This window comes from Nitrosomonas communis, assembly GCF_900114745.1.
Taxonomy (GTDB): domain Bacteria; phylum Pseudomonadota; class Gammaproteobacteria; order Burkholderiales; family Nitrosomonadaceae; genus Nitrosomonas; species Nitrosomonas communis_A.
Window position 1 is genome coordinate 1 of the sequence record NZ_FOUB01000025.1, and the last position, 52,570, is coordinate 52,570.

At 40.1% G+C, this 52,570-nt stretch carries 48 protein-coding genes, 1 tRNA gene, 5 pseudogenes and 1 riboswitch; of the genes and pseudogenes, 27 read left to right on the forward strand and 27 right to left on the reverse strand.

Annotated elements, in window-relative coordinates; genetic code table 11:
- The first annotated feature begins 622 nt into the window (after positions 1–622).
- Positions 623–1,891 (forward strand): esterase/lipase family protein, encoded by a 1,269-nt coding sequence (locus BM122_RS10435; RefSeq protein WP_074905511.1) that lies wholly within the window; start codon positions 623–625, stop codon positions 1,889–1,891.
- A gap of 237 nt (positions 1,892–2,128) precedes the next feature.
- Here BM122_RS10435 and BM122_RS26015 read toward each other — a convergent pair whose 3' ends face one another.
- Entirely contained in the window at positions 2,129–2,383 is a 255-nt protein-coding gene (locus BM122_RS26015; RefSeq protein ID WP_083398444.1) for a thermonuclease family protein, read from the reverse strand.
- Here BM122_RS26015 and BM122_RS10445 point away from each other — a divergent pair.
- Positions 2,382–2,969, forward strand: coding sequence for a hypothetical protein (locus BM122_RS10445; protein WP_074905512.1), 588 nt, complete (start codon positions 2,382–2,384; stop codon positions 2,967–2,969). The genes BM122_RS26015 and BM122_RS10445 overlap by 2 nt on opposite strands.
- Here BM122_RS10445 and BM122_RS10450 read toward each other — a convergent pair.
- Entirely contained in the window at positions 2,871–3,269 is a 399-nt protein-coding gene (locus tag BM122_RS10450; RefSeq protein WP_074905513.1) for an IS5/IS1182 family transposase, read from the reverse strand. The two genes, BM122_RS10445 and BM122_RS10450, sit on opposite strands and share 99 nt — an antisense overlap.
- A gap of 21 nt (positions 3,270–3,290) precedes the next feature.
- Between BM122_RS10450 and BM122_RS25080 the strand changes: the two genes are divergently transcribed.
- The 6 genes and pseudogenes from BM122_RS25080 to BM122_RS10475 all read left to right on the forward strand — a co-directional run bounded on the left by BM122_RS25080 (position 3,291) and on the right by BM122_RS10475 (position 8,482).
- Positions 3,291–3,698: a hypothetical protein gene (locus tag BM122_RS25080; protein WP_256211992.1), complete on the forward strand. Its 408-nt coding sequence runs from the start codon at positions 3,291–3,293 to the stop codon at positions 3,696–3,698.
- Complete coding sequence (locus BM122_RS10455) at positions 3,686–4,606, forward strand: hypothetical protein (RefSeq protein ID WP_256211993.1); 921 nt, start codon at positions 3,686–3,688, stop codon at positions 4,604–4,606. Before BM122_RS25080 ends, BM122_RS10455 begins: the two co-directional genes overlap by 13 nt.
- A complete protein-coding gene (locus tag BM122_RS26020) occupies positions 4,603–4,932 on the forward strand; it encodes a helix-turn-helix domain-containing protein (protein WP_371264917.1) in 330 nt (109 codons plus the stop codon). The genes BM122_RS10455 and BM122_RS26020 overlap by 4 nt, the downstream gene beginning before the upstream one ends.
- A pseudogene (locus BM122_RS26025) lies at positions 4,854–5,822 on the forward strand (site-specific integrase). The gene BM122_RS26020 and the pseudogene BM122_RS26025 overlap by 79 nt, the downstream one beginning before the upstream one ends.
- A 239-nt stretch (positions 5,823–6,061) precedes the next feature.
- Positions 6,062–7,387 carry a tyrosine-type recombinase/integrase gene (locus BM122_RS10470; RefSeq protein WP_074905514.1) on the forward strand — a complete coding sequence of 442 codons (1,326 nt, stop codon included), beginning with the start codon at positions 6,062–6,064 and terminating at the stop codon, positions 7,385–7,387.
- Between the two features lie 210 nt (positions 7,388–7,597).
- On the forward strand, positions 7,598–8,482 hold the full coding sequence (locus tag BM122_RS10475) for an ADP-ribosylglycohydrolase family protein (protein ID WP_074905515.1): 885 nt from the start codon (positions 7,598–7,600) through the stop codon (positions 8,480–8,482).
- A gap of 47 nt (positions 8,483–8,529) precedes the next feature.
- On the opposite strand, the gene BM122_RS10480 is transcribed toward BM122_RS10475, so the two are convergent.
- Both BM122_RS10480 and BM122_RS23280 read right to left on the reverse strand, forming a co-directional pair.
- On the reverse strand, positions 8,530–9,165 hold the full coding sequence (locus BM122_RS10480) for a hypothetical protein (RefSeq protein ID WP_143083398.1): 636 nt from the start codon (positions 9,163–9,165) through the stop codon (positions 8,530–8,532).
- 103 nt (positions 9,166–9,268) lie between these two features.
- Positions 9,269–9,706: a hypothetical protein gene (locus BM122_RS23280; protein ID WP_177198097.1), complete on the reverse strand. Its 438-nt coding sequence runs from the start codon at positions 9,704–9,706 to the stop codon at positions 9,269–9,271.
- Between the two features lie 404 nt (positions 9,707–10,110).
- Here BM122_RS23280 and BM122_RS10490 point away from each other — a divergent pair, with 404 nt between their 5' ends.
- The gene (locus BM122_RS10490) at positions 10,111–10,629 is read left to right on the forward strand and encodes a GNAT family N-acetyltransferase (protein ID WP_177198098.1); all 519 of its coding nucleotides are present in this window, start codon (positions 10,111–10,113) and stop codon (positions 10,627–10,629) included.
- Between the two features lie 279 nt (positions 10,630–10,908).
- A complete protein-coding gene (locus BM122_RS10500) occupies positions 10,909–11,376 on the forward strand; it encodes a LexA family protein (RefSeq protein ID WP_083398445.1) in 468 nt (155 codons plus the stop codon).
- Between the two features lie 372 nt (positions 11,377–11,748).
- On the opposite strand, the gene BM122_RS10505 is transcribed toward BM122_RS10500, so the two are convergent.
- The 7 genes and pseudogenes from BM122_RS10505 to BM122_RS10540 form a co-directional block, all read right to left on the reverse strand.
- The gene (locus BM122_RS10505; RefSeq protein ID WP_143083399.1) at positions 11,749–11,979 is read right to left on the reverse strand and encodes a hypothetical protein; all 231 of its coding nucleotides are present in this window, start codon (positions 11,977–11,979) and stop codon (positions 11,749–11,751) included.
- 280 nt (positions 11,980–12,259) lie between these two features.
- Positions 12,260–12,517 (reverse strand): hypothetical protein, encoded by a 258-nt coding sequence (locus BM122_RS10510; RefSeq protein WP_074905520.1) that lies wholly within the window; start codon positions 12,515–12,517, stop codon positions 12,260–12,262.
- Between the two features lie 21 nt (positions 12,518–12,538).
- Positions 12,539–13,191: pseudogene (locus tag BM122_RS10515) on the reverse strand (thymidylate synthase).
- Positions 13,192–13,304: 113 nt separating this feature from the next.
- Complete coding sequence (locus BM122_RS10520; protein WP_074905521.1) at positions 13,305–13,640, reverse strand: hypothetical protein; 336 nt, start codon at positions 13,638–13,640, stop codon at positions 13,305–13,307.
- Between the two features lie 131 nt (positions 13,641–13,771).
- Complete coding sequence (locus BM122_RS10525) at positions 13,772–14,254, reverse strand: hypothetical protein (protein ID WP_074905522.1); 483 nt, start codon at positions 14,252–14,254, stop codon at positions 13,772–13,774.
- A 698-nt stretch (positions 14,255–14,952) separates the two neighbouring features.
- On the reverse strand, positions 14,953–15,342 hold the full coding sequence (locus BM122_RS22405) for a hypothetical protein (RefSeq protein ID WP_143083400.1): 390 nt from the start codon (positions 15,340–15,342) through the stop codon (positions 14,953–14,955).
- 238 nt (positions 15,343–15,580) lie between these two features.
- Positions 15,581–16,285 (reverse strand): hypothetical protein, encoded by a 705-nt coding sequence (locus BM122_RS10540; protein WP_074905525.1) that lies wholly within the window; start codon positions 16,283–16,285, stop codon positions 15,581–15,583.
- 405 nt (positions 16,286–16,690) lie between these two features.
- Positions 16,691–16,797: riboswitch (SAM-I-IV-variant riboswitch) on the forward strand.
- Between the two features lie 283 nt (positions 16,798–17,080).
- Between BM122_RS10540 and BM122_RS10550 the strand changes: the two genes are divergently transcribed.
- Positions 17,081–17,671 (forward strand): hypothetical protein, encoded by a 591-nt coding sequence (locus BM122_RS10550; RefSeq protein ID WP_177198099.1) that lies wholly within the window; start codon positions 17,081–17,083, stop codon positions 17,669–17,671.
- 708 nt (positions 17,672–18,379) lie between these two features.
- On the opposite strand, the gene BM122_RS23285 is transcribed toward BM122_RS10550, so the two are convergent.
- Complete coding sequence (locus BM122_RS23285) at positions 18,380–18,568, reverse strand: hypothetical protein (protein ID WP_177198100.1); 189 nt, start codon at positions 18,566–18,568, stop codon at positions 18,380–18,382.
- Positions 18,569–18,717: 149 nt separating this feature from the next.
- On the opposite strand from BM122_RS23285, the gene BM122_RS10560 reads away from it, so the two are divergent.
- On the forward strand, positions 18,718–19,068 hold the full coding sequence (locus tag BM122_RS10560; protein WP_074905529.1) for a hypothetical protein: 351 nt from the start codon (positions 18,718–18,720) through the stop codon (positions 19,066–19,068).
- A 413-nt stretch (positions 19,069–19,481) separates the two neighbouring features.
- Here BM122_RS10560 and BM122_RS10565 read toward each other — a convergent pair whose 3' ends face one another.
- Positions 19,482–19,880, reverse strand: coding sequence for a hypothetical protein (locus tag BM122_RS10565; protein WP_083398446.1), 399 nt, complete (start codon positions 19,878–19,880; stop codon positions 19,482–19,484).
- Between the two features lie 821 nt (positions 19,881–20,701).
- Between BM122_RS10565 and BM122_RS10570 the strand changes: the two genes are divergently transcribed.
- From BM122_RS10570 to BM122_RS10580, 3 genes are read left to right on the forward strand one after another with little or no spacing between them, the layout of a single operon-like run.
- Positions 20,702–21,931, forward strand: a complete 1,230-nt coding sequence (locus BM122_RS10570) for an endonuclease domain-containing protein (RefSeq protein ID WP_074905530.1) — start codon at positions 20,702–20,704, stop codon at positions 21,929–21,931.
- Between the two features lie 48 nt (positions 21,932–21,979).
- Positions 21,980–23,020: a hypothetical protein gene (locus BM122_RS10575; protein WP_177198101.1), complete on the forward strand. Its 1,041-nt coding sequence runs from the start codon at positions 21,980–21,982 to the stop codon at positions 23,018–23,020.
- A 1-nt stretch (position 23,021) separates the two neighbouring features.
- Positions 23,022–26,246: an AAA family ATPase gene (locus tag BM122_RS10580; RefSeq protein ID WP_074905531.1), complete on the forward strand. Its 3,225-nt coding sequence runs from the start codon at positions 23,022–23,024 to the stop codon at positions 26,244–26,246.
- 569 nt (positions 26,247–26,815) lie between these two features.
- Here the strand turns inward: BM122_RS10580 and BM122_RS26030 are convergent.
- The 3 genes and pseudogenes from BM122_RS26030 to BM122_RS10600 form a co-directional block, all read right to left on the reverse strand.
- Positions 26,816–28,273: pseudogene (locus BM122_RS26030) on the reverse strand (primase-helicase family protein).
- Positions 28,274–28,330: 57 nt separating this feature from the next.
- On the reverse strand, positions 28,331–29,467 hold the full coding sequence (locus BM122_RS10595) for a hypothetical protein (protein WP_074905534.1): 1,137 nt from the start codon (positions 29,465–29,467) through the stop codon (positions 28,331–28,333).
- Positions 29,468–29,684: 217 nt separating this feature from the next.
- Positions 29,685–29,873 (reverse strand): helix-turn-helix transcriptional regulator, encoded by a 189-nt coding sequence (locus BM122_RS10600; RefSeq protein ID WP_074905535.1) that lies wholly within the window; start codon positions 29,871–29,873, stop codon positions 29,685–29,687.
- A gap of 136 nt (positions 29,874–30,009) precedes the next feature.
- Between BM122_RS10600 and BM122_RS10605 the strand changes: the two genes are divergently transcribed.
- Together BM122_RS10605 and BM122_RS26035 are read left to right on the forward strand one after the other, a co-directional pair.
- The gene (locus tag BM122_RS10605) at positions 30,010–30,303 is read left to right on the forward strand and encodes a hypothetical protein (RefSeq protein WP_074905536.1); all 294 of its coding nucleotides are present in this window, start codon (positions 30,010–30,012) and stop codon (positions 30,301–30,303) included.
- 256 nt (positions 30,304–30,559) lie between these two features.
- Positions 30,560–30,775 (forward strand): SOS response-associated peptidase family protein, encoded by a 216-nt coding sequence (locus BM122_RS26035; protein ID WP_074905537.1) that lies wholly within the window; start codon positions 30,560–30,562, stop codon positions 30,773–30,775.
- Between the two features lie 439 nt (positions 30,776–31,214).
- On the opposite strand, the gene BM122_RS10615 is transcribed toward BM122_RS26035, so the two are convergent.
- Entirely contained in the window at positions 31,215–32,693 is a 1,479-nt protein-coding gene (locus BM122_RS10615; protein WP_074905555.1) for an ISNCY family transposase, read from the reverse strand.
- A 911-nt stretch (positions 32,694–33,604) separates the two neighbouring features.
- Between BM122_RS10615 and BM122_RS10625 the strand changes: the two genes are divergently transcribed.
- Complete coding sequence (locus tag BM122_RS10625; RefSeq protein WP_074905538.1) at positions 33,605–34,069, forward strand: hypothetical protein; 465 nt, start codon at positions 33,605–33,607, stop codon at positions 34,067–34,069.
- Positions 34,070–34,392: 323 nt separating this feature from the next.
- Here BM122_RS10625 and BM122_RS26040 read toward each other — a convergent pair whose 3' ends face one another.
- Genes BM122_RS26040 through BM122_RS25105 form a run of 3 tightly spaced genes read right to left on the reverse strand, consistent with a single transcriptional unit; the run spans position 34,393 to position 34,797 of the window.
- The gene (locus BM122_RS26040) at positions 34,393–34,467 is read right to left on the reverse strand and encodes a S24 family peptidase (protein WP_256212001.1); all 75 of its coding nucleotides are present in this window, start codon (positions 34,465–34,467) and stop codon (positions 34,393–34,395) included.
- On the reverse strand, positions 34,448–34,609 hold the full coding sequence (locus BM122_RS25100) for a LexA family protein (RefSeq protein ID WP_256211996.1): 162 nt from the start codon (positions 34,607–34,609) through the stop codon (positions 34,448–34,450). The genes BM122_RS26040 and BM122_RS25100 overlap by 20 nt, the downstream gene beginning before the upstream one ends.
- Positions 34,606–34,797 (reverse strand): S24/S26 family peptidase, encoded by a 192-nt coding sequence (locus BM122_RS25105; protein ID WP_256211997.1) that lies wholly within the window; start codon positions 34,795–34,797, stop codon positions 34,606–34,608. Before BM122_RS25105 ends, BM122_RS25100 begins: the two co-directional genes overlap by 4 nt.
- 366 nt (positions 34,798–35,163) lie before the next feature.
- Here BM122_RS25105 and BM122_RS10640 point away from each other — a divergent pair, with 366 nt between their 5' ends.
- Positions 35,164–36,516, forward strand: a complete 1,353-nt coding sequence (locus BM122_RS10640) for a hypothetical protein (RefSeq protein ID WP_074905540.1) — start codon at positions 35,164–35,166, stop codon at positions 36,514–36,516.
- Positions 36,517–37,036: 520 nt separating this feature from the next.
- Here the strand turns inward: BM122_RS10640 and BM122_RS10645 are convergent.
- A complete protein-coding gene (locus BM122_RS10645; RefSeq protein ID WP_143083402.1) occupies positions 37,037–37,399 on the reverse strand; it encodes a hypothetical protein in 363 nt (120 codons plus the stop codon).
- Positions 37,400–37,458: 59 nt separating this feature from the next.
- On the opposite strand from BM122_RS10645, the pseudogene BM122_RS21645 reads away from it, so the two are divergent.
- A pseudogene (locus BM122_RS21645) lies at positions 37,459–38,600 on the forward strand (IS3 family transposase).
- Positions 38,601–38,974: 374 nt separating this feature from the next.
- On the opposite strand, the gene BM122_RS10665 reads toward BM122_RS21645, so the two are convergent.
- Positions 38,975–39,050, reverse strand: a tRNA-Thr gene (locus BM122_RS10665).
- Positions 39,051–39,260: 210 nt separating this feature from the next.
- Between BM122_RS10665 and aroQ the strand changes: the two genes are divergently transcribed.
- From aroQ to metH, 6 genes are all read left to right on the forward strand, one after another.
- Entirely contained in the window at positions 39,261–39,716 is a 456-nt protein-coding gene (aroQ, locus tag BM122_RS10670; protein ID WP_074905545.1) for a type II 3-dehydroquinate dehydratase, read from the forward strand.
- Between the two features lie 285 nt (positions 39,717–40,001).
- The gene (gene accB / locus BM122_RS10675; RefSeq protein ID WP_074905546.1) at positions 40,002–40,472 is read left to right on the forward strand and encodes an acetyl-CoA carboxylase biotin carboxyl carrier protein; all 471 of its coding nucleotides are present in this window, start codon (positions 40,002–40,004) and stop codon (positions 40,470–40,472) included.
- Between the two features lie 53 nt (positions 40,473–40,525).
- The gene (gene accC, locus BM122_RS10680; protein WP_074905547.1) at positions 40,526–41,893 is read left to right on the forward strand and encodes an acetyl-CoA carboxylase biotin carboxylase subunit; all 1,368 of its coding nucleotides are present in this window, start codon (positions 40,526–40,528) and stop codon (positions 41,891–41,893) included.
- A gap of 30 nt (positions 41,894–41,923) precedes the next feature.
- The gene (prmA, locus tag BM122_RS10685; RefSeq protein WP_074905548.1) at positions 41,924–42,841 is read left to right on the forward strand and encodes a 50S ribosomal protein L11 methyltransferase; all 918 of its coding nucleotides are present in this window, start codon (positions 41,924–41,926) and stop codon (positions 42,839–42,841) included.
- 337 nt (positions 42,842–43,178) lie between these two features.
- Positions 43,179–43,301: a hypothetical protein gene (locus BM122_RS25110; RefSeq protein ID WP_256211998.1), complete on the forward strand. Its 123-nt coding sequence runs from the start codon at positions 43,179–43,181 to the stop codon at positions 43,299–43,301.
- Between the two features lie 39 nt (positions 43,302–43,340).
- The gene (gene metH, locus BM122_RS10690) at positions 43,341–47,051 is read left to right on the forward strand and encodes a methionine synthase (protein ID WP_074905549.1); all 3,711 of its coding nucleotides are present in this window, start codon (positions 43,341–43,343) and stop codon (positions 47,049–47,051) included.
- A 109-nt stretch (positions 47,052–47,160) separates the two neighbouring features.
- On the opposite strand, the gene BM122_RS10695 is transcribed toward metH, so the two are convergent.
- From BM122_RS10695 to BM122_RS10705, 4 genes are all read right to left on the reverse strand, one after another.
- A complete protein-coding gene (locus BM122_RS10695; RefSeq protein WP_074905550.1) occupies positions 47,161–47,964 on the reverse strand; it encodes a GGDEF domain-containing protein in 804 nt (267 codons plus the stop codon).
- Positions 47,965–48,382: 418 nt separating this feature from the next.
- Positions 48,383–49,015: a response regulator gene (locus tag BM122_RS10700; RefSeq protein ID WP_074905551.1), complete on the reverse strand. Its 633-nt coding sequence runs from the start codon at positions 49,013–49,015 to the stop codon at positions 48,383–48,385.
- Between the two features lie 53 nt (positions 49,016–49,068).
- Positions 49,069–49,458, reverse strand: coding sequence for a sensor histidine kinase (locus BM122_RS25115; protein WP_256211999.1), 390 nt, complete (start codon positions 49,456–49,458; stop codon positions 49,069–49,071).
- Positions 49,424–50,551 (reverse strand): hybrid sensor histidine kinase/response regulator, encoded by a 1,128-nt coding sequence (locus tag BM122_RS10705; RefSeq protein WP_256212000.1) that lies wholly within the window; start codon positions 50,549–50,551, stop codon positions 49,424–49,426. Before BM122_RS10705 ends, BM122_RS25115 begins: the two co-directional genes overlap by 35 nt.
- 370 nt (positions 50,552–50,921) lie before the next feature.
- On the opposite strand from BM122_RS10705, the gene BM122_RS10710 reads away from it, so the two are divergent.
- The gene (locus BM122_RS10710) at positions 50,922–52,328 is read left to right on the forward strand and encodes a DUF4139 domain-containing protein (RefSeq protein WP_143083403.1); all 1,407 of its coding nucleotides are present in this window, start codon (positions 50,922–50,924) and stop codon (positions 52,326–52,328) included.
- A 14-nt stretch (positions 52,329–52,342) separates the two neighbouring features.
- On the opposite strand, the pseudogene BM122_RS10715 reads toward BM122_RS10710, so the two are convergent.
- A pseudogene (locus tag BM122_RS10715) lies at positions 52,343–52,570 on the reverse strand (IS5/IS1182 family transposase); the annotation flags it as partial.

Genomic DNA, 52,570 nt, shown 5'->3' on the forward strand with positions numbered 1-52,570 from the left:
GCAGCAATGGGCAAGACTGATCTGTGTCAATATCTTCGCTAGAAAACAACTGGAATCCTTGGCCGAACCACCACCCAATCCTAAAAATCCTTCTTCAACTCAGCAGCTTGATCTTGGTTTTGCTTAACCGGACAGTAGTGATGTGCAATATATTCTTATGATGAAGATGCAGTCATTTTATGTAAAATCGTATAGCACTCTGAAGCTAAATGGCGTCTTGATTCTAACCATAGTCATCAGTGTTTATGTCCTGATATCTCTACAACCTTCTTATATATCTTACCACTGCGCTTCAATATACCAATTTTCGCAACTTAGCTGCAGCCCAGAGGTTATATTTGCCTTACGCATACCACCAAAATAATTGTTATCTACCCCCCTACGCCATCGAAGATTTACAGTAACTTATATTCGTACTATTAAACTAAACTATTACAGCCCGTTACTCTCTACGTTATACTCGATAGAAATGGATATAACAGTCGTAGCGACTGCAGTTAGTTTAACAAATATATTTTTTAAAAATTTTAATGGGATACCTGTATCGCATCGCAACCAAGTTATCGGGCAGAACAATTTGCTCATGATTAACTAATTTGTGTCTTTACTTCGGGAGAACACTATGAACAACCAACCATGCAAAATCAATGCCTTACTACCATGCGTAGCGGGATGGGTAATTCTCATGGTGTTTAGCAATACAGCAGCGGCTATTGACTCTTCGGTAAAAACTAATACTACAACAATGCCCAACATAGAGTGTTTGTTAAACTGGGCGCAAACATTCCACTCCGATTTATTTTCACCAGCGGTGCAAGAGGTACAATTTTCTGACCCTTTTACCTATCGCTATTACCCCGACACCAATTCTTATGTGGGCGTTTCATCTGAAGATAATCATGTTTACTATCAAGGACCGACCGATCTCTCACCAAAAGACATCGGTGATTTATCCACTTTCTTGCAAGAATCAGGATGTGGAACAATACCCTACCCTGTTATTTTTATTCATGGCTTAGCCTCTTCAGCAGAGACATGGGCTGCATATACAAATTATCTAATAAATAATGCCAAATGGACATTCGGTGGGATACCCTTTTACCATCATGACACAAAAATGGTTGATATTAGTTGCCCATCGAACCAAAATCCGGTAATTAAATGTACGGGTGGTGCGGGCAATTTCTACACGTTAAATTTCTCTGATAATCAAGGGCTACCCTTAAATATCCAAGGAGGCGAATTAGCAGTAATTATTAGAGCAGTTTTAGATAAAAATCCCGGCGCAACAAAGGCTCTTCTGATTGGACATAGCTTAGGTGGGCTTGCTGCAAGAGCTTATCTACAAGGATTAGCACAAGCACCCGATCCAGCAACACCCATTCCTTACCGCGGTGATGTTGCGAAACTTATCACTATTGCCACTCCGCATCAAGGTAGTTTTTGGGCACAAGTATGTCATGATGATTTTGGTATTTCCGGTGATAATAGCATCTGCGATCTTTTCAATCTGGGCATTGATCCCCACAGTACTGCAATCCAGGAACTACAGCCAGACAGCTCCGCTTTGAAAATACTTAATGATTTAACTACTCATCCCCTTCCATCCGATGCAATCTATCTCTCGATAATTGGAACAGGTCAGCCTACTTTGTCTAGTTTGGTTAATTACCACGATGGGGACGGTATTGTTTCAAATACTTCCCAGAATTTAATGGAAGTCACTGAAAATCTTCCTCTCCAACAGAAATCAATAAAGGTTGATATCCCTTTCCGAGAAGAATGCGGTAATGAAATAAAAATACCCGTTATCGGTAGCTTAGGTCAAACTCACACCTGTGAGACGACTGATAAGGGTATAGGAGCAGAAGTTTTAAGAAATCTGCAATAGGTTTGGCAAATTAAACATACTAATCTTTGCAGCAATCGTGCCGTAAGAAAATACCAACTACAATATTAAAACACAATACAAGTGAGATGTATCTTAACCATTATCCGTTATTCCTTATCAATAATAAATTCCATTGATAGTTATGATCTTCTGAAGCAGTACAATTAATTGCACTAATCTACCTAATCACTAGAAACAGATGAAACTCAAATCTAAAGTAGCCAGGTTTTAACTTTTTCACCTTGCTTTTCGCCATTCCCAAGGGGGAATTTGCTGGGTTTCTGGTAAACTCCACAAGCCCACTTTATTTTGTCTTGCTTGTTTCTCCAAAGCATAGAGATTTTGATCTCTGGCATATTTCCTATATACCCATGCCGCACCAAGTCTTACCATTTCTGCATTTACATCAATATCGTCTTTATATACCCGTGCAACTTTACGACCATAACGATCTGTATCTTGTGCTTTGATTGGTGGTAAGCATAAAGTTATGAGAACTGTTTCAGCTGATGTGCATCAGGATTCAGCGATTTCATATGAATTTATCAGCCAGGAAGAACTTAAGAAAATTTATGCGAATGACCAAATTCAAATGGGTGAAAAATCTATTGATAATAACACCACACCAATTATGAAAAATAAAATTACTGCATGGGGAGAACACAAAGATTGTAGAACTTATCGTGGTGGTGTTGTTTTTGCACCAGGTAAGAAATTGCCATGGGATTATTACAATAGCTGGGAGGGATTCGCAATAGAACCTTCTAACGGAGCTAATACAGATATTGTAAAAAATCATATTGAGCAGGTTATGTGTGGTGGTGATCCTGCCTTAGTTAAATATTTTTATGATTGGATTGCTAAAACAATGCAGCCTCCTGATGAACCTGCTGGTTCTGCATTAGTTCTACGCGGTGAAAAAGGCACAGGCAAAGGCACAATCGGGCATTTTCTTAGAGACTGTTTGGAAACTCCTATTTTATGTCAAGCGCCTCAACATAATGCGGGTCATGGCGATATAAACCCAGGTTTCATCCGTCCGGGTGAGGCGCTCATAGCTTTTACTCAGTCTGCGTGAATGGTTCAGCCGGTCAAAAGTGCGCTCGACTACCCAGCGGCAAGGCAATAGCACAAATTTCCTGGTTTCCCTGGGGCGCAACATCCCCTCCAGACAGAATTTAAACCGTCGTGCGACCCAGTCTATTAAACGACCGCCATAGCCACCATCTACCCAAATCCTCCTCAATTTTTTGCACCCTCCCGGCAAGTGACGCAACAGCAGGCGGGCACCGTCACGATCCTGCACACTGGCGCTAGTGACTACCACCGCCAACAGTAATCCCAGTGTGTCTACCAGAATGTGGCGTTTACGACCCATTCAATCCACCGAGCCAATGCAATGCCCAACGAGCGAATGGAGGCGGTGTATTGCGTTGGCGAAGTGCACGATACTTCGCTAGAAGTATCCCAAGCGTCAAAAGTATCCTCACTGGGTATGATGCGTAGTAATACAGTACCCTATAACTGCAATAGTGAGTACTTCAAACTTTTAAGGTTTGGGGTGGATAGCCTGTATCTGTCCTATCAAGGTAAATTATTCCCAGAAGTTAAAGAGCGTTTAACCCAGCTTAAACAGTTAGCACAGCGTCCAGAAATAGACCAGCAGGCACAAGCACAATATGCCATTGCTGGTCATATCTTTGAAGTCAAGGATAAAGGCTCGTCCATATTTTCTTATGTGATGGAAGATGGTGCCTTTCGTATCAGTCTATGCAGAACCAGCAAGAAAACCCCATGGCTTATGTGAAGCTGTCTTCCCGCTATTTATGCAGCATCTCTCCAAAAGAGGCAGAAAAACATCTTCGTTATATCTTAAATGAATTAGGCAGCTTGAACAGTCATGCCCATGTCAGCCGTATTGATTTATGTGCTGATTTTATCTCCCCTGAAAACATGGAATCCTGGCATCGAGAAGCCTGGATCACGCGCGGCAAGAAGATCGATACTCATGTAATCAATGGCGCATTCACTGGTTGGTCAATTGGCCTGGGCGGCAAGATTTCCTGCCGCCTATATAACAAATTGCTGGAAATTCAATCGAGCGGCAGAACCGATTTGGTGCCCTTATGGCAAGAAGCTGGCTGGCAGGAAAATGATCCCATCTGGCGCGTTGAATTTCAGTTGATGCGCGAGGTATTGAATGAACATGGCTTGATCAGCCTAGATAGCGTATTAGCTAATTTAAACGGCTTGTGGAGCTATGCTTCCGCTGAATGGCTACGTTTAACAATCCCTAATCCTGATGATCAAACGCGCTCTCGCTGGCCGATTCACCCCTTATGGGGCTATATCTCTTCCATTGATTGGGAAGGCAATGGCGGGCCCTTATCCAGATCATTTAAAGCAACCAGGCTGCCAGACGATAATCGGATATTTTCCTTGGGTGCCAGCTCGCTTGCTTCCTATATGGCAAAGCATGGCATGAATGATTTTGATGATGATGAAGGTCTGGATCGTTATATGCTATACCTGTTTAAGTATTTCCATGAACGTGGCTTCTTCATGGGCTTATCTGCATTAGAGTACATCCTGGAAAAGGTGCGTTTACGCGCAAGGGAATTTAACACGCTATTGAATTGTTCTGAGGAAGAACAAAAGCAATTGAAAGTCAATCAAGCTGCTATTGATTATCAGAAAGCTTCGGATGGCGCATGAAAACATTCAACCTGGAAGAAGCCGCCCTATTCCTGAAGCTATATCCTGAAGAAGTGCGCCGTCGCGCCAAAGCTGGTGTCATCCCAGGGGCAAAATTGGGCAAACGATGGGCTTTTATTGACGATGATCTTGCTACCTATATGCGCTCGTTATATCCTAGTCCCCGGCAAGCGTTGCAAGTGGGACATAGGGAGAACACATTATGTCACTCTTTAAACGTGGAAAAACGTGGTGGATTAGCTTCACCATACCCAGCGGCGAGCGTGTTAGACGCTCTGCTGCAACAGAAGACCGCATCCAGGCGCGAGAACTCCACGACAAGCTAAAAGCGGAATTGTGGCGGGTTGCCAAACTGGGTGAAAAGCCGAAACGCACTTGGGATGAAGCGGCCTATAAATGGCTAATGGAAACGCAGCATAAAAAGACACATCATGATGATGTGGCCAAAATAAGCTGGCTCCAGCAGTTCTTTAGAGGCAAGTATCTTGATGAGCTATCAAGGGATGTCATCGCCAGGATAGGTGAATTAAAGCTTCAGGAAACGATTTTTGCTACGGCTAATCGTTTGCTGGCACTCATTCGCTCTATCCTGCGACGAGCTGCCTTAGATTGGGAATAGATCGACAAACCGCCAGTCATCAAGCTGTACCGTGAAGCCAAGCGGCGAGTACGTTACCTGAGTCCAATACAAGCGAACCTGCTTTTGCAGGAGTTGCCGGAACACTTGGCGGATATCGTCAAATTCTCGCTGGCGACAGGGTTGAGGCGGTCAAATGTGACAAAACTGGAATGATCGCAAGTTGACATGCAGCGTAATGTGGCATGGATTCACGGTAATCAGGCGAAAGCGGGTAAACCGATTCACGTCACGCTTAATGCGACGGCCATAGCAGTATTAACCAAACAGATCGGCAAGCATCCCAAGGCAGTATTCAGCTACAAAGGCAAACCGATTACCCAGGTTAATACCAAAGCTTGGTATAAAGCGTTAAAACGTGCAGGCATTGAGGATTTCCGCTGGCATGAATTGCGGCATACCTGGGCAAGCTGGGTAGCTCAAAATGGTGTGTCGCTCAATGTCATCCAGGAGATGGGGGCTTGGGAATCTGCTGAGATGGTGAGGCGTTATGCTCACCTTGCACCCGAGCAATTTTCTCAGCATGCGCGTGTCGTGGATAACGTGCTCAATAGCACAAATTTGGCACAATCGGAGTAAGAAGTAATCAGTATTTGCGCTAAGTTGTTGATTTTTGGTGCTGTTGAGAGGAGTCGAACCTCCGACCTACTGATTACGAATCATTCTAATATTAATCCAAACACATCCAGCAAGTTCTATAATATTACTATTATTCAATATATTACATATAATATGGTATAATTATAGTCCAGAGAGCTCCTTTAAAATCTATTTGCAGCCACCCCATTAACTGGGACTATAACTAGGACTAATTAATTGTGCAACCTAAGATTAAAACTGTTAAATACAGCGTTCCTGAGATTAAGCAGACAATCCTAGATTCATATAGGAAAAAAGCTACTTCGGGCACAATCTTTCAAATTAAAGAAAAATCAAGAGGTCGTGGCCAAGGCGTATTTGTTGTCAGAGTTCTTGAGAATGGCGAAGTAGATTTTTATTTCAAATATTTTATAGATGGAAAAGAAAAATCAAAGAAGATTGGTAGGTATGGGAATATTTCCAACCAATTAACACTGGCACAAGCGAAGGCTGAATTTCGCATACATTCTGCGACCTATAGTTCTGGTATCGATCCTAAAGTTCAAGAACAAGAAGACGCACAAAAAGAAGAAAAAGAAAAAAAGGCTCAAGCTGAAATTGAACGCAAAAAGCAAATGCAAGGCAGCCTTAGGCAGCTATCAGACTTTTATCTTGCTCATCTCGAAAAAAATGCACGAGAACTTCATTTCCGCAATGTTCGCAATGCATTCAAAAAAAATCTTCTTATAATTGACCTTGAGGTAAAAGCAAACGATATAACGAAGGAAGATATTATTCAAATATTGCATTCCATTACAGAGCGTGGCTCATATATTATGGCAAATCGTATGAGAGCTTATCTTTCAGCGATGTTTGAATATGGAATAAGTTTCGATCATTCTGTTGAATCATACACAAGGCAAACCAAGTTTTTTATTCAATCTAATCCAGTAACTACAGTTCAGAAAGTAGTAAAGAATGAGAAAAAAGGTGAACGCTCATTAACTGAGAAAGAAGTTAAGATTTTCTGGCGAGCTCTTGATAGAAGCAAAATATCAATCTTTAGAATTAATGTCTTTAAATTATTGCTCCTTACAGGCTCTCGTGTCGGAGAAATAGCAGGTTTACGTTGGGATGAAATTTATCTTTCTGAAAAAATAATTCTTCTACCCTCAGAAAGAACAAAAAATGGGATTCCCCATGTTATCCCGATCAATAACACCATGCTTGAGATCATTAAAAATAATCCCAAATTAAATGAGATTTACCTATTCCCTGCCAACAATAATATTGAACCTCAAAAGGTGGATGGATTTAGCCAAGCTATCGACAGATTATTAAATCAAATTAAAATGGATAGATTTTCACCTAGAGATTTACGTAGAACATTTAAAATTCTAGCAGGTAAAGCCGGAATATCAAAAGAAATTAGAGATAGATTGCAGAATCATTCGCTGCAAGATGTTTCAAGTATGCATTATGACAAATATGACTACTTAAGAGAAAAACGCGAAGCCATGGATATATGGAATGATTATTTAATAGGTATTTTGGATAAGGTTTGAATCATGAGTTTTTTCATAAATTTTCAGGCAAGACAACAAAACAAAGTTGTCATCTAATCATTCTTATATTTTATGCAGCTTATTTTCTCTATGCAGTATTGAATATCAATAAGTAAGTCAATTCAATGAAATAACTGCTGATATTCTACAAGCCAAGAATAATCATTCGAAGTCAAATAAAAATAATCACAATATTCAAGATAGGAAGGCATGATTACCATTCGTGATTTGTTATGTGGAGTGGCAGTTGGGGATGCTATAGGATATCCCTTGGAATTTCTACGAAATCCTAATAAAAATGATTTTGAGAATTCAATGAATGCCAAAATATTGAATGCATCTGATGATACTCAAATGACATTATTTTTAGCAGAAGCTATCGCGAATTACGGCATTAATTTTGCTCCAGATCTACCTTATATTCGTTGGTATTCTACTCAGAATAGATTCAAAGAGAATTCTCATTTGCATGATGGATTGCTAAGTTTTGAATGCCTATATAATTTGAGGGAACCGGGAAATACCTGCATGTCTGCCTGCAATTCATTGTCGAAGGGAGAAAAGGTTATTAATGATTCTAAGGGCAATGGAACAGTAATGCGAATATCTCCTTGGGCATTGAAGGCTGCAATGGATGATAAATTGGATTATAGCCATTATGCGCATTTAGTACGGAAAGATTCGCTTGCTACACATAAACATCCAGAAGCAACAGAATCTGCTACAGCTCTATTTCTGATATTATATTTTTTAGTACTTGGTGTGAAATTAGAAGCTGGATTAATACTGGCCATAAAAGAAATTGATTCTTATAGCAGAACGTATGAATTATTGCTGAAAGTTATAAATGGGGAATTATTAGACTTAGAAGGTTGGGTAGCTGAGGAAGCATTATATATAGCATTATCTTCAGTGTTTAGATCAACAGATTATCTAACTGCAATTTACAACGCTTCTGTAATATCGGGTGATTCTGACACTTGTGCTTCGATAGCAGGGGCGATAGCGATGTGTTCCGGTATGGAGATTCCAAGCCACTTTATAGATAAATTAGATGTGCTTCCTGCTATAAATTATGTATCTGATTGTTGGTAGCGGCTCAAAAAGTTTTGAAGAATGAGAATGAGAAAAAAAATTAACACTCATTCACACTCCCAAAGAATAATTCCATCAACAATATTGTTCACTGTCTTAATCTCAGAAGCATTAAGTAGAGAGATCAATTCTTTATTGATGATCTCGATAATTTCTGCTTCATCTGAAGTAATTAACCTATAATTAATATTACAAGCTTTATCTATCCAGATTTGCGGATAGGTTCTAATTTGATGGCTTTGTGATACCAGTATCTCTGCAACAAAGGGAGATACTTTGCTTATGGATTTATTCCAATCAATCTTTTTCAAGGCGTGCAGATTACCCAATAGTGCAATCAATGGGTTCAGACCAACATGCTGCAATATTTCCTTTGCCATCCATTCATCGCGCCCTACTCCGCTCTCAATATTACCATCTATTGCTATTAGCTTCACACATGCACCGTTTCTGCTAATTTTAGCAAGATCAGCGATCATTGCACGGTAAGCAGGATGATCAATCATGGGAGCAATTTGAATATCTTCAACATTACCTCCACTTTGCATAATTTTATCAATTATAAATTGTTGACTACTCGCAATTTCCAAGGCAACAGTTAAGCATCTTTTCTGCTGTAAATACTTGGTAATTAGTGACTGGAAGAACTGTATAGAACCAGGTTGTCTATGGGTTTCTCCCATAATCGTAATGCTGTGGGGCTCCAGATTTTTCAGAATTTGGTTCTGGATTTCTACTGAATAAGCCCCCGTAGAAAAGAACATTATAATGAGCGCGAAAAATGCATCATGTATGTTTCATTGCCGTCTTATTCTGATCTGATAACCTTATTAATCTTGGCCAACGGTCATGTATCCAGTGATACTGGAGTGGAGTCTCTTCGGTGACAATATAGACCCGGTACTCATAATTTCTCTCGGCAAGTAGCGCCTGAATTACCATTCCTGATTCGAGTTTTATCCGATGAGATTGGTTATTGTGACCTTTTTCTAAAAAACTATCTTCCGGAATCAATACTGGTCGGGGATGCCAAGGTTTCCATTTGCTTACCTTTAATGAATCAATTCTTGCCCAACCACTATTAGGAAACCTCCCTGATCCTTCATTTTGACGTTTGCCCCATAGCACCCAGATTACTCCACCATGTTGTAGCATTATCGGCAATTCGGCATTGGGTTGAGGAAAGTAGATTTTCTGATTCTGATATTGGATACCGCCACACATGAAGGAATTATAGCGGGTATGAATATTATATGAGAATGGATGAATGGGCAGTACGAATTGATATAAAACTGACTTGGTCAGCCCTTCGCGAGTCGGGTTAAATGATTAGAACGGTTTAAATAACATTATTTGAAGACGATGATGATGGCAAGACTACACCTAGCAAAGATGCCCTCGTAGTAGCAACGTTAGTAACGACGGTAGTAATAACAACAGTGATAGAAGTAGATACATCAGCATGAGTGACGAATGGGTAAAGTACAACTAATCCCCACGATTGAAAAAAATGCTTCTTGATTATAAAGAAAGGTAGAAAACCGCAAAAACCAGTAGCCATAATACTTGAAGTTGTTGCTTGAGTTGATTCATTTAAAACTCTTATAAAATGTTTAATGGTTTTGGTTGTGCCCCCCCCTAAAGATCAGCGTTACAGCGCAACATCTGGCTTGAAGCCAGATACAACTCAAATTGCCGATATTGAGCTTGACCCATGCACACGGTTATACATAGGGCAAACCATAACCACAAAGGAGGAATTTATCGAAGTGAATTGCCCAGTAGGTTATGCCATTGAGGCAATCCCTGAAAATATAATAATAGGTTCAATTGATATGTACCCGTTCAAGCAAGATTCCAGAAAATTAGAGCTAAGAATACTTTTAAGAAATGATTTTAGAAGGAAAGGAATCGCATCCAAAACTGTTCAGTTTTTTGTTAGATACATATTCAGCTTAGAAAAAGCTAAAGGAGCTGTTGCTGTTATTCATCCATACAATAGTAATAGTATTAAATTGTTCACCAAGCTTGGTTTCGAATACACAGATAAAATTACGGATGAAAGGCATATCTATGAACTGAGTAGACCAGGGTTTGATTCTCTCAAAGGCTCTTGTTTACTCTTAACTAACTACCAGTTATCTTAAAATATGCTGACTTTGCACATTTAAAATAAGGAGAGAACTATGACCATCATTGACCAGACAACTTTTACTATTAGTTGCTCGTGCGGGGAATCTGAATCTAAAACCATTCATCAGCATGGCTCTAGGTATGGAGGCACATGGGAGCCTGTAGGATCAATGGTCAAGTTCACGGTATACTGGAATAGCGACGATGAACTAACAGTACCTGAAATTACATCAGCTCAGTGCAAATCTTGCGGTGCTGACGATTGCCATATTGCAATCAAATAGAGGAATATCATGACAATTATTCCATTTGAACCAACTTGCGAATCGACCCTGCCAATTTTGCAGCGAGCAAAGCTTAGCCCTGCATTTTGTGCGTTGCCTTTATTGCTGTACCGAATTCCTGCAGGCTTTCCATCACCCGCAGATGACTACAAAGAGAAAAGTCTGGATATCAATGATTACCTGGTGCGCAATAAAGCCTCTACGTATTTCTTTCGTGTCGTAGGTGATTCAATGACTGGTGCACATATCTACGATGGCGATATGCTGATAGTGGACCGCTCAATCAAACCTAAGCACGGTCATATCGTTCTGGCAGTGATTAACAACGAATATACTGTCAAACGATTGTATTCATGCAATGGCATGATTGAGCTGCATGCTGCGAATCCGGCTTATCCTCCTATCCGATTTCGTGAGAATGATGAATTGCAGGTCTGGGGAGTTGTGGTAGGAACGGTTACACGCTTTGATGTTTAATATTTGATAGGAATTAAAGTCCCGGACTGTGCCGGGCCATGAGGTTAAGCAATGTCGCTTTTCTATACTACAATTAATAAAGATATTTATGATTCATCTTTCTTCATCCAATCAAGAACACTTTGCAGTGCTTGATCTTCAGTAAATTCGTCCCCAGAGACAACTTCATAAATCACATTACCAAATTCATCCAATACACTTACAGTGATTGGGCTTTCACTTAATACAATTTCGTTATCTAACCTAGTACCCTAATATCAAAAATTAAATAAAGGGTATAAGACGAATAAATTATCAGAGGATTCCCATGCACCAAACGAATAAAGGTGGCACTCTATAATTCATTAATAATCAATAAGATTAGGCATTAATTTAAGGATTTTCCCGTACTCCATCAAATTCAGGCAACTCCATCCATGCCACAGGAAAATAATTAACTGGTAAAGATTTTTTTCTATCCATCATCATGATTATTTCTTGAACATCATTCAAAAATAAGTCATGTTCTCTATGATATTTTCCAATATATATTGACTGGTCTTCATATCTAAGCAGTATCCTCCTATTCTTTGGCGCGGTTTCGATTGGTTGCCAGTTGTTCATATTTCCCTCATTCCATATTAACTGAGATTGGAGGTGCAGGATAATTACCTTGATCATGCTATATCTTATCGATTATTAATCATCTCTAGGGTGCCACCTATGCATATTTCATCCGTCTAATAATGCTTACAGGGGGGTGTAAGTAAATCAGTAAATTTATGCTCTAACCAATTAACTATAATTAAATTATTGGCGCATGTATTTTTATGCTTTACCTCGATATAAAGGCCATATAGTCCAATGCTCAGTACGTAATGGCTTTTTATCTCCATATCTTAAATTAACTCCCGGTCATTCTCGCTGTGTTGTAGAGATGCAATTGTGATGCAGCACGTGCTGAATCATTCAATAGTTTATTTATTTCATCTGTGGCTAAAACTCGTGTTGTTTCATTTTTCCACTCACCTCCCATAATAGGGTCACATCTGTAGCATAGATATTCATATGAAATTTCTTCTCCGAGAGATAGTTTTTCAGTAACAATTGCGCGAGTACCAACTGTACTTGAACGTAGTTTAATTATTACTGTTCGTTTCATTTTTTCCTCTCTAAATATTATCTAAACCGCCACCTCTGCCTTAATAGACGGATGAGGATTGTAGTTTACTAGCTCGAAAACCTTGTATCTAAAATCATCAATATGTGTAACGGCAGAATTGATTTTGATTGTTGGCAGTGATCTAGGTTATCGTGATAACTGCTCCCTAGCCTGATCAAGATGATTAAGGTAAAGATGAGCATTACCAAAGGGACAAATAAACTCCCCGGGCTGTGCAACCTACACACTTGGGCTAGTATCATAGTAAAGAGCGAGTGCCATACTTGCAACATCTGCCACATTCCACGCGGATACAATTAAGCGTCGGCTATCAGGATTAGTTCTTATTCTTTGGATGAATTCGTGTATCTGATCATGGAACACCGAATTATCACCTGCCCGATTGTGCCAGTGCTTACCATAGAAGGGCAAACCACACCCTTCACGTCAGACTGTTCATCCCAAATCGTAACACCCTTTTCGTTAAAATATTGTCAGTAGCACTCTTCAAAAGACCAAAGCAATTCGTGAATATCTGACTTTAAATCCACTTTCTTGTCGTTACTAGGGGAAACCCATCTTGTAGATTCAATCGCATCTGATTTGAATACAGAGAGTGTGCCAATACCCAATTCTTACCGATTTTGGCGGCTGTTATCGATTACATAACGCATTAGATCGAGGTATTGTTTTACTCAACCACCTACGCATTTATTTCTGGTGCGCTTGGGCTTGGCATCCAGTGTGTTATATCGCCATAAACCTTTTTGTACTTTCCTGACAAATTCTAGAAATGCACAAAGCACTCTTTCTCTGCATCATATTTAACATCTACTACTCTAATTGGCCCTGCATTAGTATCTGAAACCCACACATCTATTACGGTCCCATCCATTGGGGCTGTCTCGATAGGAAGCCAATTTGATGTTACATCACCCGTAATCTTGACATTGCTCACAGGAAATTCTTCAAGCCGCCCATCTTCTTTCTGAACTATTCCGTAAACTGCATGTGAACCAAGCTGATCTCTTCCAATGCAGAAGCCTAATAGGCAGCCATCTAACATGGCACCATCTTTTAGAACTTTAACTTTTTTATTGATTGTTGAGCTTTGTTGGTTCATTTGTTTTCCCTGTTGATTATTGGGCTTTATATCAATTCAAAAAGTAAGAAATTCGTTCTTATTAGAAGAAGCAATCAAATATTAATTCCTTTCTCAAACTTTCTTTATGGCTCATCGAATTTTATGGATAATTAGTGGATCGCTGTTGATAACCGGCTAAAATATTCCTCAATTTTCTTTGTACTTTCGAGCTTCTCTGCATGTGCATTTTTAACGCCATTCTCATAAAGAATCATACGATTCTTAGCGTCTGCATCACGTTTATCCAGCGCAATCATGCAGAGAATTTCGGCAAGAAACTCCTTACTATATTTGGATCTGTCATGATTAATCATTTCTTCTTCGACTTCTCTGAAAGGACACCGAACCAGGATATTTCCATATTCTCCCGAGAAGCGCACAACAGCATTATCCGCATCTAAGACTGCACACTCATACTCTTCAATTAGCTCTTCATTTTCATTATAAGCATCATCAATTGCACGCATGATATCCATAGCAGATAAGCCATCCTCAGAAGGATGCACCATTGTGCCATTTTCAAACACAACCCAATTGTGCTCGCACTCTTGCTTACTCATTTGCTCTTTCCAAAACTCAACGTGATTATCCATTTATTTCCCTTTTTTCTTAGCTTTTTTATCGAAGGTGTGATACTCAATGAAGTCTTTACTCACATTCGTAGTCAAAGCTGGTTTGATAAAAACCTCCCTTGTATGATTACCAGCATCCCTTCTTCTGCAACTTTGGCAAAGTGGAGCGTTCATACCTTCGTATTGGTCGATATAATATGGTGCGGTCCATTTGATTGGCTCGGACAGTACACTTAATTTACATAAGCCAATATGAACAAATCTGGTCAATACTCGCTACAACAATTCCAATAGTTGCAGCTCTTCTATTTGCGTGTGTTTCAAACCGTCTAATCGTCAACAGCAATATAATGCGCGAAGATGAGCATAGAAAGAAAATTGTTCAAACAACCCATCACCTCATAGCTATCACACAAGATCTTCTCGGAAGAATCTGGTATGTGAGAAAAATCTTCAACGAAGCTGAAAATTATCCACTATATATTCTGCCTAAAATTGCAGCATCTATAGAAGACCGATACGAAACACTATTGGAGCGAGATGCATATCAGTATTTGCCAGCCAGTTGCGTTGACATAATTACACGCATCTCTGGAAACATATATGGTATTAGTATAGTAGCTCAAGGAATTGCGAACATCACAACGGCAAATTCTATGACACCATTACTTTTGATTCCTGACATTATTACTGTAAAGTCTTTGGAGGCTCTAAGTCCCTTATTTATATATTTTTTTAAGTCTTCCAAAAGGGAAAATTGTGATACAGGTGGGGCAAGCTCCGGATGAACTAATAGTTGCTTCAGTGTCTGAATGAAAAACGATACTTATTTGAACATCTGGAAAACTAATTGGATTTACTATTATTTTTTCTGTCGAGATATCTTTTATTGATCCCACATAAGTAGCTGTAAATACATCTCCAGTAAATCCTAGTAAAGGTAAGTCAATAATAACTAATGTATTACCATCTTGGTGAATAGAATAATAAAACTTCTCCTTCGACTCATTTTGCCAGATACCGTCAATAGATTTCAAATCAACTGCGATTGAGCTTATAGGAAATATTATAAAGAACAAAATTATTGATTGGCTTACAGATTTAAACACAATACTAAATCCTATTCTATATAGTGAGTACCCTAGCGCACATGCTTCCCAATTGTAATTAGTAAGGGAGCTAATATTTATTCTATAGCAAAACCAGCTAAAAACGATTCAAAGAGTATGCTCATTGTCTCACCCAGCACAAATGGGCATACGCCAAAGTACTGCGTAAACAACAAAACCAAACCGTTGAGATGCTCTTCAAATTCTATATATTCTGAATCATTCTTAACTGGTTACGCTATATTTTATAATCTACAGGAATATCAAAGTTATAAAGAGGAATTCCTTCTTCCATCGTTATGATCTCAGCAAGGTATTTATCTGTCGGCGTGGTGTTTCCGGTAGAAAATACTGTCCCTTTCTTCTGTATTATTTGTTCGAGTTTGAAAGAAGATGTTTCTGGGATGTATTTAAAAATCAAGGTATTAGAAATTGGATTTACCCAACTAGAGGAGAAGGTATTGTCTTCAGAATTTATTGCACCTTTTTGGTTTGATAATGCATGCAATGAATGGATAGAAATAACTAATTGCTGACCGTTAAAATAACCGATAGCTTCATTAGACTGTTTTGGCGTAACAACTGTGGACACATCAGGAGCAACGGGCTGATTTTTATTCTCTGTAATGACTTCGTCTCCTATTCCATTCCCAATATCAACACAACCATGAATTTGAGTAGTACATTCTGGATCTGCAGCTGAACAATTTCTTCTCACAACAAAAACTGCTAATCCACCCGTAAGACGTAAACGAAACATTCCGTTTCCATTGTCTTCAATTACCTCAAAACGACTTTCTATTAGGTTATTTAATGTAGTTTGGTTCGTCAATGGATCAGACATAGAGTCTTGGCATGATTGACCACGATAAACAATGGATAATCCAAAAGCCTCTCCGGAAATTAAGCTTAGTAACATAAAGATTTGGGTTATTTTTTTCATAGTTTTCCCCTTTCAAATTTATGTGAAATATGGTGCTAGTATATGTCAATATAATAATTTATTCCCTGATTTCTAATTAACTATTAGGCTATAAGTGAGTTGCCATTGTGGGTTGTGATTTACGAGAAAATCCATGTTTAGCAGCAAGTCGACAAGTGTAAGCAGGAGGAATGACGAGCTATTTGGTGCTGTAGCCATAGCAGATGCATTGCATCTTACTGGATCACAGAAAAAATGTATTTCCTCTGGCAAATCTAGAGGATTATCTCTGTTAGTTTCTTAGCCAATTATTAAACATCTACTTAGGTAGAGGCTTAGCTACTTTAACTCCTGACAATATAATTGTTCTCTACACGGATTTTGAACCTTATTGACAGTTAAAAGCGAAGCCGATAAGATGATTTTTCACTACATTAAGAAATGGGTCGATGCCCATGCCAACCTGCCTATCCGGGCAAGGTGGATCGTGAAAACGGATGTGGCTCCATATTGGAGCAACCAAGCGGAATGCATCGACCCTCCTTTCATGGAGGGTTTTATGTTTGTAGATTCAAAAATCAACGAAAAAGTAGTCCAACTATATAAAGAGACGCACGACTGCGTTCTAGGACTATCTCTATTCATTTTTCAAACTGAACCAGAAGCTTTCCTCAGACTGAGACTCCGCTTACGCATTTAACGATTCAGATGAATGCATATTTACTACATTAGCCGTACAAGGATCGCAAAGATTTATTGCTGACTTGGCAAGTCAGAAAATAATATCCAATAAAAATGTGTAAACAAGCGGAGGGTATGATGACAAAAAAGAACATTACCGAACTCATTACTGATAGATGTGCTGAACTTGGATTGGATAATCGAGAATTTCTGCAACGGTTAGGCTATGCGAATGTGAGTAAAGCCCAGCGCCGACTGGATTCACTCTATTGTGGTGATCTTATATCCTCAAGGGGTGTACTGGAAAAATTACCAGTAGCTTTGAATTTACCGACCGAGGTAATAGAAGAAGCTGTCGAAGTTTTCAAACGAGAGCTAGTGGCAGAAGAAGAACAACGGAAACGTGCTACTTTTAAACCAAAGGCATACATAATCACTAGTCCTGATCGGCCAAGGTCAATCACCATATGCGCCATAACTAATTGTGGACGGTATAGAGAAATTCTCCTTGATGGTCTAACGGAGACAGACTATTTGCCCTACGTGATTAAAGAGGCAAACAATGAGGAGCGATTGAAGAAATTATTCGATTTCTTCGGGGAAACTGTTGGCTTTCGTATCAACTATACCTACGACTTGAGTAAGACATACGATATGAAAGGAAATCTGATTTCCACACATGAACGCACACAGGAACAAGGTATAGCAATTATTCAGCTTCGTTAAGATGAACTATAGGAAGCGTTACCAAGTTTAATATGTGTATACCCGATCTCCTATTAAACATAAAAAAGGTAACGCTTATTTGTTGATTCAAAATTGCTGAAGAGCTTCAAAACTCTTCTTTCAAGGACCGAAAACTCAATATTCTAAATAGAAGTGTGTGCAATTGAGTTCTTGACATTTTTAAATAATCCACACTATTTGCTAAGAAGCAATTTATATCAACCAAAATAGCTTGAATAGTCAATATATAAATATACAGACATAACACTTTGATTTTAAATAGGAATTTTACATGCACAAATTTTAATCAATCTAAAAAAGACTATTACAAATAACCATCTTAGCAATAGTATTTACAACTTACCCACATAGTTATCCACAAAAATTGTGGACAAATAATAATTAGAGAGAAATAAATTTGCAGGAACTATATAAATTACACCCACTTCACCAAACAGGAATAAAAAAGCTTATTATTTTAAAAATAGTAACCCTCTCAATCTTTGCCTAACAAGGCGCATGTAATCCCACTTTTATTCTTCTTAGATTGTTCAGTTTCTATTTATGTTCTCCAGTATAAAGTTAACACCAACAGAAGAAGTTCTGCTCCACAAAAATCAAGGAGACTTAACATGAAAGCAATAACTAAAACGAACACATCAGTAAAATTATTGTCTGGAATGTTGTTGAGTGTTGTTTTAGCTACTCCTATAGTGGCTGAAGCTGGAAGAGGCCATTCCCATCATCATGGGCATCACCATAAGCATAAGCATAAGCATAAGCATAAGCATAAGCATCATTACCATGGGCATAATCATTACCATCAGCGGAATATTTATTACAGTCAACCTTACTATCCACCCGTTCCACCAGCAAATGTTTATTACAACCGACCATACTATCCACCTGCACCTGCATATGGCGTATCACCGGGTCATTTATTCATGGGTATTAACACGGGGAATGTCGGTGTTATGTTGGGCTTTTAGGCCTCGTAGAAGTGAATCTTGCAACTATTGACAAGTAGGAGGAGACAAAAGAAGGTCATGAAAATCTCCGCTGGACTCATTCTTTGTGCATTAACAAGTCTTTCATTTGCAGATCCACCTTATTTGATTGACCGGGAAACTGGCAAATATTTGGGTGATTTGAGCACCGAGAGATACGATCCAAATTCAACGTCTAACCCTTATGGTCGTCCGGTTACTCCTTACTCGCCAGATTCAATCAATAATCCGTATGGAGGGTATGGCAATCAATATCCTAATGACTTATACAATAACCCTTATGCAACTGATCCGCCGAGAATAATGCATGATAAAAGTCGAGGCGTTGATAGAAGAGATGTTTATGACTACTGCTTACCAGGATATAAAATAATTTTAAAATGCTATTAATCCAGCAAAAATAATGCATGATAAAAGTCGAAGCGGTGGTAGAAGAGATATTTATGACTACTACTCACCAGGATATAAAATACTTCTAAAATGTGAGTGTTCCCCAGCAATTACGGTGTAACTAAGTTTCCAGGTTGGTTACTGCTTTAGAATTTGATAACTATAGAAGTCTCCAAAAAATCGAGGTTTTTTACCAGCAATATGATGCAATAAAAAGCTGTATTCTGCTGTTTGGCTATATTAAAAAAATTTAAGCCTGCTTATACCAATCAGGTATAACCCATAAAGTTAAAGGAGATAAAAATAAAGCCGCGTATCTGTAATCGATACCGCGGCTATTGCAGGATTCCTTGCTTCTGGAATTTAGATGTTTTTCTTCTAAATACTTACTAGTTCAATTGAGAGCTTGCGGTCTATCGAGTTTTTAAACTACTAAACTCCCGTTTTTGTTGATCCTGAGCCATTTTGTGATGAATAGCAGCTTCTCTCAAATTCTCTTTAATAGAATCTTCTAAATGCCTCATATTAGCCCAAATATGCGATCGATAGTTCTGCCCTCTTCTTCCATAGTAGTAGTTGTGCCTTTCATATTCCTCAAGCTGTTCTTTCTTCGCCTGTAGTTTTGCTTTCATCTCTTTGGCTACATCTTCATAATGTTTAGCCACGGCAATATGATTGTTAGGATCTATGAAGTGTTGATTCGCGCCAACCTTTTCATTATTCAGAGTGCTTGCTATTGGACTCATTTGAGCGCAGCCGGTTAAAAAACCAAGTACCCACACAATTATCAAAAAAGTCAACTTCTTCATCATAAAATCTCCATCAGCTTACTTTAATTTAACCCCCACTTCTCTATTTAAAGTTCCTATTGAAAATAATGCGTTGCTAATCTATTAAGAACAACCATATTAAGAATACGTTCTTTACAGGAAACAAGGATATGATCAACTTGGTTCTCCAACATAAAGCTTCACTTAATATTTCACGACGATTAATCTTAATATTAGTCATAATAATATTATGGTTTTTAATACATTAACCCTATTCGTCTTATTATTATTAATTTCTTATCATGCATAATATATGGATAGATAGAAAAAGATAAGCACCTATAAATGAAATAAATCGTTTCTTATATAGATACAATATAAATTGATTTATGCTTATTCTATAAGCATTGTTATATGAATGGCTGAATTAAGTAGATGGCGTGGAAGAATGCTTCTATTTCGATAGATTTATAGATTTACAGCTTCAACTGCTCACAGCGCTGCACATCTTGTTTAAGTGCAAGAGCTAAAGTAAAAGGTGATTGGGATGCAATCCGCATACAATACAATAAGCCAACAATGGATTTCAGAAAGTTTACTGGTAGAATTTCTGCAGTAATATTTCCGAATTCATTTATAGCTATCAAATAAAATATATTAAATATAAACAGTTATTAGAACTTGATTGCTTTGATGCGGTTTGACCATTCCAATTAATAAACAAGCATGCAATAATCAATTGTCATTAGATTGAAATTTATGGCTTAGCAGGAATTGGATAATCAATATACTCACAATCAGCTACAGAAAAGGTACGCTTTAATAACCGATTCACTTTTCTTTTTTAATGCAAGAGAAAGCAAGTGTTAGAAAGCAACACTAATATCGGGCAGACTGAACCACAAAGTTCTTTACAATCCCATCTCGATATTCATTCGCATTGGCGCTACCAAGGTATTCCGACGTTAACTGTCCTAAGCGGTTCCTTCAAGGATACCCAAGAACTATGGTGTCAATGGATACAAGGTAAGGGCAGAGATACTGTAATTTGGTCTCCAAGTATGCGTCAAACGCTTTTTGTCAGTTGGCTAGAAAAGTTATTTGCCAATCCCAAACTGCACCATCAGCTATTATCTTATCTAGCAACAACCAGTGAGTGTCCAATAGAACAAATCCATTTTAGATTGGTGAATAAATCGAGTTATGAATTAAAAATATTTCAGCAGCAGTTATCCATAAAAATTTCCACCCAGGGTTCATTACTTCTAAGTTGGTTTTTGAAGCAAATTTCTATATCCAGAAAATTAACGCCTAGTCTAGTTTCAGATTTGGCGTTGATTATGGGACTAGAAGATGATCAAAATTTGGCGCAAGGGATCAAGACTTTTGCAGAATTATTACCTGCAGACGTTTTACCTGGCTTGTTATTAGAAATTACTCATGATGAATTATTACTGCCACCTTTAATTCAAACATTAGTACAAATTGCAGAATCCTTACCTAGCATCCCGATCGCGCTATCAATTAAGCCTACAAACTTTGAGTATTATTGTAAAAAAGCTCCTGAATCAAGAATAAAAGCAATGTTACTTCATGGAATGATCGAAGTGCATCCATATAAAAATTCGCACTTCGCCTTGCCTGATGAAGCAGATCGTGTTCTTCGTCAATATAATGCATCAACAAAATTAATTGATGAGGCGAAATCATTGTTTTATTCCATTACTGAAAAAGGTAATGATTTTTCCATTGCTCGTAGTCAAGCTGAGCTGTTTTTATTCCACGTGTTGGAGCTGGTGCCTGAAATACGTGGCGTTTTTCAGTTAAATGTCAGAATGCCATTTCTATTTGGTAATCAACCAATGGAAATCGATCTATTTGCTGTTTCTGATCAAATAGCTCTAGAAATAGATGGCTATTATCACTTTCAGGATTCAGAATCATGGCGCCGAGATCGACGAAAGGATGTTTTATTACAAATGAATGGCATTCTTGTTTTACGCTTTTTAGCGAAAGACGTTGTTTCTAGACTTGAAGAAATTCTTAATACAGTCCGTCAAGCTTTACATCATCGCCGTCGGAAACCCAACTAGATGCTCATAATGAATAATATAAAAAATCTAACTTTTCAGGATCTCCTTTTGATCCGACTACTAGTTTCACCTTCTGATGGTTTAATAATTAGCGAACTAAAAAAATCCTTAGAACATTTTTTCTTTAATCCGCCTTCTAGAGATGAGTGGTTACATGAATTACAACAATTAACTGAACATGGTGTATTACAAAAATTTGGCAAATCTCGCTTTCAAACTACAACCAAAGGAAAAAAACTCGCACTTCAGAAATTAGGCTTAGATTCTCTACCTTCCACAATGCGCTGGCCGACATTGAAAAATTGCTATCTAATTGCCTCACTATTGGGATTGCCTGCGCCTACTAATGAGTACGATCGGCGATGCATTACAAGTGCTGATGGTCTTCGGGCAAGTATATTGATCAATTGTTTCCGATTATCTACAGCTGCTTATTCTTCTCTGACCCAAGCCCGAGATAGCTTACTTTGGCAACAATTGGCAGATACAACAGCGACAGCAAATCTACAGAAAAAACTAGTTGCATCAAAAACAATACAATCTAAGCCTTTTGCACTAGGTGCAATTATTACTTTGTTTCTGAACAATTTGTTAGATACTGAACGTGAATTATCTTGGGAAGCAGCTCTGAAACAGCTTGTTGCAAAATTAGTGGGTGCACGGCGTATCAACCCAGAAGAACTACGTTTAGCCATTCTTAGAGCAGCAACGGAAAAACCAGTACCTTTTAAACAACAAGCTACACCAGAACTACTGGTGCCTACGCCATCTCCCATTTTCTCAGACGAATCATTAGATTTAAAAAATTTTGCTGACCATGTGTTGAAAGTCGCTAATCGATGCCCTTCTGGCAGAGTTGGAGATAACAAGATATTTATCTCTCATGTCTGGCGGCTAATGAAACATGATGATAAGCAATTTGGGTTAGATTTAAATGACTTTAAATACTATCTCACCATAGCCAATAATCAAGGATTGATCTCACTAAGCCGAGCAGACCTTGCCTATGCTATGGATAAAGATGCCGTTTCAGCATCAGAAACACCTTATCTAAATTCAATTTTCCATTTCATAAATTTGGAGCATTAAAATGGATGAAGCTGAACAAGATAAATACTTAAAGTTATTTTGCTCCCGTTTAAAGGAAGAGATTTTTCATCCTATCACTCATCACAATCAGATTTGGAAATCAGACCCTTACGATATAGAAAATATTCATCAGGAAAGTCGAGATTGCTTTGAGCGGTTGTTAAATCGCATAAATATTCCTGAAAAATTAGACTCTGGTCGAATCATGTTGTTACTTGGAGATTCTGGGGCTGGTAAAACACATCTCATGCGTGCATTCCGCAACTATACACATGAAAAAGCATTGGGTTATTTTGCCTATATGCAGATGACTTCATCCGTATCAAATTATGCTAGTTATGCGCTTCGTAATGCTATAGATTCTTTTGATAAGCCCTATTCTGAATCTAGTAGAAATATGACAGGGTTAATGCACTTATCTAATGCACTAATCGAAAGAGAAAATATTGTTTCACTAAGTGACATTGGCAAGTTACGGAATGATGAATTGGATCAAAATGAGTTGAATGATTTGGTTAATAAAATTGCTGATGACATTTTGAATAAAGAAAGAGAAAGATTTCATAAGGTAGATCTTGATCTAATTCGTGCTCTACTCTATTTGCAGAATGATGAGCCTGCTACTCATGCAAGGGTTCTGAAATACCTTCGTTGTGAAAGTATGTCGGAATATGATTGCAAAATCTTAGGTAATATTACACCACGTATTCAGGAAGATGATCCAGACCGTTTATTGCAGGCACTGGCGCATTTAATGATGGCTATCAATTCTGGTACGTTTATCATCTGCCTCGATCAGCTAGAAGATATACATCCTGCAGATGAAGCTGAAATAAAATTTAGACGTGCAATGGAAAAGATGACCAAATTGGCTGAAATACCGAATGTAATTGTTGTAATTGCTTGCTTACAAGATATATATGAATTACTTAAAGGTCATTTACCTCACTCGCAACTTGATCGGATTGAACACGATCCTGATACGATATTTCTAAGATCAGCACGCAATGAAGCAGAAATACGAAAACTGATCAGTGTACGTTTAGATGATCTTTATGATAGCAATCAAATTGATTCCAATGCTGAGGAGTCTATCTACCCTTTTCAGCAAGAGACCCCAACTTTACTGGCAGGAATGAGCACACGGCAAATTCTCGAATGGTGTCGTCAGCAACGTGAGCATGCCATTCAAACTGGCAAACTCCCACTATTGCCTGCGAATGATTCACGAGATCATCCACACTTGCCAACTGAATTACCATCACTACCATCTAATTTAAAGTTAAGTCAATTATGGAATGATTATTTCAATGGCCCACATCTGGTACCTAATACTGAAAACGAAAAGTTGCAATTACTTAAATGCGCTATTAAACATTGTGGTGAAGAATTAAATAAGACATATAAATTTCACTTCTCTGAGCGAGATAGTTTTTTGGATATCGATATTCAGAATGCCACAGGAAATATTAAGCAGCATTTGACATTAGGCTTATGTGAAAAACCACCACAAGGTGGAGCGCTAACAAGGCAGATTGATCATTTACAAGGGATAGCTGTTAACCGCACAGCAATTGCAATTCGTTCTGTTAAATTCCCCGATACTCCTAAGGCAAAAATTGCCCAACGACTAGGTCAATTTGTAGCGAAAGGTGGTAAAAAAGTAATGATATCTGATTCCGATTGGCGCAGGATGGTAGCGATGGAATCCTTTCGCAGCCAATATAAACAAAAACCTGAATTTATGGAATGGTTAAATAATGAACGTCCATTACTCAGCCTACCTTCAGTTCAGCAAATTCTAGAGCTTGAATATATTACTACTATTAGCAAACCAGAAATTGAAAATCGATCAGGAGAAAGGATAAACGAACAAGCTAAGCCTTTAACTCCCGAGAATCAACACGAATCGTCTTCAAGTACCTCACGGTTAAAAATAGGCATGCTTCAGGGTTACCAACCGTGTCCTTTTAACATTGAAATTTCACAGTTCGTGCGTCATGCTGCTTTTCTTGGTAGCTCAGGAAGTGGAAAAACGACTTTGGCTTTGAATATCATTGAGCAATTGTTATTACAAAGTATTCCAGCAATTTTACTTGACCGGAAAGGCGACCTATGTAGTTATGCGAAAGAGGAAGCGTGGCGCAGTCCGATATCAGATCCGACACGTGCGGCAATACGTGAAAGCTTATACGACAAAATTGAAGTCATAGTTTATACACCTGGAGCAATTAAAGGACAAGGCCGCCCGTTGAATATCCCTATCGCACCCAAAGGATTGGGGTTTTTAACATCAGGAGAACGTGAGCAACTATCCAATCAGACTGCCTTTTCGCTAGGAAGAATGTTGGGTTATAAGGTATCTAATCAAGATAACAAATCACGAATTGTTATCTTGGGGCAGGCGATTTCAATTCTCAGTGAATTGAGCCCAGATCAAGCTTTAACTATTAATCAACTCATAGATTTTATCGATAGCGAAGATTCGCGATTACTCAATGCAATCGGGAAACTCGAGCCTAAATTATTTAAACGGCTAGTGCAGGATTTACAGACATTAGCGCTGGGACAAGGTAATCTGTTTGCTCAAACAGGAGAATTATTGAGTACAGAAAGTTTATTTGGCCACTCATCTGATAATAGAATGAAAACGAATAAAACTCGCTTGAGTATCATCAATACCACTAATTTAGGCAATAATGATAATGTGTTATTTTGGGTATCACAATTATTGCTGGATATGGGGCGTTTTGCTTCAAAATCCCCGAGTGATAAATTGCAGGGTGTCATGTTGCTTGACGAAGCTGATCTTTATTTACCTGCTCAATCTAAACCAGTTACAAAAGAGCCATTGGAAAGTTTACTCAAACGTGCTCGCTCAGCAGGTATTGGTTTGATGCTTGCGACGCAGAGCCCGGGTGATCTGGATTATAAGTCCCGTGATCAGATTTCCTCATGGTTTATTGGTTGTGTTAAAGAAAAAACAGCACTCGATAAATTGCGCCCAATGTTAAGTGAGGCGAAAACAGATGTCACCAATAAACTGGCCATCCAGTCAACAGGAGAATTTTATGCTATTCATAATAGAGAAGTGAAAAGTATTAAAGCAGATCCTTCTCTTGTGCAGGCAAGTCAAGTATCAGCAGAAGAAATCCTGAGGCTAGCGAGTAAAGAAAGAGTGAATCCAATTTCAGCATTTTTTCAAAATCTCTTTCTAAGCTCTTGATTCGTAGAATTAAGCGATATACATATAACACCTTCATTTTAATAAGCTTAAATTTAATGAGGTATCGCAGGTAAGCATTCAAGCTAAACAGCTAAATGATAAATAAACATTGAGAACGGGAACATATACAGTAGCTCAATAGATTTATCATGTATTTGCAACGTCGCATTGCTTTTACGGCGAAGGTTGTGTATTAGGTTCTATCTCACCTGAATGTGAATGCGCGATGTGCTTGTTTGGGAGTTAGATTACATAGAAAATATTAAAATTCTAGACACTAAGACACATCCTCTAAAACAAATCAAAAATGTGTCGTGCTAGAGATCCTTACCAATATTGAATCTCGACACTAAGACACATTAGACACATTTTTTAATATTTCTGGAAAATAATAAAAATAATCCAACCACAACGGCACACACATTCACGCACATCTTGAGTAGAAAATCATAAAATAATGTGTCGAATGTGTCTTTGGCGTATTATATATTAAAAATCATATACATACACCAGACACATTATTTTCTGTAAAGTATTGAATGTGTCTGATGACTTTCATGTGTCTACTACTAATTCAAATTACAATTGGTATAAGTAACATTGGCTCGTGCATTAGCATTACAGCTAATATGATGATGAAAATCAGGTGTTTCTAATTCTAAAACATCATTAGCACAATCACTTAATAGATTTATACCATCCTGCTTTTCATCAGTATCGAAATCAATGTCGAGACTCACTCGCTCGTATTTCTCAAATGCTCCAATGGCTCTCATCAACGAACCCAAAACAAAACCCCTTATATCACCTCTTAATTTCTTCTTAGTAAAAATCTCGGATAAATATCTACCAAGTAGATTTTTATTCACAATATTATATTGACCCAGTTTATTTGAATCGCACCAGAACTTATAGCTCTTGTACAGCTTTTCGGAGGAAACTTCTTGTTGCCAAGTTTTACATTCATCTTCATCAAATCTTGGAACGTCAAAATAACCTTGCGTAAATGAGTCAACAAGCCATTTACCTGGCGATTTGAGGGAATGCAGCCTTTGGTCTTTTAATCCCTGAGATTCCGGAATCGCCGAAACTTTAAAATTACTTATATCTCTATTCAGCATCTCAAATAGAAACGCAGATTGAATTGCCTTATCATTACAAGCAGCATTTAGAGCATTAAAATAACATTTATCTCCAATTCGGGTATTCGAAACATCAAATACACAATATCTCCGCTCATCCTTAGAGGCTGGAACAGCATAGTCATTATTCGTGACCATAAAGACTTTTAGATAATTATCTTGGTAAATGGCATCTATCCCCTTTCTTTCAATCATACAAGTAGGTTCAGTAATTAATGTTTTCAGCACTCCTTCATGTTATTTGTCTCCGGAATAGAAAGCTTCGTCCGCAAACAAAAAACAGATATTTGACAAATGGGCATTAAATTTACCGACAAAGTGGCTTGCATTACTAATATGGATAGCATGATTTCCCCAGATTCTTCTAAGAAAATGTCCAATTGTGCCTTTACCTGTACCTTTCTCACCACGGAGAACTAATGCAGAGCCAGCAGGTCGATCAGGATGTTGCATTGTATAAGCTAACCAATCATAAAAATATTCTATCAAAGCAGAATCACCCGCACAGATGACTTGCTCAATATGATTCTTGACGATAGCAATATTGGCTCCTTCCGAAGGTTCTACAGCGAATCCTTGCCAACTATTGTAACAATCCAAGGGTAATTCCTTACCGGGTGCAAAAAAAACACCACCTCGATAAGATCTACAATTTTTGTGTTCTGACCATGCAATAATTTTATTCTTCATAATGGGTGTGGTGCTATTTCCATTAATTTTTTCACCCACTTGAATTTGGTCATTCGCATAAAATTTCTTAAGCTCATCCTGACTGATAAATTCATATGAAATCCTGGAATCCTGATGAACATCTGCCGAAACAGTTCTCATGATTCTATGCTTACCACCAATCATTACTTGTGCATGAGTTTTATTGAGATCCATCACAAATTCATTTAATTCGATTTCCCAATGCGCCAATATTTTCTCTTCAAGATTTGGTCATAAAAAGAATACTTCACCACCATGGGCAAATGTATGAATGACTGGCTTATCTTGATTGGAATAAATTATAGATTTTCCACGAATTGAGCGATCTAATGGGTGAGCACATTCTGCATTATGATATTTTACGGGATTATCAAGAATCTGCTGCACTGTAACTTCTTCACCAGTTTCCAAAAGTATCGAAATTTGACCATACAGCTCATAATCAGTGATGGCACGATCAATAATATGTGCAGCATTAGTTGTCGTTAACTGATAATTCTTTTCTATCAGTCTAGCGCTGTGCACTTTTTGGAATTGCTCGCGTACTTTTTGAGCTTCTTCTGCAACGCTAGCTCTTAATGCCTCAGATTTTTTCTGGAAGATTTCAATTTCTTCTTGAGTCAAAGGCAAAATAGAAGCTGCTGATAACATATCGCCATCAAATGTTTCAACTTGTCTATCCTGCTTAATTGAATCATTGTTTATAATTGCACCACCTTCATATATTGGTTGATTGCTAGTACAAAGTGCTTTATCCACTAAAGAACAGATTATAATATTCCCAGAAATAGTAACTTTCGCATAACCAAAACCAGCAATTATTGAGCGAGCATGTAAAATTTCTAGAATAGCTTTATTATTTTTGGTGGTATCAATTGGGATAAATGTATGAACTCCCCGCAACCCATTAAATTCTTTGCCATCAACAGAAATATTACTACTAGCCGATGTTGACATCACTTTGTATATATTATTTAAACTAGGATCAATTTTGCCCAAAGCATTATTCAATTCTTCAAGCGATTGAATACCTTGCTTATGAACTGAATCTGAATCTATACAGAGTAATCCTGGGCTATCAGCAAAGGGGAAAGTTTCCTTTAATCGTGTAGCATCTTCTGGGCAATTACCTTCGGTTAAAGAATGATGCACGCCCTGAATCAAAAATTCCCATGACACCATTGAATTAATAAAATCAGGTAGCTCTGTATAATTTATATTGATTGTTTCAAATGACCCATTCCAAAAATTACCATTTGTTTCTTTAACAAGTTTTCCATTCACAAAATCATAGGATTTTGCTGTTTTTTTATCAGCATCAATAAATTTAGTTAATCTAATTTTCGTTATATTTTTAATATATTCCATTTATTTTTATACATTTTGGTTAATTTAATTAAATTTAACCAAGAGAACCTTAAATTAAGCTCACAAAATCTATATAAATATAGTATAGAGGTTATATTTACTTGTAAGCCAGAGTACTTTCCAAGGTCTCTGGTTTTCTTTTTTGTATAGCGCTCACCGAAAAACTCATAATGTAAAAAGGACTATTTCAGCCTTATTCAGGCGTTTGCATGAAAGTTTAAGAATTGCTTCTTTTAGCGATGCAAGATGCCATCCATTCCTCAATTTCACTGGCAACCCATGCTACAGACCTAGCCCCAAGCTTTACTTGAGATGGAAAATTCCCATCTTTAATGAATTGGTAGATTGAACTACGAGACAGACCAGTTATCGTTTTTACTTGATTCAATCGAATAAATTTACTCATGTATGTTCCTTTTAAATATTAGTAATGTTCAGAAGATTTTTTGTCTTCCGCTAATATTTATTAAGATCCATTTCCCAAAAGTTAACTTTTGGTAAACTTTCTTCTAATTATTTTTAGTTGATCAAATGGTGAAAGAATGAGTGGATTTCCTAAGAGAAAACAAAATAGAGCGCTTGTGGAAGGTGATATTGCTTATATATTGGAGCAACAGAGTATTTCAGAAAATGCTTCTGAGAAAATAAGTAATTTTGTAGTGAAGCAGAATGATAAAAAATGGGTAATTGAATTCAAAAAAAATGATCGAGATGGCTACCGATTACAAGCTAAAAGGGGTGAGATAAGACAGTTTGTTAGACTTGCTGGTGTTGAGGCATGGATGAGGAAAATGGGGATAAGGGAATTTAAGGTTATATTAAATGTAGAAAATTAGAGAGTTTCCTAGATTTAAGTAATCTAATTGAGAAATCTCATCTTTGATTATTTCACAATCAGATCGATTATCAACGCTTAAAGGTAGTTTATTAAAAGTAACGTCATTAACGGTGATCTTTCAGCCGCCAACAGAATGATTACTTTGATTTTTTCAGTCACAGCCCGTTCTGTATTTGAATCAGTATCTGGTTAATCAAGAATATGAGTTTGATATCCTGTTCTTTTGTATCCCCATAATTTGGTGACACAATTCTTTGGGTGGGCGCAATAATAATTGCTTTACTATATGCAACCTTTTTTCCAGTTTCTACGAATTGAAACTATTTCCGGAAGGCAAGAGCAAACAGCCATGCTATGATTTCGCCAACGCTGGCGGTCCGCTTTTCTTCGCGGGTATATGGGAAACGACAACAATCGATGAAAGGGTTTTCTACAGCTGTACAATTATCACTGCAGATTCCAATTCTTGATTCATCCTAATGCATGAATGCATGCCAGTAATTTGCCTACCTGAAGCATGGATATCTGGTTGACCCTTTCGCAATTAGCCAATGACATCTTATTGCCCCTTCTCTAAAACCTTTTTCTTCAGAATAAATGCAGCTATGAACAGTATCGCCCGTGATGGAACAAATAAGCAATCAGTAGAGCAATTAAATCAGCCTATAACTAAAACTAAATAATTACAGTCTCTCAGATGAACGTTAATTAGTGCCAGCCCGAAAACCCCATTTTTTCACGGGTAAGCTGCCTAATTATTAAGCGCCTTTGTAAAAATACAATGAAACCATGCATCCCAAAAGCTCCTGATTTTATTTTTTGTGAGGCATGGCATAAAAAATACGATTTCTACCCGGCATTCACCATTGATTGCTCGCAATCAGGCGGTTTTTGCGTTAGCTGGATAGCTTAAGCTGCTTGTTGGTGCTTTAGCTTTAAATTACGTTTTATAGCTTTGCGCTCACGCTCCATATCCTGCTGCCATAGAATATCACCTATTCGGCGGATGTTTCTGGCGACAATAGCCAGTGCAACGTAACGTTTAAAACCACCCATGCCATGATCTGGACATTTGTCTAGACCGTGCACCTCCAGCGCATTGATTGCTGACTCTACTGCTGAGTGCGCACGACGGGCTTTAACAAATTCTTCCGTTTGTTCTATTGCTCTGCGCTCTTTGGATAGCTTGCCTTTTTTGGAGAGCGTGACTTGGTCGAGATGTTGGGCTAATTCAGCCTGGTTGGCAGGTGAATGAAAGCCTTTATCGAAGCTGCAGGCATTGAGCATGGGAAAGCGTTTTTTAGCTTCCGTGACCATGGTTACCGCAATTTGATCATCGGTTTGTCTTTCCATCACGTGATGGTGCAAGATGAATTGATGTTGGTCTTCCAGGATGCACACTTTGACGCCCAGCTCAACAGGCACACCTGCTTTGCCTTTGCTGATCCACTCGGTGTGGGGTTCAAAAATGGAGAATACTTTTTCCTGGTGAGGAATGATTTCGCCTTTGATAAAACGACGATCGATTTGGTCGATTTGGCGCTTGGCGTGTTGTAGGTAGCCTTCAATTTCAATCTTTTGCAGCAGTTCAGTAGGAGCAGTTGCTGCCAGCTTGGTTAAGGTGGTTTGAATTTTATCTACGTGATATTGGGCTTGGTCAATATAGGCCTGATACGCTTGAATCTTTTGTGTGTTGCTTGGTTGGTCTGCGGTTTTGCGGCGCTTCTTGCTCTGGGCACTGCGCATCAGTCGTTTTAATTGACGCAGGTTGTAGCGATATTGCCGCCAGTAGTTTAATCGCTGGCTTTCACACCAGCGTGCCGTCAGCATAATCGCTTTGCGCAGGGCATCCCCCAATAAGTTGATGTCGGTTGGAAAATGCACATCAGTTTCAACCACAAAGGAGTCGCACCGCCCACGCAGGGCTCTTTCGTCCTTTTTTATGAGGACATGCCCTCCTTCAACAATGATCTGGTTTAATTGGTCCAGTAGCTCCGGCGTGAGCAAACTGACATTATCCACCAAGGTTTGATAAGCATATTTTTTGTCTTCATCGCACAGATTATGCCCCAACATTTCGCGCAAGGTCCTGTGCTGGTTAACCAATTCATGCAGACGGTCATAATCAGCATTTAAGTCCAGTCGTAATACGCCACAAACCAGGATACTCCATAGGGTCATGCCAGGTCGGCCATTGTGCTTATCCACCCTGGGAGCAATTTTACTTGCTAGTAAGGCAAAAACTTTGTGGCGTAATGCCTCATTCAGGTACAAGTGCTGTAAGCCGCACAGTATCTTTGGAATGTCATCTCGTGATCTCAAATCAAATTTGATTTGGGATACATCAATTTCACCTAATTCCATCTGGGTATTTTGCACTACGCGCATTTGATTTCCACTTGAACGAAGTTCATTTTTGAAGGCGATATTTTCAATAATTTTAATCGAAGTTTGAGGTCGCTTTGCTTGAAAATGCGCCAAAACCACCTAATAACGTCACTTTAACTCAACTTTTCAGAAATCTTCATTTCTTAAATTAGACGCAACCCCATGTTTCTTATCGAAGAAGAGGGTTTTCGGGCTGGCACTAATTAATTCACATCAGTTTGCTAATTTCAACTGGAAAATTTGCAATAATCTGCAAACGAAGGTATTCCTTCGTAAGTAGCTATTAAATTTCAAAAATTATATGTATTTGAAATATAAACATATTTCATCAGACTTATCTTATTAGTTTTGTGAAAGCAGTGGTACTGGCATTAACTGTAGGATGAACAATTTTATTCTAGCCAGACTAATAACGGCACGTATTTAAAAGTTGAAATAACAAAAGCTTAAGTATTTTTAGCTAAGCCTTTGTTTTATATGGCAGGTCGTGCGAGATTCGAACTCGCGACCAACGGATTAAAAGTACGGTGAAATATCTTTTTTTATCAAACACATAACATCAAAACAAACGCGGAGCAAAATAAAAAATATGCGTAAAAGATCGTTTATTCATGCAGCTGCTTTATTCTTTGCGGAGCGAATTTAGCCATGATTTTTGCATAGCATGGTCAGCATTTTGGTCAACATCAAATAGTATAAAATTACCATTCCCATGCGCTCCTAATATCGTTTGCGGAAATAATATTTGATCAATAATTGAGCAATATGCAAAAATTGCACATTACTCAGCAATTTATATAGTTTGCAATCTAACAAATAAACGTAGTAATTCTTTTGCCGCTAAAATCAAATTATAAAAGATAAATAGAAGCTGTAATATTACTTGTTATCTCCTACACCGAGAGAATAATGTGAGTGAACTAGAAAAAATTGTCTTGACAGCTGCCTTTACAATATTTGGCGGTATGTTAGTCTATGTAACCGGTCAGCTTATCTCGAAATTTCTGATTGATCCCACACATGAGCTGAAAAAAGCAATTGGTGAGGTACGTTTTAATCTTGCGTTTCATGCACGAGTCATTCATACACCCATCGCCAGAACACAAGATCGATCTGACAAAGCTTATGAGGCGCTTCTTAAGAGTTCATGCGAACTATTGGCGAAAGTAAACGCGATTCCATTCTATAGTTTTGTATCGCACATCTCACTTGGGTTATTGCCATCGAAGACGCACATTCGATGTGCGGCAATACAGTTAAGGGGTCTATCTACCTATGTGCACGAAACTAATGACAAGGCAGACTCCCATATCGAAGAGATCAGAAAACGTGTTGCTAGGATTGAGCGGCATCTCAAACTAGAACCACTTGAATGAGCAAGTTGCTGCCCAACAACGCATTCAATTCTATTAAACATACTTTCTGCACCATCTCACTGTCCACTTGGGTCGGATTCAGTTGATCAATATCAGATTGATATGGGAACTGACTGATCAAACTAGAAACTCAAGCTTGATCTGTCACACATCATTTATTATCAAACACCTCAAACCTGGGCGTGTACCTTTCAGCCAATTTACTTAGCAATGCCCTTGATCTTCTCAACCATCCTGGCACCGCTCAGTCTTAGCATAGCTAATACCAACGTCAGAAAACGTGATTACGCAATAAAGCGTGCTACCACTCCCGCTACTACTCCCTACACTTGCAATTCATCATTTTCACGGAAACGGATAGGTGGATAATCCGAATTCTCAGGGTGCAGCTCGATCACGCCATTGCAGAAATACAATCGCTTTATAGGTAAATTCATTGTTAATTACCGCCAGCACGATATGCCCGTGTTTAGGTTCGACTGAGCGATCAACCACTAGCATATCGCCATCATGGATATCATGGATGCGAGCACCGGTCATAGAATCGCCGACCACTCGGAAGAAATACGTTGCTGCTTTATTCCTATCAGATAATTATTGAGATCCAGTCCTTTCTCAGCATAATCTTCCGCAGGAGATGGAAACCCAGCAGGGGTTCGATACTGCAATAATGGTAATGCACAAAGAATAGGATCAAGTTTTGCTCGCGACAAAACAGGCAGAGTCAATTCACTATTTTATTCAACTGGAATACTAATTATCATGACCATTGCATAGATGCTTGATGAGATATATAGTATAAAGCACTTATTTAATGAGTAACAAAACAATGAAATGTGCGGACTTTTTCCTTGACTTATACACACTCCAACCTAAGTCGAAGGAAGAAAACAAAAAAATCGAAAATTATATTGCTAAACTACAAATGGCCGTGCGCTTGTACCACCTCAAGTTAAATATTCATCTTGTCCGCATAGAAAAATGCTTTGAGGATTTCTACGATGGGCGGCAGCCACGAACTGAACGAAATGGCAGGCTAATTTAAGAACATCGAAAAGAAAGTTTGTGTAAATTTCCAATATAGGAGGAAATAAATGCTGGCCACACCCTGGGCAATCTTGTTGTGCAAGTTCAATGACGATAATTCCGAACCGATCTATCCGCGGCAACGCTTCGATGAGCTTTTCACCAGCGCGGGTAACGGCAAGTTCAACATGATCGATTATTTCCGCGACATGTCGCACGGCAAGCTGGACCTCAACGGTTCCAGGGTGTTTCCGCTGCAGGGAGAGACAGATTGGTACACGATCAGTCATCCGATCGCCGATTACCTCGGCTTTGATACACCGGTGCTTGGGCGAGGCGCGCTGCTGACCTGGGCGCGCGAAGCCGCCGCCCCTAATGGCGATGACCTGACCGGCTTCTACAACATCGTTGTCGTGATGAATACAGCGACAGATCTCTACGGAAGCCTCGATGGCGTCGCGACGGACGACGGTCGCAACGGTTTTAACGGCATGAGTAGTCTTTCGCCCTCGATTTTGGGGCAGGAGATGGGCCATGGCTACGGCCTCGATCACGCACGCATCGAAGGCTCGACCGCGGACTATATGGATCCCTTCGACATCATGAGCACGATCGGCTCATTCATGGCGCCTCACCCTTTCTTCACCGAACGGGACGAGCGCGGCAACCCAGTCTTCCTAATAGGGCCGGGCCTCAACGCCGCGACCATGAGTCATTTCGGCTGGCTGGACAGCTCTCGCGTCTGGACATCCAGTTCCAGCAGCAAAACGAGCACTATCAAACTGCGCCCCCTACATCGGCTCGACTTGCCGGGTTATTTGTGCGCCCGCATAAACGACCTCTTCATCGAGTTCCGGATGAACGATCGCTGGGACGCCGCATTCAGTGAACCGGTTGTGCTGATCCATGACTTCTTCGATGGACACTCTTACCTGCGGCTGGCCGACGACGGCTTCGGCTACTTCATCGCCAGCAACACATTGTCTGAGGGCGATGTGAGTAACCAGCCGCCGCCGCTGCACGGTGCTGGGATGCAGATCACCGTGACCGATATCGACGCAGCGACGCAAACGGCGACAATCCAGCTTCAGCGGTGGGCGGATACCCGGCCTCCTGGGGTTGGTCCGGGCATCACCTTCGGCGGCGTTGATGTCGGCGGTGGCGGCTGGATCTTCATCAATGGCAAGTTCAAACCGATACCGCCGCATTCACCACTGTACGCGATCCTAGAGCAGATTGCTGAAGTAGAGCAGAGCCAGACGCTCGGAAACCGGCTAGCGCGTGGGTTGGTACAGCAGCAGGCTTATAGCGCCATCGCGGCCACTGCGACCGAGCACGCAACTCGCGCGTTATCACTGCGCCAGCCGACCCACGGCGTGCTGCGCAGCTTCTCGCAGCGGACCCGGCGCAACTCGACCTAGGCGTCCAAAACATGCATCTCTAAGAGGAAAGAACGAAGAGCGGGGTTTGTGGTCTTGCAAAGATGCATCAGCCTGTCAAGTCCATCCAGCCGACACCAAAAAGCGGCGCGGCTGATGGGCAACGTTAGGTGTTGTATTTCTTGAATTTGTTGCGGCCCCTTTAACCGGATAACCTGGAAGAAAGTTAAGCTCTGATCAACAACTATTAGAGTAGTTATCAGGTGTTCCTCACATGCGTAGGGATGAACCGAAGATGAACTGGAGAAAAGACAATCCAACTAACCGCACCACCCTTTTCTCTTCCCGCCTGAATAAGGACGAATCAAAGATTTATTAATCATCTCTCGTCCAACATCAATGCCATCAATAAATACATCAGCACGTAGCAACCTAATATATTACATCAAATGTATCTCGGTTATGCACCAATGCAACCTTGGCGCAAATGATTGAAGATCCGGCATAGGAATACTCTGACATGCTGGCGCATAAAATTGCCAGGCATAGCAAGTAAAATAGATTATTCAGCTTTGTCATTAACCACGTTAAATCTAGGCCTGCACCTCTCAGTCAAATCCCAGGCATATATCTTCAACTTCTCCAATTCCTGCCACACCTGATCTAATCCGTTGTTGAGACTGTTTTCGGTCGCGCTATAAAACGTTTCAGGAATTGCTCCTTCGTTTCGCGATCCAGACTCACTGGTTGAATGAATACGCTCTTGGCTACTACCGGCATTTCCGGGCATGGCGTCGATACCGCAGTTTCTTTCTTTGACACTGAGACGCAACCGGTTAGAAGCAGCAAGCTCAGTAGTAAGCTGATTAATTTTATTATCTCTTTCATTGAGTATCCTCGCGTTGAAAATTTGAACTGAGGTCATTTTAGTACCAAAAGTTGAGAGAGGTATTAACTTAAATAACTCACTTAAGGAGGCGATAAATGGCATCACCAGGAAAGCGATACAAACCTGAGCAGATCGTGAATCTGCTATGCGAGATTGAAGTCATGATGGCCAATGGCAAGACTTTGTTGGAGGCATGCAAGCAAGCAGGTATAAGTGACAAGAGCTATTACCGCTGGCGCAGGATTTATGGTGGCCTCAAGGTAGATCAGGCAAGGAAATTCAAAGAAATCGAAGCAGAGAATACCAGGCTTAAGAAACGGGTAGCAGAACTCTCTCTGCGTGGGGCCATGCTCACGGAAGTTGTCAAGGGAAACTACTAAGCCCTGCCAGATGCAAGCTGGCAGCGAAGATGTTGATGGAACGATTCCCAACATCCGAGCGTAAACCTGTGTTTTGGTAGGGCTATCCAGAACAGTATGACGGTATCAACCGCAGAAGGGAGATGATGAAACTTTATTCCGGGCGGAGATCATCCGGCTGGCCTGCCTGTACGGCCGATATGGATATCGTATGATTGCAGGGTTAATGCGAAATAGAGGCTGGCAATTGGCTACCCCGGATAGAGTACGGCGCATTTGGCGTGAAGAAGGTCTGAAAGTACCTGACCAACAGAAACCTCGGTGTCGCCTTTGGCTCAATGATGGCAGTTGTCTTCGGCTGTGGCCAGAGCATGGCAATCATATCTGGAGTTATAACTTTGTTCTGATCGGGGACGGATATGGCCGGAAAATTCGTATGCTAACTATGATCGACGAATTTAGTCGAACCTGTCTGGGTATCTATTGTGCGAGACACATAGGAGCTGACGAAGTAATCGCCCAACTGGCCAATGCGATGATTGCTCATGGTATCCCGGAATACATTCGCAGTGACAATGGACCAGAATTTGTGGCCAGTCGCTTGCGCGCATGGTTGGCGGATAGGCGTCAAGACGACTTATATCACACCTGGCAGCCCATGGGAGAATGGCTACTGTGAAAGCTTTAATGGAACATTACGTGATAATTTACTCAACGGAGAAATTTTCTATGGCGTTCTGGAAGCGCAAGCTATCGTGAACCAGTGGGTGCGTGAGTACAACACTATCAGGCCGCATAGTTCATAGGGTTATAAACTTCCGGCTCCTGAAGTTGTATTTTCTCCATCACCACAGAATTTACATCCATTCATGCACTGACGTATGATGTAGATACTCTCACAACATCTGGTACTAAATCTACAACAGTTCAAATACACACAGTTTATTAACCTGCGATACCCACCAGCCAAGACAGGCAAAGACGAAGCATAGTGAAAAGTACAACAATATTTCCGCAAAAAATTCTAGGGTTGAACCGTAGCTAAAACGTAACCATTAAGAAAATAATTTATTGAGTTCTAATATTCTAACTTTTTCTATTGATCGCTATAAATAACTAATAGCATATTGTATAGCGAATATTTAATAGCAACCAAAATGCCAACTAGGACCATAACTGGGACTAAACTGAAGATTCAAAGTTAATATTATATAAATTGCTTAAATATATCACGCTATCCATTTGATTTATATGGTGCTGTTGAGAGGAGTCGAACCTCCGACCTACTGATTACGAATCAGTTGCTCTACCAACTGAGCTACAACAGCGTTCTGAATTACTGACAAGGGCGGAATTATAGAGGTTTAAGAGGCTGTGAGCAATTATAAGTCTTTTGATAACTAAATATATCAATAATAAAATTCAGAAATTATTGGATTAAATAATTGAACAAAATAAATTAACAATAATTTCGGTTAAATTCTTCGAATATCTCCAAAAATCTGTACATTTTAAGCAAAAAAAGCCATAATTTCATAATGACATTTAGAAATATATCAACTAAAAATATTCTGATTATCCATGGACCCAACTTGAATCTTCTGGGTAGGCGGGAGCCAGAAATCTATGGCAAAACGACTTTGGATGATATTAACAGAAAATTATCTGCAATATCACTAGCAGCCGAAGTAAGGCTAGATACTTTTCAAAGCAATAGTGAGGGTGAATTAATAAACCGGGTACAGCAAGCAATGGATGATGAAACCGATTTTATTATTATCAATCCAGCAGGATTAACTCATACCAGTATTGCTTTACGTGATGCTTTAGCCGCAACAGGAGTGCCTTTTATTGAAATACATCTTTCTAATATTTATGCACGTGAGGTATTTCGGCATAAATCATACTTTTCTGATCTTGCAATTGGTGTGATCAGCGGCCTAGGGGCAAAAGGTTATGAACTAGCTTTACAGTTCGCTTTAAATGACCGATAGTCTCCAACTCAATTTTTTAATGACAAGTATGTTCTTTACTTAAGCATTCAATCAAAAATATACAGAAGACTAACGATAAAGAATAATAAGTAATACAACGAATTAATAATATGTAGTAATATGCCGCCGCCACGTATTCAGATATGTATCGATGCATCACTTTGTTAGCGAACTACATAAGTTCTATTTTATTTTTAAACTAAATCTTACAAACCTTGATCATGGATTGTATCTCAGGTTTGATTTTAGATTACTCGTAAACGGGATGTTTCCGGGAGGCTGTATATGGATCTAAGAAAGCTAAAGAAACTTATCGAATTAGTTGAAGAATATAATATCGCTGAGTTAGAAATTACTGAAGGTGAAGAGAAAGTTCGTATCAATAAATCCGGCTACTCCTCACAAAATTATGCAGCCATACCTCAATTTTACCAAGCTGGTGCTGTCCCAACAGCAAATATGCCGACCAGTATAACTGAAACTGCTCCAATGGAAACAGAAGCCAAGCCCAGTTTACCGGAAGGACATATTGTAAAATCACCGATGGTAGGCACTTTTTATCGTGCTTCCGCACCCGGAGCAAAACCTTTTGTAGAAACCGGACAGACCGTTAAAGTGGGTGATACCTTATGTATTATTGAAGCAATGAAGCTTCTTAATGAAATAGAAGCCGACAAAGCTGGTGTGATCAAAGCCATTCTACTTGAAAATGGTCAGCCAGTTGAATATGGTGAGCCTTTATTTGTGATTGGATAATTTTTCAACTATCCGCTCTTTTGAATTAGCCCCTTCCAGATTTCACCTCAAATATGTTTGAGAAAATACTTATTGCCAATCGAGGCGAAATTGCCTTGCGTATTCAACGTGCATGCCGTGCCATGGGGATTAAAACCGTTGCAGTTCATTCTGAAGCCGACGCTGAAGCCAAGTATGTCAAACTTGCTGATGAATCCGTATGTATCGGTCCTGCTGCATCCAGCCAGAGCTATCTCAATGTACCGGCTATTATCAGTGCGGCAGAAGTGACGGATGCTGAAGCCATTCATCCGGGTTATGGTTTCCTCTCAGAAAATGCTGATTTTGCTGAAAGAGTAGAAAAAAGTGGCTTTGTCTTCATCGGTCCACGTCCAGAAACCATACGGTTAATGGGCGATAAAGTCAGCGCAAAAAATGCCATGAGACAAGCAGGTGTTCCCTGCGTTCCTGGCTCAGATGATGCATTACCGGAATCTATTGAGGAAATCAAGAAAATCGCCAAATCAATTGGCTACCCCATTATTATCAAAGCGGCTGGGGGTGGTGGAGGACGAGGTATGCGTGTAGTCCATACGGAAGCTGCACTCTCTAATGCAGTCATCACGACGCGGAATGAAGCTCTAACAGCCTTCGGCAATCCAACTGTATATGCAGAAAAATATCTGGAAAACCCTCGGCATATTGAATTTCAAGTTTTGGTTGATGACTATGGCAATGCGGTTCATCTAGGTGAACGGGATTGTTCTATGCAGCGTCGACATCAAAAAATCATTGAAGAAGCCCCAGCAACTAATATCCCTCCACGACTGCGGGACAGAATTGGCGAGCGCTGCACGGAAGCCTGTCGTCGTATCAATTACCGTGGCGTGGGAACTTTTGAGTTTCTTTACGAAAACAATGAGTTCTATTTCATAGAAATGAATACACGTTTACAGGTAGAACATCCGGTGACTGAGGCAGTTACCGGCATTGATCTCGTTCAAGCCCAAATCTGGGTCGCAGCAGGAGAAAAACTCGCATTACGGCAGAAAGACATCGTGATCAAAGGCCATGCCATCGAATGCCGTATTAATGCCGAAGACCCCTACAAACTAACCCCCTCGGCAGGTCGCATTACTCAATATCATGCTCCCGGTGGTCCAGGTATTCGGGTTGATTCTCATGTCTACCATAACTATATGGTGCCGCCTTATTATGATTCCATGATTGGCAAAATTATCGCATATGGAGACGATCGAGATCAAACCATTGCCAGAATGCGTATTGCGCTTTCAGAAATGGTGGTAGATGGTATCAAAACAAATATTCCTCTACACCTTGATCTGTTATCAGATACCCATTTCCTTAATGGAGGTGTTTCAATTCATTATCTAGAACACAAACTTGCTTTGCATAATAAAGCAGGTAAGGAAAATGGTTAAATACTCCTCTTGAAGTCATCCACAGTTAAAATGTCCTGGGTATCACTTACCATTGAAATCAATGCAGCGTATGTTGAAATCTTAAGTGATAAACTATTCGAGCTAGGCGCATTATCCGTTGATATTCAGGATGCTTCTGCCGGCACTGAACAAGAGCAGCCTTTGTTTGATGAACCTGGCGAACTCACAGGCGAAATCTGGGAACAAGCGGCCGTCACCGCATTATTCGAGCAAAATGTAGATATTCCAATTATCATGCAATGGGTTACCCAGGCACTGCAGCTTGCAACCCAACCTGAATACCGTTTAGCTCGCCTGGAAGAGCAAGATTGGGTCAGATTGACACAAGCACAGTTCGACCCCATCAAAATATCATCACGATTATGGATCGTCCCAAGCTGGCATTCCTCTCCTGATGCGGCCGCAATCAATTTAATTCTTGATCCCGGGCGGGCATTTGGTACTGGCAGCCACCCTACTACTCAACTTTGCCTCTCCTGGCTAGACAGTAATATACAATCTGGTGAGACTGTACTCGATTACGGATGTGGTTCGGGTATACTGGCAATTGCTGCGCTAAAGCTGGGTGCAAGTAATGTGCTAGGCATTGATATTGACACCCATGCGATTGCAGCAAGTCGTGACAATGCTGTACTCAATCGTTGCGATCCGGAGAGAATATTATTTTCTACGACATTAGATTTATCCCAAACCAACAAAAAAGAACAAGGGCAAGTTGATAAGGTGGTCGCAAATATCTTAGCCAACCCCTTAATTATGCTAGCCCCCATATTGATGAATGCTGTGCGCAAAGGTGGCTATCTAGCCCTTTCTGGTATCCTCGAGGAGCAAGCTAGCCAAGTCATCGATACTTATCGCCAATGGTTTGAAATGGATATTGCTAATAAAAAAGAAGACTGGGTGCTATTGACCGGGATAAAAAAATAACAACCTTTGCTCTAAAGATTTTAAAATTTCTGCAGAAACAGAAAAATCAATATCAGGCTTTATTTTGATAACAGTGAGCTAGCGCAGTGAGTGACTCATTGCTACTACTTAATCCCTTATTCCCTTCACAAAAATAATTCTATTTCCAAATCAAGCGTAAAGAATGCAAACCGCGAACGCAAACCGCAGACAATATAAAAATAATACGATAAAAAGCGCTGACAAAGTCAGGTTTGATATAGAAATAGATTAAGGTATTGGAAATTACCTATTACCCTCTCGCAAAGCGAGCTGCCGGAGCTGAAATGCTAGTAGTTATTCCATTTTTAAATCAAAAATGACGCGAAGGCGAGCTGCAGACAAGATAAATAATACGGCAGGTGAAGCCGACAAAGTCAGTTTTGATTCAGAAATGGAAATACTTCCCCAGACCATGTTGCAGGAATCACATGGGGTATAATCAGTTACTTTGTATTTAACGGAAAAATATCATTCCATCATGACTCATCTTCGCACTGCTTTATTGGAAAACTTGCTTACTCGTCGCATCCTACTTCTAGACGGCGCGATGGGAACAATGATCCAGAGTTACAAATTGAGCGAAACTGATTATCGAGGGAGCCGTTTTGCAGATTTTCCTCATGACCTCAAGGGCAATAATGATTTGCTAACGCTGACGCAGCCTCAAATCATCCGTTCTATCCATGCGCAATACCTGGAGGCTGGCGCTGATATCATTGAAACAAATACCTTCAACTCCAATGCTCCTTCGATGGCTGATTACCATATGCATGAGTTGGTATATGAATTGAATTTTGCAGCAGCAAAATTAGCACGTGAAGAAGCGCTTGCGATGGAAGCTAAAACACCGGATAAACCCCGTTTTGTTGCAGGAGTTATCGGGCCCACGACCAAAACAGCTTCTATTTCACCGGATGTAAATGATCCCGGTTTCCGTTCAATCACTTTCAGACAGCTTGTGACGGATTACTCGCAATCCATACAGGGGTTAGCTGAAGGAGGCGCCGATATTCTGCTAGTAGAAACCATTTTCGACACACTGAATGCTAAAGCAGCATTATTTGCGATTGAGCAGTACTTTGAGAAAAATAATATTCGCTTGCCTGTCATGATCTCGGTCACGATTACCGATGCTTCCGGTCGCAATCTGTCTGGACAAACACCAGAAGCATTCTGGAATTCAGTCAGACATGCCCAACCCTTGTCAGTGGGCATAAACTGTGCATTGGGTGCAGAATTAATGCGTCCTTACGTTGAAGAACTCTCCAATGTGACTGAGGTATATACCAGTACTCACCCCAACGCCGGTTTACCGAATCCATTGTCTGAAACAGGTTATGACGAATCACCCGAATATACCGCAGGACTAATCAAGGAATTTGCCCAGTCGGGTTTCGTTAATATTGTGGGCGGCTGCTGTGGCACGACACCTGCCCACATTCAAGCCATCGCTGAGGCAGTAGAAGGTATTGCGCCACGACGAATCCCGGATATCCCCAAGAAACTCCGCCTCTCCGGCTTAGAACCACTCAATATTGGTGATGACTCACTCTTTGTCAATGTGGGCGAGCGTACCAACGTGACCGGATCAAAAGCCTTTGCCCGTCTGATACTCAATGACAATTATGCGGAAGCGTTGAGCATTGCACGCAGCCAAGTCGAGAATGGCGCTCAAATCATTGACATCAATATGGATGAAGCCATGCTGGATTCACAAAAAGCCATGGTTACTTTCCTCAACTTGATTGCAGCAGAGCCGGATATCAGTCGCGTGCCTATCATGATTGATTCGAGTAAATGGTCAGTCATTGAAGCAGGTCTACAATGTATTCAGGGTAAAGCCATTATCAATTCCATCAGCTTAAAAGAAGGTGAGGAAGAATTCATTTATCACGCGAGGCTTGCGCGTCGCTATGGTGCAGCAGTCATCGTGATGGCATTTGATGAGAAAGGACAGGCTGACACATTAGCGCGCAAAGTTGAAATCTGTACACGTTGTTACGGTATTTTAGTCAACCAGGTTGGCTTCCCGCCAGAGGACATTATTTTTGACCCAAATATTTTTGCGGTGGCAACCGGTATCGAAGAACATAACAACTACGCGCTGGATTTCATTGAAGCCATCCGCGTCATCAAACAAACTTTGCCTTATGTCAAAATCAGCGGTGGCGTTTCTAATGTTTCCTTTTCCTTTCGTGGAAACGAGCCGATCAGAGAAGCCATTCATACCGCATTCCTATACCACGCTATCCAAGCTGGCATGACCATGGGTATTGTCAATGCAGGCCAATTAGGCGTGTATTCGGATATTCCCAAAGATTTACTCGAACGAGTTGAAGATGTTCTGCTTAACCGCCGCCCAGATGCGACTGAGCGTCTGGTTGAATTTGCCGAGAATTTCAAAGGACAGAAAAAAGAGCAAGTTGAAGATCTTGCCTGGCGTAACCAATCTGTCCGCCAACGATTAACGCACGCACTCGTCAAAGGAATCAGTACCTATATTGAAGAAGATACTGAAATCATCCGTCAGGAAATAGAAAGCAGAGGGGGACGACCAATAGAAGTAATCGAAGGCCCTCTGATGGATGGTATGAATGTAGTAGGCGACTTGTTTGGCGCTGGGAAAATGTTTCTGCCGCAGGTAGTCAAATCTGCACGCGTCATGAAGCAAGCAGTTGCATATCTCCTTCCCTACATTGAGGCTGAGAAAAAAATTTCTGGTGACACTAAACCCAAGGGAAAAATCGTTGTTGCCACAGTGAAAGGCGATGTCCATGACATAGGCAAAAACATCGTTGCAGTTGTCCTCCAGTGTAATAACTATGAAGTCATCAACATGGGTGTGATGGTGCCCAGTTCGCAAATCTTGGAAACAGCACGCAACGAACAAGCTGATATTATCGGATTATCTGGTTTGATCACACCTTCTCTCGAAGAAATGGCGCATGTAGCCAAAGAAATGGAGCGGGAAGGTTTTACTATTCCTCTTCTCATTGGGGGTGCCACGACCTCGCGCGTGCATACCTCCGTTAAAATTGCACCGCACTATAGTGGAGTTACGGTGTGGGTGCCTGATGCAAGCCGGGCTGTTGGCGTATGCAGCCAATTAATGTCTCAGGATCAGCAAAGCGCGTATAAGCAGGAAATCAAGGCAGAACAAGAGAAAATCCGCGCTCAGCAAAAAAACAAAAAAGGTCCCTCACAATTATTAACCCTCGCTGAAGCACGTGCAAATGCATTGAAAATAGATTGGCAGTACTATACTCCTTCTGAATCTAGCTTCCTCGGCATTAGAACCCTGAAGAACTATCCTTTAGAAGCACTAGTTCCTTATATTGATTGGACACCCTTCTTCCAAGCCTGGGAACTATCTGGACGATATCCGGCTATTCTAGAAGATGAGGTAGTAGGTGAAGCTGCCAGCAATCTATTCCGCGATGCACAAACGATGCTGAAGAAAATCATTGAGCAAAAATGGCTTACAGCCAATGCTGTCATTGGACTCTTTCCAGCTAACACAGTTAATCATGACGACATCGAAATTTATTCGGATAAGTCACGTGCCAAGGTGCTGATGACCTATCACACCTTACGGCAGCAAACGGTCAAACCTGCAGGGCGCCCCAACCTCTGTTTAGCAGATTTTATTGCACCTAAAGAAAGCAGCATCACTGATACGATTGGGTTATTCGCAGTCAGTGCTGGTTTTGGTATCGATGAGCGAATAAAAGCTTTCGAAGCTGCCAATGATGACTATAGTGCCATTATACTGAAGGCATTAGCTGACCGCCTGGCTGAAGCATTTGCCGAACACATGCATGCGCGTGTGCGGCGAGAATTCTGGGGCTATGCCAAAGATGAAGCCCTCACCAACGAGCAACTTATTGATGAGAAATACCAAGGAATTCGTCCCGCCCCGGGTTATCCAGCCTGTCCCGATCATACCGAAAAAGGACCTTTGTTTGCCTTACTCGAAGCTGAAAAACGAGCAGGTATCATTATTACCGAATCTTATGCTATGGTTCCTACCGCGGCTGTATCTGGCTTTTATTTCTCGCATCCCGAATCCACTTATTTCGCCGTAGGTAAAATTGGTAAAGATCAAGTAGAAGATTACGCCAGAAGAAAAGGCTGGATGATGGATGAAGCGGAAAGATGGCTTGCCCCGATATTGGCATATGAGCGCTAAGCGCTCAATTCATACCAAGAGAATGAATTAGGCATTTATATTTATTATACCCTGCCACATTAAGCGAATAGAGGCTATCAGAGTCTGGTTCGCGCCAAGATGATAGAAATCATAGGGCAACTTCTATCTGAGATAATCCTATGTTTTTTGCACGAAATAATGCTTCATCAACTCGCTTAATCACCGTATGCTGATGCTCATCGGTTTGACGTAATGTCACCGCGCAACTAATAGTAACCGATACCGGTTGGTTATCTGCATTGAGTACAGGATTGCTAACCAGCATGCGTTGTAATCGCTGTATGATACGCACCGCATCATTGATCTCTGTATCAGGCAATAAGATAACGAACTCCTCACCACCATAACGGGCAACCACGTCGGTTGGACGCAACGCATTCTTCATGATTCTCGCCAAAGAGATCAGAACATTATCGCCAAATGGATAACCATAAGTCTCATTAATTTCTTTAAAGTTATCCAGATCAATCAGTATAATGCATAACGGATTTTTGCTTCGGTCAGCACGGGCAGCTTCACGGATAAAATGTTCATCCAGCCCGCGTCGGTTAAACAAGCCAGTCATCTGATCGGTATGCACTAACTCTCTGATGAGTGCTAGCTCATGTCTCAGAGATTCAATTTTTTGCTCAGTATCGGAAATCTTTTGCCGTGAATTGGACATCTCATCGCTTTGATGCAAATCCCTGGTTTCAGACAAAACAGCATCAAGAATTCTAATTATCTCATTAACATCATGAGTTTTTCTGATTTCCCGCGCATACTGCTCAGCGTGTTGATAATATTCATCAACGGTTAACAATGCTTTGCTGCTTTCCTCACTTGTTTCATTTTCCTCTCCAACTTCGGATGACTTAACCAGTTTTAATCGCATTTCACTCAAAGTTTGCATAATAATGTAACCTCTCATTGATAACACTAGGAACAAGATGATTATCCCGGTCAAGCTCAAGCCAACACTGATTAATTAGAAAGAAGAAGCCGTTGCAGGAATAATCTACTGCTATCCGTAGACTAACAAACTCAGTATGATTCAATAAATGAAATTAAAATGGAAATCTAGCTTTATTCTAAATTTCCTCCAACCTTATTCCATTTCCAAATCAAAAATGACGTGAGGGCGAGCCGCAGACAGTATAAATAATACGGCAAAGTGAAGCCGATAAAGTCAGTTTTGATTTAGAAATGGAATGAGTCATAAGAAAACACTTGCAGATCCTTAACAGGATAAACTCAGTCAAATGCCGGGATAAGGTAGAGATCCCAAGGAATATTTAATCTTTACCGAGTAATTTGTGGAGTAACTCAGATTAATCAACCAAGTTATGTTTGATAGCGTAACGTACCAATTCAGAATTATTCGTTAGCTTAAGTTTTTCCATAAGACGGGCACGATAAACACTGACTGTTTTTGGGCTCAGACACAAGCTGGTAGAAATTTCTGAAAGTGATTTACCTGCTGCAATCAAACATAATGTCTGATATTCTCGATCAGATAAACTGTTATGTAATGGTTGGTTAGTATCTAATGTAATTGCGTTAGCCAGCTCCTGTGCAAGGGATGGCGTAATGTACTTGCGCCCCGCTGCAACCTGACGAATCGCAGTTACCAGTTGCATGGGCGCACTTTGTTTACTCAGATAACCGGCTGCTCCAGCTTTAATCGCGCGGATCGCAAATTCACTTTCGTGATGCATGCTAAGCATTAATATAGTGAAATTAGGCTGATCTTTTTTAATCTGCTTGAGCACCTCAATACCATTTCTGTCAGGCAGTGAGATATCCAGTAGCATCACATCAAAAACTTGCTGGCGTGCGATTGTTATCGCCTCAAACCCGGTTTCTGCTTCACCGGCTACACTAATATCATCCGTCTCACTTAGAATCTGTTTCAAACCCTGGCGTACGATGGCATGATCGTCAGCAATCATTACACGTATCATTCTACCCTCCCTCGCCTGTTATTATTCGATACATGATACGACCTACAAAGCTACTATTCTTTGCCATTCACTGGAATCTGGATTATCACACAAGTTTCCTTTTCTGGTATTCCGTTAGCATAAAGGTTTCCGCCCAATTGTTGACAACGTTCACGCATTCCACGTATTCCAAAAGATCCTGGTTTGTTCATATCTGATTCCCTAATTCCACGTCCGTTATCAATCGCTTCCAAAAATACCCAACCGTCATTTTCAGACAGCTTGACTTTAACGTTCGATGCACCTGCATGTTTAGAAATATTAGTCAATATTTCCTGAAAAATACGGAAAATAGCGCTAGCTAAATCTGCATCTAGCGGGATATCTTCACTGTCACAACAAAATAGACAAGGAATTTCTGTGCGTTTGCTAAATTCCTTTGCTTGCCACTGAATTGCCGCCACGATACCAAAATCTAGTATCTAGTATCCCTGGTCGCAGGTCCATTGCTATTCGGCGTGTGCTGTCAATCACATTATCGACCAGTTCTTCAATCGAGGCTGCTTTCTGCTGGTAAAAATCAGGTTTTCTCGGTTTTGCGTCCATACAGAGCAATAGCTCACATTTAATTGCTGTCAAGGTTCCGCCAATATCATCGTGAATTTCTCGTGCAATCCTTGCACGCTCATGCTCCTTAACTTTCTGTAGATAAGAAGTAAGTTCAGCCAGTCGCGCATGCGAGCGGGCAATTTCAATTTCTGCCATCTTATTGCGTGAAATATTCATGACTATACCGTCCCATAGAACACCCTCATTGAGTGACCGACGTGGTGTTGCACGTAAACTGACCCACTTAATATCTGGATCCCCTTTAACTTGAATGCGTCCCTCCCAATTCCAAGTAGAAAAACGCTTGGCCGATACTTGCATGAGTTGATTATAAGAAGTTCTATCTTCAGGCAAAATCAGATCAGTAAATAAATCCGGCTGCTCTATTAACGTGGCTGGCGAAATTCCTAACAGCATCACAGAGCCTTCGCTCACATAAGAAAAGCTTTTAGAGCCATCCTGGTTCAATAAAAACTGAAATACCAGCCCGGGTAAATTCGAAGCAATTGCACGAAAGTGTGCTTCACTTTTCTGCAACGCAAGCTGTGTTTCTCGAATATGCTGAAGCGTTTCCATTTGCTTCAGACTACGCTGTATCGCTTGCACCAATCTTGCCGTGCAACAAGTTATAGAAATGAAATCCTGAGCACCTGCTTTCATCAAATGAGCTGCAGATTCATCACTTCTACGGCTGGATACGACGATCACTGGAATGGTTAAATGATGCGTAGCAAGATGAGATAATACCTGTTCGGCACCTAGTTCAGGTATTGTATCATCAGATAAAATCATATCCCATGAAAATCCGACGAGTGCCTTCGGAAAGGCTTGAATGATATTGACACATTCTGAATTAAAGCATAAACCACCTGCCCTGAGTGCCTGACAGATATGCTCAGCATCTCTGGCTGAATATCCTACCAGCAGTATGTTGAGCGTTTTGGCCATTCTCAATATTTATCCAAATAAAAGAATTTTACATATTATAAAGCTATCATACAAAGAAGACGGCATAGAAGCTACTCAAAAAGTAGTTAACTAAAAATTAAGCTATTGACTAAGCTCTCCTCAATCAAGCTAATAAGCAAGCCGTTACGAGTGCGGAAGAAATGGCATAAACGTCTCAAGCTAAACACAAAGACTCGACAGATATCACAGAACATGTTGAAATAACTAAAATAATGTAAAAAAAACACTATTTCCAATCCAAAAGTAAACTATGATAATGGAATGGCTGGGCAAGATGCATTTAGCAGCAGACAAAAAGTATAGTGATGAAAAAATTCGTTGTAAAATCATAGTACTTGCAATAGCAGTAATGAGTATCTCTATTCCTATAAGTTATGCGACTGCAATAACAAACGAAAGAGTTACTACCTCCCAAGATCAGAAGAACATCGTTGTTACTATTTATAACGAGAACCTAGCATTAATAAAAGACTTACGTAGCGTTATACTGGATCAAGCTTTCAACAAGCTGGCTTGGCAGGAAGTCTCTGCGCAGATACGCCCTGAAACTGCGCTATTACGCAACCTTGCTTATTCTTCAGGATTTCTCTTACTAGAGCAATATTTTGATCTCGATGTACTCACTCCGAAAAAACTACTGGAAAAGTACTCAGGTAAAGAAGTAACCGTTATACGCACCAACCCTGCAACTGGTTCTGAAACAAGCGAAGTAGCCACAGTCCTTTCGACTAATGAAGGAATTATCCTGAAATTTATTGACCGAGTTGAAAGCGGTGTACCTGGACGAATCGTGTTTCCTAGTTTACCTGAAAATCTGCGTGACAAACCTACATTACTCATTTCACTGATTAGCCCATCCCAAGGCAAGCATGATCTTGAGCTATCCTACCTGACGTCCGGCTTATCCTGGCATGCCGACTATGTAGCTGATCTGAATGCAGATGATAATTGGCTTGATCTCAATGGTCTTGTAACATTCACCAATCAAAGTGGCATAGCTTATCATAATGCCAGGTTGCAACTAGTGGCAGGCGATGTTCATCGAATTTACCCTCAACAGCCTATCTCCAAAAAAATGATGACATTTGCGCGAGAAGTAGCTGATAGCGCGCAAATGAAAAAAGAAGCACTCTTTGAATATCATCTTCATACATCACCGCGCCCTATCACACTTGCTGAAAACCAGACTAAACAGGTTGCACTCATGTCTGCAACTCATATTCCAGTCAGCAAAGAATTTATTCTGCAAGGTGCCGATTATTATTACTCAGGACAATACAATATAATCAGCCAGAAACTAAAAACTAACGTATTCATCAGTTTTGCTAATAAGGGTGAAGGCTTGGGAATACCGCTCCCAAAAGGAATTATTCGAGTTTACAAAAAAGATACCCGAGGAAATAATCAATTTATCGGTGAAGATCAGATCGATCATATACCTCAAAATGAGTTGGTCCGTCTCAGCCTTGGGAGTACCTTTGATATGACCGCTGATAAGCTACAAACCGATTTTCAACAAATCTCTGGCGCGCTAGGTCATAGCAGCATCGTTGAAACGGCTTATCAAATTACCCTAAGAAACGTCAAGAAAGAAGCAGTCACAGTAAAAGTACAGGAACCCATTCCAGGAGACTGGACCATGTTATCTGAATCAACGCCTCACACTAAGCTATCATCTGGCATGGTTGAATGGAAAATACCTATTCCAGCTGAGAGTGAAGCCACGCTAACCTATCGGGTACGTGTCAGATACTAGGGTCTGTTGACATTTCACATAGGTAGCCACAGATATCCACACGCTATGGCTACCATACTCTCGTAATTTCGCTTCAGTTTGTCGTATCGCGTTGCTATTGCCCGATACTGTTTTAGCCTGGCAAAAGCATTCTCCAGCCAATGCCGATATTGATATAAACCCCAATCCATATCTGCATTACCCTTCAACGAGTTGCGCTTTCTCGGTATCACAGCCTGAACCCCCTTCTTCGTTATCTGTTC

Excerpts from the sequence above, each read along its gene's own strand:
- BM122_RS10540 (WP_074905525.1), bottom strand. The coding sequence starts at position 16,285 with ATGAAAAAAATAACCCAAATCTTTATGTTACTAAGCTTAATTTCCGGA.
- aroQ (WP_074905545.1), top strand. The coding sequence starts at position 39,261 with ATGACATTTAGAAATATATCAACTAAAAATATTCTGATTATCCATGGA.
- BM122_RS10695 (WP_074905550.1), bottom strand. The coding sequence starts at position 47,964 with ATGCAAACTTTGAGTGAAATGCGATTAAAACTGGTTAAGTCATCCGAA.
- BM122_RS10480 (WP_143083398.1), bottom strand. The coding sequence starts at position 9,165 with ATGGGAGAAACCCATAGACAACCTGGTTCTATACAGTTCTTCCAGTCA.
- BM122_RS23280 (WP_177198097.1), bottom strand. The coding sequence starts at position 9,706 with ATGTGTGGCGGTATCCAATATCAGAATCAGAAAATCTACTTTCCTCAA.
- BM122_RS10605 (WP_074905536.1), top strand. The coding sequence starts at position 30,010 with ATGAGTGGATTTCCTAAGAGAAAACAAAATAGAGCGCTTGTGGAAGGT.
- BM122_RS10450 (WP_074905513.1), bottom strand. The coding sequence starts at position 3,269 with ATGGGTCGTAAACGCCACATTCTGGTAGACACACTGGGATTACTGTTG.
- BM122_RS10705 (WP_256212000.1), bottom strand. The coding sequence starts at position 50,551 with ATGGCCAAAACGCTCAACATACTGCTGGTAGGATATTCAGCCAGAGAT.
- BM122_RS23285 (WP_177198100.1), bottom strand. The coding sequence starts at position 18,568 with ATGGTCGGTTGTAATAAACATTTGCTGGTGGAACGGGTGGATAGTAAG.
- BM122_RS26020 (WP_371264917.1), top strand. The coding sequence starts at position 4,603 with ATGAAAACATTCAACCTGGAAGAAGCCGCCCTATTCCTGAAGCTATAT.
- BM122_RS10700 (WP_074905551.1), bottom strand. The coding sequence starts at position 49,015 with ATGATACGTGTAATGATTGCTGACGATCATGCCATCGTACGCCAGGGT.
- BM122_RS10640 (WP_074905540.1), top strand. The coding sequence starts at position 35,164 with ATGCTGGCCACACCCTGGGCAATCTTGTTGTGCAAGTTCAATGACGAT.
- prmA (WP_074905548.1), top strand. The coding sequence starts at position 41,924 with ATGTCCTGGGTATCACTTACCATTGAAATCAATGCAGCGTATGTTGAA.
- BM122_RS10565 (WP_083398446.1), bottom strand. The coding sequence starts at position 19,880 with ATGATGAAGAAGTTGACTTTTTTGATAATTGTGTGGGTACTTGGTTTT.
- BM122_RS10505 (WP_143083399.1), bottom strand. The coding sequence starts at position 11,979 with ATGAACAACTGGCAACCAATCGAAACCGCGCCAAAGAATAGGAGGATA.
- BM122_RS10600 (WP_074905535.1), bottom strand. The coding sequence starts at position 29,873 with ATGAGTAAATTTATTCGATTGAATCAAGTAAAAACGATAACTGGTCTG.
- BM122_RS10615 (WP_074905555.1), bottom strand. The coding sequence starts at position 32,693 with ATGCGCGTAGTGCAAAATACCCAGATGGAATTAGGTGAAATTGATGTA.
- accC (WP_074905547.1), top strand. The coding sequence starts at position 40,526 with ATGTTTGAGAAAATACTTATTGCCAATCGAGGCGAAATTGCCTTGCGT.
- BM122_RS25110 (WP_256211998.1), top strand. The coding sequence starts at position 43,179 with ATGACGCGAAGGCGAGCTGCAGACAAGATAAATAATACGGCAGGTGAA.
- BM122_RS10475 (WP_074905515.1), top strand. The coding sequence starts at position 7,598 with ATGATTACCATTCGTGATTTGTTATGTGGAGTGGCAGTTGGGGATGCT.
- BM122_RS10595 (WP_074905534.1), bottom strand. The coding sequence starts at position 29,467 with ATGGAATATATTAAAAATATAACGAAAATTAGATTAACTAAATTTATT.
- BM122_RS10710 (WP_143083403.1), top strand. The coding sequence starts at position 50,922 with ATGAGTATCTCTATTCCTATAAGTTATGCGACTGCAATAACAAACGAA.
- BM122_RS10500 (WP_083398445.1), top strand. The coding sequence starts at position 10,909 with ATGACAATTATTCCATTTGAACCAACTTGCGAATCGACCCTGCCAATT.
- BM122_RS10455 (WP_256211993.1), top strand. The coding sequence starts at position 3,686 with ATGGCTTATGTGAAGCTGTCTTCCCGCTATTTATGCAGCATCTCTCCA.
- metH (WP_074905549.1), top strand. The coding sequence starts at position 43,341 with ATGACTCATCTTCGCACTGCTTTATTGGAAAACTTGCTTACTCGTCGC.
- BM122_RS10510 (WP_074905520.1), bottom strand. The coding sequence starts at position 12,517 with ATGAAACGAACAGTAATAATTAAACTACGTTCAAGTACAGTTGGTACT.
- BM122_RS10645 (WP_143083402.1), bottom strand. The coding sequence starts at position 37,399 with ATGACCTCAGTTCAAATTTTCAACGCGAGGATACTCAATGAAAGAGAT.
- BM122_RS10560 (WP_074905529.1), top strand. The coding sequence starts at position 18,718 with ATGAAAATCTCCGCTGGACTCATTCTTTGTGCATTAACAAGTCTTTCA.
- BM122_RS10520 (WP_074905521.1), bottom strand. The coding sequence starts at position 13,640 with ATGAACCAACAAAGCTCAACAATCAATAAAAAAGTTAAAGTTCTAAAA.
- BM122_RS10435 (WP_074905511.1), top strand. The coding sequence starts at position 623 with ATGAACAACCAACCATGCAAAATCAATGCCTTACTACCATGCGTAGCG.
- BM122_RS25100 (WP_256211996.1), bottom strand. The coding sequence starts at position 34,609 with ATGACCGGTGCTCGCATCCATGATATCCATGATGGCGATATGCTAGTG.
- accB (WP_074905546.1), top strand. The coding sequence starts at position 40,002 with ATGGATCTAAGAAAGCTAAAGAAACTTATCGAATTAGTTGAAGAATAT.
- BM122_RS10580 (WP_074905531.1), top strand. The coding sequence starts at position 23,022 with ATGGATGAAGCTGAACAAGATAAATACTTAAAGTTATTTTGCTCCCGT.
- BM122_RS25080 (WP_256211992.1), top strand. The coding sequence starts at position 3,291 with ATGCCCAACGAGCGAATGGAGGCGGTGTATTGCGTTGGCGAAGTGCAC.
- BM122_RS10525 (WP_074905522.1), bottom strand. The coding sequence starts at position 14,254 with ATGGATAATCACGTTGAGTTTTGGAAAGAGCAAATGAGTAAGCAAGAG.
- BM122_RS10445 (WP_074905512.1), top strand. The coding sequence starts at position 2,382 with ATGAGAACTGTTTCAGCTGATGTGCATCAGGATTCAGCGATTTCATAT.
- BM122_RS10550 (WP_177198099.1), top strand. The coding sequence starts at position 17,081 with ATGATGACAAAAAAGAACATTACCGAACTCATTACTGATAGATGTGCT.